The sequence below is a fragment of the Streptomyces sp. NBC_01171 genome (assembly GCF_045039805.1).
In the GTDB taxonomy this organism is placed as follows: Bacteria; Actinomycetota; Actinomycetes; order Streptomycetales; family Streptomycetaceae; genus Streptomyces.
This window is the reverse complement of the sequence record NZ_CP108609.1, coordinates 2570437-2626310: the sequence shown is the minus strand read 5'-3', so window position 1 is coordinate 2626310 and position 55874 is coordinate 2570437. Positions and strand designations below refer to the sequence as shown.

General features: G+C 72.4%; 54 protein-coding genes, 1 pseudogene and 1 riboswitch (2 of these 56 only partly in view). Of the genes and pseudogenes, 32 read left to right on the top strand and 23 right to left on the bottom strand.

Translation table 11 applies throughout. The features are described 5' to 3' along the window. Together OG448_RS11915 and OG448_RS11910 are read right to left on the bottom strand one after the other, a co-directional pair. A protein-coding gene (locus OG448_RS11915) for a DUF5691 domain-containing protein (protein WP_405553410.1) crosses the window boundary here: on the bottom strand, positions 1–1047 show its 5' portion. 555 nt of this gene lie to the left of the window's left edge; 1047 of the gene's 1602 nt are visible here — the first part of the coding sequence; it begins with the start codon at positions 1045–1047; the stop codon falls past the left edge of the window. Between the two features lie 41 nt (positions 1048–1088). After that, complete coding sequence (locus OG448_RS11910) at positions 1089–2444, bottom strand: SWIM zinc finger domain-containing protein (RefSeq protein WP_405553408.1); 1356 nt, start codon at positions 2442–2444, stop codon at positions 1089–1091. Positions 2445–2576: 132 nt separating this feature from the next. Between OG448_RS11910 and OG448_RS11905 the strand changes: the two genes are divergently transcribed. The 5 genes from OG448_RS11905 (at position 2577) to sucD (ending at position 9590) form a co-directional block, all read left to right on the top strand. Next, entirely contained in the window at positions 2577–3707 is a 1131-nt protein-coding gene (locus tag OG448_RS11905) for an AAA family ATPase (protein WP_405553406.1), read from the top strand. Further along, positions 3704–6052, top strand: coding sequence for a DUF5682 family protein (locus tag OG448_RS11900; RefSeq protein WP_405553404.1), 2349 nt, complete (start codon positions 3704–3706; stop codon positions 6050–6052). Before OG448_RS11905 ends, OG448_RS11900 begins: the two co-directional genes overlap by 4 nt. Continuing rightward, complete coding sequence (locus tag OG448_RS11895) at positions 6049–7227, top strand: VWA domain-containing protein (RefSeq protein WP_405553402.1); 1179 nt, start codon at positions 6049–6051, stop codon at positions 7225–7227. The genes OG448_RS11900 and OG448_RS11895 overlap by 4 nt, the downstream gene beginning before the upstream one ends. Positions 7228–7492: 265 nt before the next feature. After that, positions 7493–8677: an ADP-forming succinate--CoA ligase subunit beta gene (sucC, locus tag OG448_RS11890; protein ID WP_030811901.1), complete on the top strand. Its 1185-nt coding sequence runs from the start codon at positions 7493–7495 to the stop codon at positions 8675–8677. A gap of 28 nt (positions 8678–8705) precedes the next feature. Beyond that, positions 8706–9590 (top strand): succinate--CoA ligase subunit alpha, encoded by an 885-nt coding sequence (sucD, locus tag OG448_RS11885; RefSeq protein WP_030811903.1) that lies wholly within the window; start codon positions 8706–8708, stop codon positions 9588–9590. Between the two features lie 81 nt (positions 9591–9671). Here the strand turns inward: sucD and OG448_RS11880 are convergent. Beyond that, positions 9672–10466: pseudogene (locus OG448_RS11880) on the bottom strand (RNA polymerase sigma factor); the annotation flags it as partial. A gap of 153 nt (positions 10467–10619) precedes the next feature. Here OG448_RS11880 and OG448_RS11875 point away from each other — a divergent pair. Further along, positions 10620–12290, top strand: coding sequence for a DUF6350 family protein (locus OG448_RS11875; RefSeq protein WP_405553399.1), 1671 nt, complete (start codon positions 10620–10622; stop codon positions 12288–12290). Here OG448_RS11875 and OG448_RS11870 read toward each other — a convergent pair. Beyond that, entirely contained in the window at positions 12287–13054 is a 768-nt protein-coding gene (locus OG448_RS11870) for a hypothetical protein (RefSeq protein WP_405553398.1), read from the bottom strand. The two genes, OG448_RS11875 and OG448_RS11870, sit on opposite strands and share 4 nt — an antisense overlap. Before the next feature lie 269 nt (positions 13055–13323). On the opposite strand from OG448_RS11870, the gene purN reads away from it, so the two are divergent. Further along, the gene (purN, locus tag OG448_RS11865; protein WP_403385124.1) at positions 13324–13962 is read left to right on the top strand and encodes a phosphoribosylglycinamide formyltransferase; all 639 of its coding nucleotides are present in this window, start codon (positions 13324–13326) and stop codon (positions 13960–13962) included. Further along, a complete protein-coding gene (gene purH, locus OG448_RS11860) occupies positions 13959–15530 on the top strand; it encodes a bifunctional phosphoribosylaminoimidazolecarboxamide formyltransferase/IMP cyclohydrolase (protein WP_405553396.1) in 1572 nt (523 codons plus the stop codon). The genes purN and purH overlap by 4 nt, the downstream gene beginning before the upstream one ends. A gap of 75 nt (positions 15531–15605) precedes the next feature. Here purH and OG448_RS11855 read toward each other — a convergent pair whose 3' ends face one another. After that, a complete protein-coding gene (locus OG448_RS11855; protein ID WP_405553394.1) occupies positions 15606–16202 on the bottom strand; it encodes an RDD family protein in 597 nt (198 codons plus the stop codon). A gap of 261 nt (positions 16203–16463) precedes the next feature. Here OG448_RS11855 and OG448_RS11850 point away from each other — a divergent pair, with 261 nt between their 5' ends. The 4 genes from OG448_RS11850 (at position 16464) to OG448_RS11835 (ending at position 20271) form a co-directional block, all read left to right on the top strand. Beyond that, positions 16464–17318 (top strand): bifunctional methylenetetrahydrofolate dehydrogenase/methenyltetrahydrofolate cyclohydrolase, encoded by an 855-nt coding sequence (locus tag OG448_RS11850; protein WP_161191042.1) that lies wholly within the window; start codon positions 16464–16466, stop codon positions 17316–17318. Further along, the gene (locus tag OG448_RS11845) at positions 17308–17772 is read left to right on the top strand and encodes a DUF3017 domain-containing protein (protein ID WP_405553392.1); all 465 of its coding nucleotides are present in this window, start codon (positions 17308–17310) and stop codon (positions 17770–17772) included. Before OG448_RS11850 ends, OG448_RS11845 begins: the two co-directional genes overlap by 11 nt. Positions 17773–18076: 304 nt before the next feature. Further along, positions 18077–18973: an XRE family transcriptional regulator gene (locus OG448_RS11840; protein WP_405553390.1), complete on the top strand. Its 897-nt coding sequence runs from the start codon at positions 18077–18079 to the stop codon at positions 18971–18973. Between the two features lie 308 nt (positions 18974–19281). Continuing rightward, positions 19282–20271, top strand: coding sequence for a malate dehydrogenase (locus tag OG448_RS11835; protein ID WP_405553388.1), 990 nt, complete (start codon positions 19282–19284; stop codon positions 20269–20271). Positions 20272–20336: 65 nt separating this feature from the next. Here OG448_RS11835 and OG448_RS11830 read toward each other — a convergent pair whose 3' ends face one another. Next, positions 20337–21023: a siderophore-interacting protein gene (locus OG448_RS11830; protein WP_405553386.1), complete on the bottom strand. Its 687-nt coding sequence runs from the start codon at positions 21021–21023 to the stop codon at positions 20337–20339. A 391-nt stretch (positions 21024–21414) separates the two neighbouring features. On the opposite strand from OG448_RS11830, the gene OG448_RS11825 reads away from it, so the two are divergent. Together OG448_RS11825 and OG448_RS11820 are read left to right on the top strand one after the other, a co-directional pair. Then, positions 21415–23136, top strand: a complete 1722-nt coding sequence (locus tag OG448_RS11825) for a hypothetical protein (protein WP_405553385.1) — start codon at positions 21415–21417, stop codon at positions 23134–23136. Beyond that, complete coding sequence (locus tag OG448_RS11820) at positions 23126–23473, top strand: hypothetical protein (protein ID WP_405553383.1); 348 nt, start codon at positions 23126–23128, stop codon at positions 23471–23473. The genes OG448_RS11825 and OG448_RS11820 overlap by 11 nt, the downstream gene beginning before the upstream one ends. Before the next feature lie 528 nt (positions 23474–24001). Here OG448_RS11820 and OG448_RS11815 read toward each other — a convergent pair. Continuing rightward, positions 24002–24181, bottom strand: a complete 180-nt coding sequence (locus OG448_RS11815) for a hypothetical protein (protein ID WP_405553381.1) — start codon at positions 24179–24181, stop codon at positions 24002–24004. Between the two features lie 181 nt (positions 24182–24362). Here OG448_RS11815 and OG448_RS11810 point away from each other — a divergent pair, with 181 nt between their 5' ends. From OG448_RS11810 to OG448_RS11785, 6 genes are all read left to right on the top strand, one after another. Further along, positions 24363–25010: a hypothetical protein gene (locus tag OG448_RS11810; protein ID WP_405553379.1), complete on the top strand. Its 648-nt coding sequence runs from the start codon at positions 24363–24365 to the stop codon at positions 25008–25010. 222 nt (positions 25011–25232) lie between these two features. Continuing rightward, positions 25233–26753, top strand: a complete 1521-nt coding sequence (locus tag OG448_RS11805; RefSeq protein WP_405553378.1) for an aldehyde dehydrogenase family protein — start codon at positions 25233–25235, stop codon at positions 26751–26753. A 57-nt stretch (positions 26754–26810) separates the two neighbouring features. Continuing rightward, on the top strand, positions 26811–28343 hold the full coding sequence (locus tag OG448_RS11800) for a GMC family oxidoreductase (protein WP_405553376.1): 1533 nt from the start codon (positions 26811–26813) through the stop codon (positions 28341–28343). Then, entirely contained in the window at positions 28340–29482 is a 1143-nt protein-coding gene (locus OG448_RS11795) for a glycine betaine/L-proline ABC transporter ATP-binding protein (RefSeq protein WP_405553374.1), read from the top strand. Before OG448_RS11800 ends, OG448_RS11795 begins: the two co-directional genes overlap by 4 nt. After that, positions 29482–31428, top strand: a complete 1947-nt coding sequence (locus OG448_RS11790; RefSeq protein WP_405553372.1) for an ABC transporter permease — start codon at positions 29482–29484, stop codon at positions 31426–31428. Before OG448_RS11795 ends, OG448_RS11790 begins: the two co-directional genes overlap by 1 nt. A gap of 1 nt (position 31429) precedes the next feature. After that, positions 31430–32392 (top strand): ABC transporter substrate-binding protein, encoded by a 963-nt coding sequence (locus OG448_RS11785; protein WP_405553370.1) that lies wholly within the window; start codon positions 31430–31432, stop codon positions 32390–32392. 69 nt (positions 32393–32461) lie between these two features. On the opposite strand, the gene OG448_RS11780 is transcribed toward OG448_RS11785, so the two are convergent. Further along, positions 32462–32962 (bottom strand): carboxymuconolactone decarboxylase family protein, encoded by a 501-nt coding sequence (locus OG448_RS11780; protein ID WP_405553368.1) that lies wholly within the window; start codon positions 32960–32962, stop codon positions 32462–32464. A gap of 46 nt (positions 32963–33008) precedes the next feature. Between OG448_RS11780 and OG448_RS11775 the strand changes: the two genes are divergently transcribed. Next, positions 33009–34403: a PLP-dependent aminotransferase family protein gene (locus OG448_RS11775; protein ID WP_405553366.1), complete on the top strand. Its 1395-nt coding sequence runs from the start codon at positions 33009–33011 to the stop codon at positions 34401–34403. Between the two features lie 59 nt (positions 34404–34462). Here OG448_RS11775 and OG448_RS11770 read toward each other — a convergent pair whose 3' ends face one another. Continuing rightward, the gene (locus tag OG448_RS11770) at positions 34463–35320 is read right to left on the bottom strand and encodes a DMT family transporter (protein WP_405558779.1); all 858 of its coding nucleotides are present in this window, start codon (positions 35318–35320) and stop codon (positions 34463–34465) included. Positions 35321–35437: 117 nt separating this feature from the next. On the opposite strand from OG448_RS11770, the gene OG448_RS11765 reads away from it, so the two are divergent. From OG448_RS11765 to OG448_RS11745, 5 genes are all read left to right on the top strand, one after another. Continuing rightward, positions 35438–35791: a hypothetical protein gene (locus OG448_RS11765; RefSeq protein ID WP_405553364.1), complete on the top strand. Its 354-nt coding sequence runs from the start codon at positions 35438–35440 to the stop codon at positions 35789–35791. Positions 35792–35809: 18 nt separating this feature from the next. Next, the gene (locus OG448_RS11760; RefSeq protein WP_405553362.1) at positions 35810–36997 is read left to right on the top strand and encodes a glutathionylspermidine synthase family protein; all 1188 of its coding nucleotides are present in this window, start codon (positions 35810–35812) and stop codon (positions 36995–36997) included. 36 nt (positions 36998–37033) lie between these two features. Next, positions 37034–37119, top strand: a riboswitch (ZMP/ZTP riboswitch). A 38-nt stretch (positions 37120–37157) separates the two neighbouring features. Further along, the gene (locus OG448_RS11755) at positions 37158–38615 is read left to right on the top strand and encodes a glycine hydroxymethyltransferase (RefSeq protein ID WP_405553360.1); all 1458 of its coding nucleotides are present in this window, start codon (positions 37158–37160) and stop codon (positions 38613–38615) included. A gap of 121 nt (positions 38616–38736) precedes the next feature. Further along, a complete protein-coding gene (trpS, locus tag OG448_RS11750; protein ID WP_405553358.1) occupies positions 38737–39753 on the top strand; it encodes a tryptophan--tRNA ligase in 1017 nt (338 codons plus the stop codon). A gap of 183 nt (positions 39754–39936) precedes the next feature. Then, the gene (locus OG448_RS11745; RefSeq protein ID WP_405553356.1) at positions 39937–40515 is read left to right on the top strand and encodes a 2'-5' RNA ligase family protein; all 579 of its coding nucleotides are present in this window, start codon (positions 39937–39939) and stop codon (positions 40513–40515) included. Positions 40516–40525: 10 nt separating this feature from the next. On the opposite strand, the gene OG448_RS11740 is transcribed toward OG448_RS11745, so the two are convergent. Beyond that, a complete protein-coding gene (locus OG448_RS11740; RefSeq protein WP_405553354.1) occupies positions 40526–41281 on the bottom strand; it encodes a decaprenylphospho-beta-D-erythro-pentofuranosid-2-ulose 2-reductase in 756 nt (251 codons plus the stop codon). A 160-nt stretch (positions 41282–41441) separates the two neighbouring features. Between OG448_RS11740 and OG448_RS11735 the strand changes: the two genes are divergently transcribed. Continuing rightward, a complete protein-coding gene (locus tag OG448_RS11735) occupies positions 41442–42350 on the top strand; it encodes a YihY/virulence factor BrkB family protein (protein WP_405553352.1) in 909 nt (302 codons plus the stop codon). Here OG448_RS11735 and OG448_RS11730 read toward each other — a convergent pair. Further along, entirely contained in the window at positions 42298–43584 is a 1287-nt protein-coding gene (locus tag OG448_RS11730) for a D-alanyl-D-alanine carboxypeptidase family protein (RefSeq protein ID WP_405553350.1), read from the bottom strand. The genes OG448_RS11735 and OG448_RS11730 overlap by 53 nt on opposite strands. 91 nt (positions 43585–43675) lie before the next feature. Here OG448_RS11730 and OG448_RS11725 point away from each other — a divergent pair, with 91 nt between their 5' ends. Next, positions 43676–43915, top strand: a complete 240-nt coding sequence (locus tag OG448_RS11725; RefSeq protein ID WP_086695049.1) for an SCO4848 family membrane protein — start codon at positions 43676–43678, stop codon at positions 43913–43915. A 12-nt stretch (positions 43916–43927) separates the two neighbouring features. Further along, positions 43928–45238: a metallophosphoesterase gene (locus tag OG448_RS11720; protein ID WP_405553348.1), complete on the top strand. Its 1311-nt coding sequence runs from the start codon at positions 43928–43930 to the stop codon at positions 45236–45238. Here the strand turns inward: OG448_RS11720 and OG448_RS11715 are convergent, their stop codons facing one another. The 3 genes from OG448_RS11715 to OG448_RS11705 form a co-directional block, all read right to left on the bottom strand. Next, positions 45239–46072 (bottom strand): PIG-L family deacetylase, encoded by an 834-nt coding sequence (locus OG448_RS11715; protein WP_405553346.1) that lies wholly within the window; start codon positions 46070–46072, stop codon positions 45239–45241. Between the two features lie 112 nt (positions 46073–46184). Next, positions 46185–46745 carry an SMI1/KNR4 family protein gene (locus tag OG448_RS11710; protein WP_405553344.1) on the bottom strand — a complete coding sequence of 187 codons (561 nt, stop codon included), beginning with the start codon at positions 46743–46745 and terminating at the stop codon, positions 46185–46187. 58 nt (positions 46746–46803) lie between these two features. Continuing rightward, positions 46804–47583: a VOC family protein gene (locus OG448_RS11705; RefSeq protein WP_405553343.1), complete on the bottom strand. Its 780-nt coding sequence runs from the start codon at positions 47581–47583 to the stop codon at positions 46804–46806. 184 nt (positions 47584–47767) lie between these two features. On the opposite strand from OG448_RS11705, the gene OG448_RS11700 reads away from it, so the two are divergent. The 3 genes from OG448_RS11700 to OG448_RS11690 all read left to right on the top strand — a co-directional run bounded on the left by OG448_RS11700 (position 47768) and on the right by OG448_RS11690 (position 49346). Beyond that, the gene (locus tag OG448_RS11700; RefSeq protein ID WP_405553341.1) at positions 47768–48445 is read left to right on the top strand and encodes an alpha/beta fold hydrolase; all 678 of its coding nucleotides are present in this window, start codon (positions 47768–47770) and stop codon (positions 48443–48445) included. 299 nt (positions 48446–48744) lie between these two features. Further along, entirely contained in the window at positions 48745–49230 is a 486-nt protein-coding gene (locus OG448_RS11695; RefSeq protein ID WP_405553339.1) for an NUDIX domain-containing protein, read from the top strand. After that, complete coding sequence (locus OG448_RS11690; RefSeq protein ID WP_405553337.1) at positions 49188–49346, top strand: hypothetical protein; 159 nt, start codon at positions 49188–49190, stop codon at positions 49344–49346. The genes OG448_RS11695 and OG448_RS11690 overlap by 43 nt, the downstream gene beginning before the upstream one ends. A 1-nt stretch (position 49347) precedes the next feature. Here OG448_RS11690 and OG448_RS11685 read toward each other — a convergent pair whose 3' ends face one another. From OG448_RS11685 to OG448_RS11645, 9 genes are all read right to left on the bottom strand, one after another. Further along, on the bottom strand, positions 49348–49845 hold the full coding sequence (locus tag OG448_RS11685; RefSeq protein WP_405553335.1) for a hemerythrin domain-containing protein: 498 nt from the start codon (positions 49843–49845) through the stop codon (positions 49348–49350). A 95-nt stretch (positions 49846–49940) separates the two neighbouring features. Then, the gene (locus tag OG448_RS11680; protein ID WP_388996513.1) at positions 49941–50669 is read right to left on the bottom strand and encodes a TetR/AcrR family transcriptional regulator; all 729 of its coding nucleotides are present in this window, start codon (positions 50667–50669) and stop codon (positions 49941–49943) included. Positions 50670–50678: 9 nt separating this feature from the next. Further along, positions 50679–51191 carry a thiol-disulfide oxidoreductase DCC family protein gene (locus OG448_RS11675; RefSeq protein WP_405553333.1) on the bottom strand — a complete coding sequence of 171 codons (513 nt, stop codon included), beginning with the start codon at positions 51189–51191 and terminating at the stop codon, positions 50679–50681. Next, complete coding sequence (locus OG448_RS11670; protein ID WP_135783788.1) at positions 51188–51595, bottom strand: hypothetical protein; 408 nt, start codon at positions 51593–51595, stop codon at positions 51188–51190. Before OG448_RS11670 ends, OG448_RS11675 begins: the two co-directional genes overlap by 4 nt. Positions 51596–51690: 95 nt before the next feature. Beyond that, a complete protein-coding gene (locus OG448_RS11665; RefSeq protein ID WP_405553331.1) occupies positions 51691–52101 on the bottom strand; it encodes a VOC family protein in 411 nt (136 codons plus the stop codon). Between the two features lie 9 nt (positions 52102–52110). Beyond that, positions 52111–52722, bottom strand: a complete 612-nt coding sequence (locus tag OG448_RS11660; protein ID WP_405553329.1) for a Uma2 family endonuclease — start codon at positions 52720–52722, stop codon at positions 52111–52113. A gap of 147 nt (positions 52723–52869) precedes the next feature. Further along, the gene (locus OG448_RS11655; protein WP_405553327.1) at positions 52870–53631 is read right to left on the bottom strand and encodes a succinate dehydrogenase iron-sulfur subunit; all 762 of its coding nucleotides are present in this window, start codon (positions 53629–53631) and stop codon (positions 52870–52872) included. Further along, positions 53631–55385: a succinate dehydrogenase flavoprotein subunit gene (sdhA, locus tag OG448_RS11650; protein ID WP_405553325.1), complete on the bottom strand. Its 1755-nt coding sequence runs from the start codon at positions 55383–55385 to the stop codon at positions 53631–53633. Before sdhA ends, OG448_RS11655 begins: the two co-directional genes overlap by 1 nt. Positions 55386–55404: 19 nt before the next feature. Next, positions 55405–55874 carry the 3' portion of a succinate dehydrogenase hydrophobic membrane anchor subunit gene (locus OG448_RS11645; RefSeq protein ID WP_030806556.1) on the bottom strand. The gene runs 4 nt beyond the window's last position, so only the last 470 of its 474 coding nucleotides appear in the window; the start codon falls outside the window, past its right edge; the stop codon is at positions 55405–55407.

Here is a 55874-nt window from a genome sequence, read left to right as displayed (position 1 = left end):
GATCTGCTCCGGGGTACGGCCGCCGAGCCGGTCCGGCCACGTGTCCAGCGATGCCGACTCCACCAACTGGCCCAGCCACCAGGACCGTTCACCCCGGCCCGCCGGGGGTCTGGCGGTCACGCCGTCGCGCTCCATCTCCGGGTCGCAGGCGGTCGGTGCCTCCACGACGATCGCGGCCGTGCTGCCTGTGTGGTCCAGGGCGACGCAGGTCGCGGCCCGCTTCGCCATCCGCGCGGCGAGCGCCGAGCCGGGCAGCGTGGACAGCAGCTCGGCCGCCGTCGCCCGGACGTTCCGGCTGCGGTCGCCGAGCGCCTGCTCCAGGAAGGGCTCGTCGTCGGCCGACAGGCCCGCGCGCAGCGAGTCCAGGAACATCAGCCGGTCCTCGGCCCGCTCCTGCGCCCAGGTCTCCACGAGCAACTCCCGTGCGGCGGAGGGGGTTCGGGCGCGGAGGGCGGTCAGCAGGGCGACACGTTCCGCGAACAGCCCCTCCTGCCACAGCCGTCGTACCCCCGCGTCGTCCTCGGCGCCGGGCAGCGCCGAGGTGCCCCCTGAGGCCGAGCGCTGGGCGAACCGCCAGTCCGGGTTCAGCCGGGCCAGCCACAGGGCCCGCGCGCCCGCGAACTCCAGCGCGGCCGGGCGGAGATCGGTACGGGCGCGGGCCGCGTCCAGCAGGGCGGGCACCGCCTGCGGGGGTGCCGCGTAACCGTGCGCGTTGGCTGCCGCGAGCCATTGGGGGAGGAGCTCGGTCAGGTCGGGGGTGCTGCCTCGGCGGCCGCCGCCTCCGCCGGGGCGGTCGGCCAGGAGCAGCGTGAGGCGGTGGGCAGCGGCGGGTGGCAGGGCGGGGCGGGTGTCCGCGGGAGCGGGTTCCGGACGTGTGCCCGCCCGTCCGGGGCGCAGGCCGGCCCGGCGCCGTACGGCCGCCACGGCGGCGGCGTCCAGCAGGGCGGCCGGGACCTCGCGGCCGGCGGGGTCGACCGGGAGGGGGCGGCGGTCGGTGCCCAGGAGGGCGGTGGTGAGGAGGTCGTCCCAGGTGGGCGCCGTGGTCATGGGGTTCCCTTCCGGGCGGGTCGTGGACGTGGGCGGGGTGTTCAACAGAGGCTCACCGGCGCGGCCGTCCCTTCCGCCCACGCCGTCAGGGGCGTGAAGCCTCGGTGGCCGCACTCGCCGAAGACCGTGAGCGGAGCCCCTCCGGCCAGCGCGACCAGCCGCCACAGGCCCGGACGGGCCAGGAACGACGGGGTCAGCGGCAGGGCGGTGTCCGAGCCGGCGTCGGACAGGTGCCAGGAGCCGGAGGTGTCCTCCGGCACGGGTATGACCGCGTCCAGGGTGACGGGGACGGAGTCCAGCCAGGGGTCTGCGCGGAGGGCCTCGCCGTAGGAGGCGAGGGCCTGGGTCGTCGTGGTGCCGGGTGGGCGGGAGGTGGCGGGGGCCGCCGGGGCGTGCCGTTCGCCCAGGGTGGCCCGGATCTGGCCCGCGCCGGGGTACTCGGACAGGTCCGCGTCCAGGGACAGGCCGACCGGCAGGGAGAGTTCGGGCGCCCGGCCCGCCGCGCCGAAGGAGAGGAGCAGGCGGGTGCGGCCCGACTCCGCGCCGTGCAGCCAGATGCGGCGGGTGGTCAGCTTGGCGTCGGCCGTGTCGTACTGCGCGAGCACCTGCCAGTGGTCGCGCACCGGTGGCCCGTCCGCCGAGGTGGGCAGGCCGAGGCGGGCGCGGACCGTGGCCGCGAGGGCGTCCGGGAGCCGGTCGCGGTGCAGCCAGCCCTGGTCGAGCAGGTGGAGCAGGGCGCACTCCTCCAGCAGCCGGGCGGGCCAGCCCGTACCGGAGGCCGGTATGGCTCCCAACTCCCGTACACGCGAAGCGAGTCCGGGTGCCTGGGCGTCGACCATCCGGGCCGCCGTCTCCTCCCACAGCCCGTACCCGGCCCGCTCGGCCGAGGCCAGGCCGTCGCGGAGCAGGTCGGCGAGGCGGCGCTCCAGCTCGGTCGCGCCCGCGGTGACCCGCTGGTCCCGGCGCTCCGCGCGCTTCCGCGCGGCCTCGGGATCGGCCGCCGAACCGCTCGCCGCCTGCGTCTTCTTGGCCTCCGCCCGCCCGCGCCGGCCCGCGAGCCACTGCTCGGCCCAGTCCGGCGCCGCCTCCGACTCGGGCACCGCACCCTCGTCCCCGGCCCAGAGCAGCAGCAGCCCGAGCGCGTGCTTGCACGGGAACTTACGGCTCGGACAACTGCACTTGTACGCGGGCCCGGCGGGGTCCGACAGGTCCACCACCGTCTGGTACGGCTTGCTGCCGCTGCCCTTGCACAGTCCCCACACCACCCCCTCCCGGCCGCTGCCCGCACCGGACCACGGCCCCGCCACACCCAGTTTGCTTCCCGCTTTGCGCGACGACGCGTCAGGCGCCAGGTCCAGCACCTGCTCCGCGGTCCGGCGCACCCCCTGCTGAGTCATGCCAACGACGTTAGAACGCCCCACTGACAATCGGTCATCGGAAGGCGTTCGTGCAGGTCAGAGCGATTGTCAGTGGGGTGCTGCATGGTGGATGCCAGATGACCCACGGCCGAGCTGGAGGGGGCCTCAGCCATGACTGTTTCCATGGAACCCACGAACGTCGAACCGATCCCGAGCCAGGCGCCGCAGGCGTTGCGACCGCACGCCGAAGACGCCTTCGCCGCCGAACTCACCGCGCTCGCCGCCCAGGACGACCGGCCGCGCCCGGAGCGCTGGAAACTGTCGCCGTGGGCGGTCGCCACATACCTGCTCGGCGGCACGCTGGCGGACGGCACCGTGATCACACCCAAGTACGTGGGCCCGCGCCGGATCGTCGAGGTCGCCGTCACCACGCTGGCCACCGACCGCGCCCTGCTCCTGCTCGGCGTGCCCGGCACGGCCAAGACCTGGGTGTCGGAGCACCTCGCGGCCGCCGTCAGCGGCGACTCCACCCTGCTGGTGCAGGGCACCGCCGGCACCCCGGAGGAGGCGATCCGGTACGGCTGGAACTACGCCCGCCTGCTCGCCCACGGCCCGAGCCGGGACGCCTTGGTGCCCAGCCCCGTCATGCGGGCCATGGCCGAGGGCATGACGGCGCGGGTCGAGGAGCTGACCCGGATACCGGCCGATGTGCAGGACACGCTGATCACGATCCTGTCCGAGAAGACCCTGCCGATCCCCGAGCTGGGCCAGGAGGTGCAGGCCGTGCGCGGCTTCAACCTCATCGCCACGGCCAACGACCGCGACCGGGGCGTCAACGACCTCTCCAGCGCACTGCGCCGCCGCTTCAACACGGTGGTGCTGCCGCTGCCGGAGAGCGCCGACGCCGAGGTCGACATCGTCAGCCGCCGCGTCGACCAGATGGGCCGCTCGCTCGACCTGCCGCAGGCGCCCGAGGGCCTGGACGAGATCCGCCGTGTCGTCACCGTCTTCCGCGAGTTGCGCGACGGCGTGACCACCGACGGCCGCACCAAGCTGAAGTCGCCGAGCGGCACCCTGTCCACGGCGGAGGCCATCTCCGTCGTCACCAACGGCCTGGCCCTGGCCGCCCACTTCGGTGACGGCGTGCTGCGCGCCGGGGACGTGGCCGCGGGCATCCTCGGTGCCGTGGTGCGGGACCCGGCCGCCGACCGGGTCGTCTGGCAGGAGTACCTGGAGACGGTCGTGCGCGAGCGCGACGGGTGGACGGACTTCTACCGGGCCTGCCGGGAGGTGAGCGCGTGAGCGAGGCCCCGCCCCCGGCCGGGGCGTTCGAGGCGGGCCCGCTGCTGCTGGGCGTCCGGCACCACGGGCCGGGCTCCGCGCGGGCGGTGCGGGCCGCGCTGGACGCGGCCTCGCCCGCCGTCGTCCTCATCGAGGGCCCGCCCGAGGCCGACCCGCTGATCCCGCTGGCCGCCGATCCCGGCCTGCGTCCGCCGGTCGCCCTGCTCGCCCACGCCGTGGACGAGCCCGGCCGCTCGGCGTTCTGGCCGATGGCGGAGTTCAGCCCCGAGTGGGTGGCGATCCGGTGGGCCGTCGAGCGGGGCGTCCCGGCCCGCTTCATCGACCTGCCCGCGACCCACACGCTGGCCTGGGAGGAGGCCCCCGGCGACCCGGAAGAAGAGGCGGCGGAAGAGGCCGAGCACGCGCGCGTGGACCCGCTCGCCGCCCTGGCCGAGGCCGCCGGGTACGACGACCCCGAGCGCTGGTGGGAGGACGCCGTCGAGCACCGGGGTCCGGGCAGGAGCGAGCCGTTCACGCCGTTCGCCGCGCTGGAGGACGCCATGGGCGCCCTGCGGGAGCGGTACGGTGACGGCGGCCGGCCGCGCGACCTCGTGCGCGAGGCGTACATGCGGCTCCAGATCCGCGCCGCCCGCAAGGAGTTCGGGGACGAGGTGGCCGTGGTCTGCGGCGCCTGGCACGTGCCCGCCCTCCGCGCGAAGGCCACCGTCACCGCAGACCGGGCGCTCCTCAAGGGCCTGCCCAAGCTCAAGACCGACCTGACCTGGGTGCCCTGGACCCACCGCAGGCTGGCCCGGGCCAGCGGTTACGGCGCCGGTATCGACTCGCCGGGCTGGTACGCCCACCTGTTCGGGGCGCCGGACCGGCCGGTGGAGCGGTGGCTCACCAAGGTCGCCGGGCTGCTGCGGGCGGAGGACCGGATCGTGTCCTCCGCCCACGTCATCGAGGCGGTCCGGCTGGCCGACACCCTCGCGGTGATGCGCGGCCGCCCGCTGCCCGGCCTCACCGAGACCACGGATGCCGTGCGGGCGGTGCTGTGCGAGGGCTCGGACGTGCCGCTGTCCCTGGTGTACGACCGGCTGGTGGTCGGGGACGTGCTGGGCGAGGTCCCGGAGTCCGCGCCCGCGGTGCCCTTGCAGCGGGACCTGGCCCGTGAGCAGCGCCGGCTGCGGCTCAAGCCGGAGGCACTGGAGCGCGAGCTGGAGCTGGACCTGCGCAAGGACACCGATGCCGCGCGCGGCCGGCTGCTGCACCGGCTCCGGCTGCTCGGCGTCGGCTGGGGCGAACCGGCCCGCTCGCGCGGGAGCACGGGCACCTTCCGGGAGACCTGGCGGCTGCGCTGGGAACCGGAGCTGTCGGTACGGATCGCCGAGGCCGGGGTGTGGGGCACCACCGTGCTGGGCGCCGCCACCGCCAAGGCCGAGGCGGACGCGGTCGGCGCGCGGACACTGGCCGACGTGACCGCGCTGGCCGAGCAGTGCCTGCTCGCCGGGCTGCCGGACGCGCTGCCCGTGGTGATGCGGGTGCTCGCCGACCGCGCGGCTCTGGATGCCGACGTGAGCCACCTCGCCCAGGCGCTCCCCGCCCTGGTCCGCTCGCTGCGCTACGGCGACGTGCGCGGCACCGACACCGGTGCGCTGGCCGATGTCGCGGCCGCCCTCGCGGAGCGCGTCTTCATCGGGCTCCCGCCCGCCTGCACCACCCTGGACACCGACGCCGCCCAGGAGATGCGGGGCCATGTCGACGCCGTGCACGGCGCGGTCGGACTGCTCGCCGAGACGCTCACCGGGCACGACGACCTCCGGCCGCGCTGGCGCGCGGTGCTGCGCACCCTGTCCCAGCGGGACACCGTGCCCGGTCTGCTCCGGGGCCGGGCCGTGCGGCTGCTGCTGGACGACGGGGAGCTGGAGGCCGAGGACGTGGCCCGGTTGATGGGGCTGGCCCTGTCGCCGGGAACCCCGCCCGGTGACGCGGCCGCGTGGGTGGAGGGGTTCGTCGGCGGGGGCGGGGGAGGGCTGCTGCTGGTGCACGACGAGCGGCTGCTCGGGTTGGTCGACGCCTGGCTGACCTCCGTACCAGCCGACGCGTTCACCGACGTGCTGCCGCTGCTGCGCCGCACCTTCTCGGCGTACGAGCCCGGTGTGCGCAGGACGCTCGGCGAGCTGGTCCGGCGCGGTCCGGGCGCTGGCGCCGGGGCCGTGGGCCACCCGGCGACCTCGTCCGGCTTCGCGCCGGAACCCGACGCCGGACGCGCGGACGCCGTGCTGCCGGTGCTGCACCTGCTGCTCGGCCTGACACCAGAGCAGCGGCAACCGATGGAAGACGACCTCGCGGGGGTGGGGGCATGACGAACGGGACGACACGACTCGACGGCGACGCGGAGCGGTTGCGCCGGTGGCGGCTGGTGCTCGGCGGGGACCAGGCGGACGGCACCGGGGTCGCGCTGTCCGGCCGGGACGCGGCGATGGACGGCACCCTGACCGCGCTGTACGGCCGGGGCGACAAGGCGGGCAAGAGCCCGGCGGGACGGGAGCGCTCGGCGGGACTCGGCGGTTCGGCGCCCTCCGTGGCGCGCTGGCTCGGGGACATCCGCACCTACTTCCCCTCCTCCGTCGTGCAGGTCATGCAGCGCGACGCCATCGACCGGCTCGGGCTGGCCGCGCTGCTGCTGGAGCCGGAGATGCTGGAGGCGGTGGAGGCCGACGTCCACCTGGTCGGCACCCTGCTCTCGCTCAACAAGGCGATGCCGGAGACCACCAAGGAGACCGCGCGGGCGGTCGTGCGCAAGGTGGTCGAGGACCTGGAGAAGCGGCTGGCGACCCGTACCCGAGCCACCCTCACCGGCGCCCTGGACCGCAGCGCCCGCGTCAGCCGGCCGCGCCACCACGACATCGACTGGAACCGCACCGTCGCGGCCAACCTCAAGCACTACCTGCCGGAGTACCGGACGATCGTGCCGGAGCGGCTCATCGGGTACGGGCGTGCCGCCCAGTCGGTGAAGAAGGAGGTGATCCTCTGCATCGACCAGTCCGGCTCGATGGCCGCGTCGGTGGTCTACGCGTCGGTGTTCGGGGCGGTGCTCGCCTCGATGCGGTCGATCAGCACCCGCATGGTCGTCTTCGACACCTCCGTCGTCGACCTCACCGACCAGCTCGACGACCCGGTGGACGTGCTCTTCGGCACCCAGCTCGGTGGCGGCACCGACATCAACCGGGCGCTCGCCTACTGCCAGTCGAAGATCACCCGGCCCGCCGAGACGGTGGTCGTGCTGATCAGCGACCTGTACGAGGGCGGCATCCGGGACGAGATGCTGAAGCGGGTCGCGGCGATGAAGGCGTCCGGCGTGCAGTTCGTGACCCTGCTCGCGCTCTCCGACGAGGGGGCGCCCGCCTACGACCGGGAGCACGCGGCCGCGCTGGCCGCGCTCGGCGCCCCGGCGTTCGCCTGCACCCCGGACCTCTTCCCGGAGGTGATGGCCGCCGCGATCGAGAAGCGTCCGCTGCCCATACCGGACACCGCGTGACAAGCTGGATAGGGGTACCGGTCGAACAAATGCACCCCAAGAGGCACGGCGTGTCAGGGAAAACGGCATCATGTGACAGGTATCACCGCTCAGGTGTGACCCGCGATTTAGAGGCCCCCGGCAAGCAGGGATAACCTGCGAGACGGACATGCCGCGCGCTCGGACACCGTGTGCGCACCCCTTGTGACAAGCGGACGTCACGTTGCCCTTCGCGGCACGCCCACGCATCCAACGACCGCGAGATCACTGATAGGGACGGAAGCGCGTGGACCTGTTCGAGTACCAGGCGAGGGACCTCTTCGCCAAGCACGATGTACCGGTGCTGGCCGGTGAAGTCATCGACACGCCTGAGGCGGCGCGCGAGATCACCGAGCGTCTGGGCGGCAAGTCCGTCGTCAAGGCGCAGGTGAAGGTCGGTGGTCGTGGCAAGGCCGGCGGCGTCAAGCTCGCCGCCACCCCGGACGAGGCCGTCGCCCGCGCGACGGACATCCTCGGCATGGACATCAAGGGCCACACGGTCCACAAGGTGATGATCGCCGAGACCGCTCCGGAGATCGTCGAGGAGTACTACGTCTCCTTCCTCCTCGACCGTGCCAACCGCACCTTCCTCTCCATCGCCTCCGTCGAGGGCGGCATGGAGATCGAGGAGGTGGCGGCCACCCGCCCCGAGGCCGTCGCCAAGACGCCGATCGACGCCATCGACGGTGTGGACGAGGCCAAGGCCCGCGAGATCGTCGAGGCCGCCAAGTTCCCGGCCGAGGTCGCGGACAAGGTCGTCAACGTCCTCATCAAGCTGTGGGACACCTTCATCAAGTCGGACGCCCTCCTCGTCGAGGTCAACCCGCTGGCGAAGGTCGCCTCCGGCGACGTCCTCGCGCTCGACGGCAAGGTGTCGCTCGACGAGAACGCCGAGTTCCGTCACCCCGAGTACGAAGAGCTGCACGACAAGGAAGCGGCCAACCCGCTCGAGGCCGCCGCCAAGGCGAAGGGCCTCAACTACGTCAAGCTCGACGGCCAGGTCGGCATCATCGGCAACGGCGCGGGTCTCGTCATGAGCACCCTGGACGTCGTCGCGTACGCCGGTGAGAAGCACGGCAACGTGAAGCCCGCCAACTTCCTGGACATCGGTGGCGGCGCCTCCGCCCAGGTCATGGCGAACGGCCTGGAGATCATCCTGGGCGACCCGGACGTCAAGTCCGTGTTCGTCAACGTCTTCGGCGGCATCACCGCCTGCGACGAGGTCGCCAACGGCATCGTCCAGGCGCTGAAGCTCCTCGAGGAGCGCGGCGAGAAGGTCGAGAAGCCGCTCGTCGTCCGCCTCGACGGCAACAACGCCGAGCTGGGCCGCAAGATCCTCACCGACGCCGACCACCCGCTGGTCCAGCGCGTCGACACCATGGACGGCGCGGCCGACAAGGCCGCCGAGCTGGCTCACGCCGCCGCCAAGTAAGCACTCAGGACGAGGACACCAACACACCATGGCTATCTGGCTCAACAAGGACAGCAAGGTCATCGTCCAGGGCATGACCGGCGCCACCGGCATGAAGCACACCAAGCTCATGCTGGGTGACGGCACCGAGGTCGTGGGCGGCGTCAACCCGCGCAAGGCGGGTCAGACCGTGGACTTCGACGGCACCGAGGTACCCGTCTTCGGCACCGTCAAGGAGGCCATCGAGAAGACCGGCGCCAACGTCTCCGTCATCTTCGTGCCGGAGAAGTTCACCAAGGACGCCGTCGTCGAGGCGATCGACGCCGAGATCCCGCTGGCCGTCGTGATCACCGAGGGCATCGCCGTGCACGACACGGCCGCCTTCTGGGCGTACGCCGGCAAGAAGGGCAACAAGACCCGGATCATCGGCCCGAACTGCCCCGGCATCATCACGCCGGGCCAGTCCAACGTCGGCATCATCCCGGGCGACATCACCAAGCCGGGCCGCATCGGCCTGGTCTCGAAGTCCGGCACGCTGACGTACCAGATGATGTACGAGCTGCGTGACCTGGGCTTCTCGACCGCCGTCGGCATCGGTGGCGACCCGATCATCGGCACCACGCACATCGACGCCCTGGCCGCGTTCCAGGACGACCCCGACACCGACCTGATCGTGATGATCGGTGAGATCGGTGGCGACGCCGAGGAGCGCGCGGCCGCGTTCATCAAGGACAACGTGACCAAGCCGGTCGTCGGCTACGTCGCGGGCTTCACCGCGCCCGAGGGCAAGACGATGGGCCACGCCGGCGCGATCGTCTCCGGTTCGTCCGGCACCGCCCAGGCGAAGAAGGAGGCCCTCGAGGCCGCGGGCGTCAAGGTCGGCAAGACGCCGACCGAGACGGCCAAGCTGGCGCGGGAGATCCTGAGCGCCTGACGCTCGGCGCCCCAGGGCAGCACACCGGCGGGCCCGTCCCCTTCTGGGGGGCGGGCCCGCCGCTGTTTTCCGCGCCCGGGGTCAGCCGGGCGACGGCGCCAGCCGTTCCGGGCCGTTGCCCGACTCCCCGCGCAGCTTGGCGCGGAGGGTCAGCTCGGTCGACGAGAGCGGGCCGAGGGCGGGGGCCGGGGGCACCCCTCGCACGGCCTGGGCGGGGGCGACGGGCGCCTCGTAGTGCGTGGGCGCCGTGCGCAGGGTGAGGCCGGTCGCGCCGATGATGGCGACGGTGAAGGCGATGGCGGCGCGGGTCCAGAAGGCGTTGCGGCGCTCGCCCGAGGTGCGGACGGTGGTCGGGGCGTCGGCGCGGAGCCGTTCGGTGGAGGCGAGTTCGGTCAGGCGCCGGTGCAGGGCGGCCGGGTCGGCCAGCTCCGGTACCTGGGCGGCGACGGCCTCGCGGGCGCGGGTCAGCCGGCCGGCCGCGGCCGGGGTGCTCGCCTCGGTCTCGGCCGCCGTCTCGGGCAGGTCGAGCCCGACGCCGTCGTACAGCAGGAGGGTGCGGCGGTAGGAGGGCGGGAGCCGGAGCAGCGCGTTCAGCAGGGCGCGGTCGTCGGGGTCGGCGGGTGGGGGCTCGGGGGTGCGGTAGCGGGGGCGGAAGCCGTGCCAGGGGGAGAGGGCGTACTCGTACGCCGTCGCCCGGACCCAGCCGCCCGGGTCGCGGTCGCGGGCCACCTCGGGCCAGCGCTGCCAGGCCGCCTGGAACGCCCGCTCCACCGCCTCGCGGGCCAACTCCCGCCGCCCGGTGAGCAGATAGGTCTGGCGGACCAGGGCGGGGGCGCAGAACGCGTACAGCGCGTCGAACGCCTGATCAGGGGTCAGGGAGAGTGCGGTGCTCTGCGTCACGGCTCACCCCTCTGTGTGAAAAGGCACATAAACATATATTGGGCGACACTTCGGAGGTTCGCCTGTTACGCCGGGAAAGCGCGTGTCGTTGGGAGCATGGCGGGCGTGATGCCGCTGACACTCCGTCGCATGTCGTCGTCCCTGCGGTCCCGGATGCGCGACCGTTCACCCGGCCTCGGGCCCGCGCTGGCGGGCGGTGCGCTCGCGGCCGGGCTCGGGCTCGGCGCGTGCGCGGCGCTGGTGATGGTGCTGTGGGTCAGTTCGCCCTACCCGGACAGCGGGCCCGGCGGCGCCCTGCATGTCGCGGCCGCGCTGTGGCTGCTGGCGCACGGGGTCGAACTGGTCCGCGCCGAGACGCTGTCCGGGGCGCCCCAGCCGGTCGGGCTGACCCCGTTGCTGCTGCTCGCGCTGCCGGTGTGGCTGGTGTACCGGGCGGCGCGGGACGCCACGGACGCGTCCGACGAGCCCGACGGCCCGCCGCCGGTCCCTGCGCGTACGGCGTGGACGGGGGTCGTGCTCGGTTACCTCGGCGTGGGCGCGGCTGCCGCGTTGTACGCCTCAACGGGTGAACCCCGGCCCGAGTGGCTCTGGGTGACGGTGTGTCTGCCGCTGCTCGTCGGCGGCGCCGCGGGGGTCGGCGTCTGGGCGGGCTCCGGACGGCCGCACCCGCCTGTCTCCTCCCGGCTGCCGCACTGGGTACGTGTGGACGCGCTCGGTACGGCGGCCCGCGCGGCCGGAGCGGCCACGGCCGTGCTCACCGGGGGCGGGGCGCTGCTGCTCGGCGCGTCCCTGGTCTGGCACGGGGACGCCACCCGGCTGGCGTTCACCCAGCTCACCGAGGGGTGGACCGGCCGGCTCACGGTGCTGCTGCTCGCCGTCACGCTGGTCCCCAACGCGGCGCTCTGGTCGGCCTCGTACGCGCTCGGCCCCGGATTCGCGCTCGGCGCCGGGCACATGGTGCATCCCCTCGCCTCGGACCCGGCCCCGCTGCTGCCTCCGTTCCCGCTGCTCGCGGCCGTCCCCGACGCGGGGCCCGGCACCCCGCTGAACTGGGCGGTCGCCCTGGTGCCGGTGGCGGCCGGGGTGACGGCGGGCTGGTTCGTGGCGGCGGCCGCCGTGACACGGGCCCGGCCCTGGCTGCACTGGTCGGCGGGACGGAGCGTCGGCGTCCTGGCCCTGGCCGCCCTGATCTGCGCCCTCGCGCTCACCCTCCTCGCCGAACTCTCCGGCGGCCCGCTGGGTACCTCGGCCCTCTCCCGCTTCGGTCCCCTGGGCCTGCGGACCGGCCCGGTGGCCGCCCTCTGGCTCCTCCTCCTGGGCACCCCGGTAACCCTCACGGCGAGAGCCTGGCACCTCCACGGTCTTCGTCGCGCGGGCGTCCTGCCGTCCCGCAGATCCCGGAAGCGCACCTGGCGGACGCGGGCGAAGGCGTCCCGCGCAGCGGAGGCACCCCCGAAGGTCCCGGCCCCCGCCCCGGAGCCGAAGCAGGAGGACCTCTACGACTTCCTGGAGTCGGACACCCCGGAGGCAGCACCCGCACCCCGGACCCCGGACCCGGCCGCGGCCCTCCCGCACCGGCCCGCCGCCGAGGACACCACCGGCGCTCCCGAGCCTCACCACCCCGAGCCCGCCGACGTCTCGTCCCGGCCTCCGGAGGCCACCCCGGACCCGTCCGAGCCGCTCCCGAGCGAAACCGCTCAGCAGCCCCGCACATCCGAGCCGACCGAAACCCTGGCCCGGACCCCGGACGCCGCCTCGGACCCGGCGGACCCGAACCCCACCCCCGGAACCAACCCCTAGGAGTTCGCCGACCCCAGCACCCCCCGCAGGTTCTCCGGCAGGAGCTGCTCGCAGGACTGCTTCGACTGCTGGGTCAGTGCGTCGTTCACGCAGGTGTAGTAGTCGCGGTACACGAGCTGGACGCTGAAGACCGCCGCGACCAGGACGAGGGCGAGGCCGGCGGTGATCATGCCGGTGATGGCCGCCGTGACCTGGGGGCGGGCGGTGGCGGGCCGGGGCTCGTCCGGGGAGGGGGTGCGGGGCTCGGCGCGCAGGGAGCTGCCGCCCCAGTAGAGGGCGAGGGCGCCGAGCAGGAGGGAGACGTAGGGCCAGCCGAGGAGGACGAAGAAGACGGCCCACATGCCGGACAGCAGGGCGTACCGCGCGCGACGCTGGGCGGGGTCCGTCGGGTCCCAGCGCTGCTTGCTCGTGCCACCACCGCCCTGGCCCTCCGGACCCGCGCCGGGACGCTCACCGAAGCCGCCGGGGGCGCGGCCGGGCTGGCGGTCGCTCCACTGGCTGCCCCAGCGGGAGTCCCCGGGCCCCTCCTGGCCTCCGTGACCCTCGGGGTGACGCGGGCGCCACGGCTGGTCGGGACGGTCCTCGGGCGGGGGCGCGTAGGGGTTGTCGTCCTTGCGGTCACCGCCCCGGTCGTCGTCGCCGCGGCCGCCGGAGGGTGCCTGGGGCGGCGAGGTCGGCCGCTCCCGCAGCAGGACAACGCCACGCTCGCCCTCCTGGCCGGTCAGCGGCGGGAACGTGAGGAGTCGCGGGCTGCGATCGGGCATCAAAGGAGCGTCTTCCCCTAGGTGATTCGAAGTCCGACATGAGCTGTCATCCCGTGAACGCGCCGCACGACGGCCGCGTTCCCGAGCCGGCTCGTCCAGAACGCTACCTTCCGGCCACGCCCCCGTCCCGTGGGGGCCGTCCGGAGTGCCGGTATCGTTGCTGGCGGCCGGCCGCTTCGTAGACTTCCCCGTATGGCGGGACGTGAAGCATTCGTACGACCGTACAAACGTCGGCCGGACACACCGCCGTCCCGAGAAAGGGCCCCATCGTGGCCGCCACCCCTGCCGGTCCAGCGGCCCGGCGACTCGTCGTGCTGGTCTCCGGTTCCGGCACCAACCTCCAGGCCCTGCTGGACGAGATCGAGCGCGTCGGTGCCGAGGCGTACGGCGCGCGGATCGTCGCCGTGGGGGCCGACCGCGACGGCATCGAGGGGCTGGCCCGCGCCGAGCGCGCCGGGCTGCCGACCTTCGTGTGCCGGGTGAAGGACCACCCGAGCCGGGAGGAGTGGGACGCGGCGCTCGCCGAGGCGGTCGCCGCCCATGACCCGGACCTCGTGGTCTCGGCCGGCTTCATGAAGATCGTCGGCAAGGAGTTCCTGGCCCGGTTCGGCGGGCGGTTCGTCAACACCCACCCGGCCCTGCTGCCGAGCTTTCCGGGGGCCCACGGCGTACGGGACGCGCTCGCGTACGGCGCCAAGGTCACCGGCTGCACCGTCCACTTCGTCGACGACGGCGTCGACACCGGGCCGATCATCGCGCAGGGCGTGGTGGAGATCCGGGACGAGGACGACGAGAGCGCGCTGCACGAGCGCATCAAGGACGTCGAGCGAAGGCTGCTCGTCGAGGTCGTGGGGCGGCTCGCCCGCAACGGCCATCGCATAGAGGGACGAAAGGTAGTTATCCCGTGACCGCCACCGCCGAGAGCACCAAGCGGCCCATTCGCCGGGCGCTCGTCAGCGTCTACGACAAGACCGGCCTGGAAGACCTCGCGCGCGGGCTGCACGAGGCCGGGGTGGAGCTGGTCTCCACCGGGTCCACCGCGGCCCGTATCGCCGCCGCGGGCGTCCCCGTCACAGCGGTCGAGGAGCTGACCGGCTTCCCCGAGTGCCTGGACGGCCGGGTCAAGACCCTGCACCCCAAGGTGCACGCGGGCATCCTCGCCGACCTGCGCCTGGACAGCCACCGCGAGCAGCTCGCCGAGCTGGGCGTCGCGCCGTTCGACCTCGTCGTGGTCAACCTGTACCCGTTCCGGGAGACCGTCGCCTCCGGCGCCTCGCCCGACGAGTGCGTGGAGCAGATCGACATCGGCGGCCCGTCCATGGTCCGCGCCGCCGCCAAGAACCACCCCTCGGTCGCCGTGGTCACCAGCCCCGAGCGGTACGCCGACGTGGCCGCCGCCGCCCAGGAGGGCGGCTTCGACCTCGCCGCCCGCAAGCGGCTGGCCGCCGAGGCGTTCCGGCACACCGCCGCCTACGACGTGGCCGTGGCCGACTGGTTCGCCACCGAGTACGCCCCGGTCGACGACTCCCCCTTCCCCGACTTCCTCGGCGGGACCTGGGACCGCGCGCACACCCTGCGGTACGGCGAGAACCCGCACCAGCCGGCCGCGCTGTACGTGGAGCCGGGTGCCGAGGGCCTCGCGCAGGCCGAGCAGTTGCACGGCAAGGAGATGTCGTACAACAACTACACCGACACCGACGCCGCCCGCCGGGCCGCGTACGACCACGACGAGCCCTGCGTGGCGATCATCAAGCACGCCAACCCGTGCGGCATCGCGGTCGGCGCGGACGTGGCCGAGGCGCACCGCAAGGCGCACGCCTGCGACCCGCTGTCCGCGTTCGGCGGGGTCATCGCGGTGAACCGGCCGGTCAGCAAGGAGATGGCCGAGCAGGTCGCGGAGATCTTCACCGAGGTCATCGTGGCGCCGGACTACGAGGAGGGCGCGCTGGAGGCCCTCTCCCGGAAGAAGAACATCCGGGTGCTCAGGGCCCCGCAGGGTCCCGCCGCCACCGTCGAGATCAAGCCGGTCGACGGCGGGGTGCTGGTCCAGGAGACCGACCGGCTCCAGGCCGACGGCGACGACCCGGCCAACTGGACGCTGGCCAGCGGTGACGCGCTCTCCCCGGCCGAGCTGGCCGAGCTGGCGTTCGCCTGGAGGGCGTGCCGTGCGGTGAAGTCCAACGCGATCCTGCTCGCCAAGGACGGCGCCTCGGTCGGCGTCGGCATGGGCCAGGTCAATCGCGTCGACTCCTGCAAGCTGGCCGTGGAGCGGGCGGGCGAGGAGCGGGCGCGGGGTGCCTTCGCGGCCTCCGACGCGTTCTTCCCCTTCCCGGACGGACCGCAGATCCTGATCGACGCCGGGGTGCGGGCCATCGTGCAGCCGGGCGGCTCGATCCGGGACGAGCAGGTCGTGGAGGCCGCCAAGGAGGCGGGCGTGACCATGTACTTCACGGGCACGCGGCACTTCTTCCACTGAGCACGCGAGAACGCGAAAAGCGGCCGCCCGCTCCCCTCGCGGAAGGGGAGCGGGCGGCCGCCTGTCGTGTGGCGCCTACTTGGTGCGGATGACGATCGAGCCGCAGACCTTGTCGGAGAAGGTCTGGCGCTTGGAGTCCCACGCCGGCCACAGGTAGCCGAGGTAGCACGGCAGGCTGTCCAGCATGTGGGCGAGCTGGCGCACGAACGCCATGCCGCCGCCGAGCGGCTGGCCGGTGTCCTCCTTGAGCGTGCGGGTGCCGACGACCTTCTTGCCGATCGTCTGCCCCGTCTTGCCCTCCTGGATGATCTGGTAGACCACGAAGGCGATCATGAAGAGGAAGCCGACGAGCGAGAGCGCCGGGATGTTCGCCTTCACGCCGATGAGCACGAGCGGCAGGTACGCCACCATGTAGAGGATGGTGTCGATCAGCCTGCTGAGGAACCGCTGGCCCCAGTTCGCGTACTGCGGCTGCTGGTAGCCGTAGCCGGGCTGCTGCGGGTAGCCGTAACCGCCCTGCTGCGGGACCGGGGGCGCCTGCGGGTAGCCGTAGCCGGGCTGCGGGGGCACGCCCTGCGGCGCCTGCGGGTAACCGGGCTGCTGCGGCTGCCCGTACCCCTGCTGGGGGTCCTGCGGCTGACCATAAGGGTTCTGGGGCGAGCCGAAACTCATGGCTGGATTCCTCCGTCGGTACTGCGGGAACGAGCGGACAGCACGGAGGAACGTCAAGATCTGAGCGGTTTGCCCCCCACCGGACCGCGATGTATGCGCCGTTCATCGTTGTGGAGCTGTCACGCGTTGTCCAGCCGCATTCGCGAGGCGTTGTGCAAGTGCAACATCAGCGATCATCGGAGGACATCTGGGACGCGACGGTGGCGGAGCCCACGCGGACCGGATTGGAACCGGGGGGCCGTCATCCGCGAGGATGGGTGCATGACCGCCCAGATTCTCGATGGCAAGGCCACCGCAGCCGCGATCAAGTCCGATCTGACCGCCCGCGTGGCGGCGCTGAAGGAGAAGGGAATCACGCCCGGCCTCGGCACCGTCCTGGTCGGTGAGGACCCCGGCAGCCAGAAGTACGTCGCGGGCAAGCACCGTGACTGCGCCCAGGTCGGCATCGCCTCCATCCAGCGCGAACTCCCCGCGACGGCGACGCAGGAGGAGATCGAGGCGGTCGTCCGCGAGCTGAACGAGGACCCCGACTGCACCGGCTACATCGTCCAGCTCCCGCTGCCCAAGGGCATCGACGAGAACCGCATCCTGGAGCTGATGGACCCGGAGAAGGACGCCGACGGCCTCCACCCGATGAACCTCGGCCGCCTGGTCCTCAACGAGCCCGCCCCGCTGCCCTGCACCCCCAACGGCGTGCTCACCCTGCTGCGCCAGTACGGCGTGGAGACCAAGGGCGCCGAGGTCGTGGTCGTCGGCCGCGGTGTGACCATCGGACGCTCGATGCCCCTGCTGCTCACCCGGCGCAGCGAGAACGCCACCGTCACCCAGTGCCACACCGGCACTCGTGACCTGGCCTACCACCTCAAGCGGGCCGACATCGTCGTCTCGGCCGCCGGTGCCCCGCACCTGATCCGCGCCGAGGACATCAAGCCGGGCGCGGCCGTGCTGGACGTCGGCGTCTCCCGCAACGCCGAGGGCAAGATCGTCGGCGATGTCCACCCGGACGTCGCCGAGGTCGCCGGGTGGATCTCCCCGAACCCCGGCGGGGTCGGCCCGATGACCCGCGCCCAGCTCCTGGTCAACGTGGTGGAGGCGGCGGAGCGGCGTGCCGGCTGACGAATCCGGGGAGCCGCAGGTGCGGGACGCGATCAGCGCTCCCGACGCGCAGGGGCGCACCAGGCGCATCACCCGCCGCTTCCCGCTGTTCACCAAGGACACCGCGCGCCCCGAGGGCGGCGGCCGGGCCGCGGGCAGTGACGCCCCGGCGCCCGCCCGGCAGTGGCCGGTGCTGGTCGTGCTCTCCGCCGTCGCGCTCGGCCTGCTGCTGGTCGCCTTCGACGTGACCCGCGCCGGGCTCCTGCTGATCGGCGCGGCCCTGCTGGCGGGTGCCGTGATGCGCTGGACGCTGCCGGGCGTCGGCATGCTGGCCGTCCGTTCCCGCTTCACGGACATCGTGACCTACGGGGTGCTGGGCCTCGTGATCGTCCTGCTGGCCCTGATGGTCCAGCCGGAACCCTGGCTGCGGGTCCCCTTCCTCAAGGACACGCTCCACTTCACCGTGTCCAACTAGCGCTCCGCGCAAGGCCGGTGGCTCGCCCCCACCCCCGATCAGGGGCGAGCCACCGGGACTTCACCCTGGCGGGCCGGGTGGGTGCCGGGCAACGTCCCGCCGTGCGCTGTGGCACGGAGGTGACCGTTCCGCCACCGTGTCCGCGCCCTGCCACATCCGAGCAAATGGCGCCGGAACAAGGGCAGTTCGCCGGATACGTGCCGAACACCCCCCTCCTGCGGGCTACCGTGGAGCGGGGGCGGTTGTGTGACGCGGGGAGGCGTCGCGGGGCCCGCCGGGGGAGGAGCGAGGGGGGGAGCGACCCATGGCTCGTTGGAAAGCGCTGCCGGAGGAACTCGACCCGCAGATAGGGGAGTTCACCCGTCAGTTGCGGCGGCTCGTGGACCAGCGGGGTCTGAGCGTCGCCGCGCTGGCCGACCGCACCGGGTACAGCAGGACGTCCTGGGAGCGGTATCTGAACGGGCGGCTGCTCGCACCCAAGGGGGCCGTCGTCGCCCTCGCCGAGGCCACCGGGACCGACCCGGTCCACGTCACCACCATGCGGGAGCTGGCCGAACACGCCTGGAGCCGGGCGGAGACGCGGCACGACCGCACGACGGAGCAGATCCGCATCACCCACGCCCGCGCGGAGCCGGACGACTTCGGTGGGAGTAGGGGGACGACGACTGTCGCCGCCCCGCCGATGACCCCGCCCCTCGCCGAGCCCCCGGCGGGAAAGCGCCGCGCCCTGCTCTTCCTCACGGGCGCGACTGCCGTACTCGTCGTCCTCGGCACCGTCTTCCTGCTCACCGGCCGGGGTGACGGCGAGGGCACACCGGAAGCAGCCAGGTCCCCCTCGTCGTCCGCCACCAGGGCCGCCGATCTGCCGCCGGGCGTCAAGTGCGTGGGCGTCGGCTGCGCCGGCAAGGACGCCGAGGCCATGGGGTGCGGCGGCGACCTGGTGACCACCGCCAGGACCGCCACCGTCGGCGCCACCAACCTGGAGGTCCGCTACAGCAGGACGTGCGGCGCGGCCTGGGGCCGGATCACCGGTGCCGCCCCGGGCGACCGGGTGCGCGTCACCGCGGACGGCGAGAGCCGGCGGGGTGAGGCCGTCGCCGGGGAGACCTACACGTACACGCCGATGGTCGCCGTCGGCGGCGCGGGCGAGGCCGAGGCGTGCGTGACCCTGGCCTCGGGGCGCACCGGGTGTACCGAGTAGCCGGAGTTTTCCGGTGCGGCACGCATGGGACGCCGGAACCGGGGCACACGGACCTGTACCCCCCCACGGGAGTCCGGTGAGCCGGTACCCCCACCGGCGGCCGCCTTCGTCTTCCTCTCCCGGACGGGCGGCCGCTGCCGTGTGCGGCGGCGGGCCCCGCGAGGCCGGGCTGTGGGGCGGGCCACAGGGCCCCGGACGTCCGGCATGCCGGATGCGCGATAGCCTGACCGCTGATCTCTCTTGACGCCAAGAGATCGATCATCCGCACGGGGCAGGGACGCCCCACCGCCAGCCATACGGAGAACGCCATGACCCGCACTCCCGTGAACGTCACCGTCACCGGCGCGGCCGGCCAGATCGGTTACGCCCTCCTCTTCCGCATCGCCTCCGGGCAGCTCCTCGGCGCGGACGTGCCGGTCAACCTCCGCCTCCTGGAGATCACCCCCGCGCTCAAGGCCGCCGAGGGCACGGCCATGGAGCTGGACGACTGCGCGTTCCCGCTGCTGAGCGGCATCACCATCACCGACGACCCGAACGTCGCGTTCGACGGCACCAACGTCGCCCTGCTGGTCGGCGCCCGCCCGCGCACCAAGGGCATGGAGCGCGGTGACCTCCTGGAGGCCAACGGCGGCATCTTCAAGCCGCAGGGCAAGGCCATCAACGACAACGCCGCGGACGACATCAAGGTCCTCGTCGTCGGCAACCCGGCCAACACCAACGCGCTCATCGCGCAGGCCGCCGCCCCGGACGTACCGGCCGAGCGCTTCACCGCGATGACCCGCCTCGACCACAACCGCGCGCTGACCCAGCTCGCGAAGAAGACGGGCACCCCGGTCTCCGAGATCAAGCGCCTGACGATCTGGGGCAACCACTCCGCGACCCAGTACCCGGACATCTTCCACGCCACGGTCGCGGGCAAGAACGCCGCCGAGGTCGTGGGCGACGAGCAGTGGCTGGCCGACGACTTCATCCCGACCGTCGCCAAGCGCGGTGCCGCGATCATCGAGGCCCGCGGTGCCTCGTCGGCCGCCTCCGCCGCCAACGCCGCCATCGACCACGTGTACACCTGGGTCAACGGCACCGCCGAGGGCGACTGGACCTCCATGGGCATCCCGTCGGACGGCTCCTACGGCGTCCCGGAAGGCCTGATCTCGTCCTTCCCGGTCACCACCAAGGACGGCAAGTACGAGATCGTCCAGGGCCTGGACATCAACGAGTTCTCCCGCGCCCGCATCGACGCCTCGGTGCGGGAGCTGGCGGAGGAGCGCGACGCGGTCCGCGGTCTCGGCCTCATCTGAGCCCCGCACGCACGAGTGACGGGCCCCCTCCGGTCTTCCGGACGGGGCCCGTTCCCGTGTCCCGGTTACTCCAGGCCGCGCTTGCCCGGCGCCCAGAACGGCTTCGTCAGCACCGAGCGCCGGTCCCAGCCCGCGTCCCGCAGCACATGCCGAACCGCCTGCGCGGTGCGCGCCTCGCCGGCGACGTACGCCACCCCGCCCGGCGCGGGCGCCAGGCGGCCCACCGCCTCGGGCAGCGGGACCGTGCCGCGCAGCACCCAGTCGAGCCGTCCGGCGTGGGCCAGCGGGAGCCGGTCGTCCGCCGTGCCGGTCTCGACACAGCCGGAGACCCGCGCCCCGTCGGGCAGCGCGGCGAGCATCGCGCCGAACGCGACGGACGCCGTCTCGTCCCCGACGAAGACGTGGTGCGCGGCGTCCGGGCGCAGGGTGAAGGAGCCCTCCGGCTTGCCGAGGCGCACCTCGTCGCCCGCCGCCGCCTCGCGCGCCCAGCGGGCACCGGGGCCGTCGCCGTCGTGGTCCAGCACACACAACTCCAGTGCGCCGGACGGCTCGTAGCGCCACACCGAGTAGGTGCGCCGGGTGAGCGCGGAGCCCACGAGCACCCGGACCTGCTGGCCGGGGAGCACGTCGAGCCCGGCCAGCGGGTCGCCCTCGATCCGCAGGCGCCGCATCCGTGCGGTGAACCGTTCCACGGCGGTCACGGTGCCCCGGAGCATCAGCAGATCGAGGACAGGGTTCAGCAGCGCGGGCATGCACGGCTCCTAGAAGTGGACAACTCGGGTCTACCGGACCGGAGTTGATCATCGGTGGGGGGAGGAGGGCGATGCTACGCGCTCCGGAGCGGGGGTGGCGGACCGGAGGGTACGGTTCCGGCCTCCGTACCCCGTGATCACCAGGGCCGCCGCCGCCGCGGCGGCGGGGGCGGCTGCGCCGGCCGATCGCGACGCGCTCGCCGCGCCCGGGCTCGCGCGCCAGGTGGTGGGCAGCGTCGGACCTGTCCGGACCACGCGTGGCTGCGCGCCACGGTGAAGGAGCGGACGGCCGAGCGGATTCCGGTTTCCTGACCACCTGTCACCCCTCTATGCTCAGCGGTCGTCGTCCATGTCCTCGTGGGCGAGGGACTTCCATGCATCGGGGGATGGCATGAGCAGTGCTCAGGTGCCGCCGCAGGCGGAGCGGACGTCGGCCGAGCGGGTGCCGGTCCATCCACCGCCCGTCCCGCCCCACACCAGCGAGGCCACCCGGCTGCTGTGCGCGGGCGCCTATCTGGACTCCGGCTACCGCGACCGTGTCATCGAGGAACTCCACCTCAACGAGCAGCGGATCGTGGCCCCTTCGCTCGGCTTCGACGCGGCGAGGGTGCTGGCGCACGCGCTGCGGGCCCGGCGGCAGGAGTTGGTCTGGGCGGGCGCGATCACCGGGCTGTGGCTGGTCGGCATGCTGCTCAGCGGTGGGCTGCTCGCGCTGTACCTGTGGCCCAGCATCTGGCTCGCGCTCGCCCCCTGGCTGCGCGGGTGGACAGTGATGCCCCCGCAGTACCGGCTGGTCCTCGCCTTCCTGGCGCGGTGGTGGGGGCGGGCGTGTTTCGCCGCGCTGTTCGTGCTCACCGTCGTGACCGCGTTCGGTGGAGGTCCGTCGCCCGAGCCGTCCTACGATCCGTACGGGTACGAGTACGGCGGTTCCGAGGACCTCTCCGGCTCGCTCACCCCGGCCGTGGAGACGTGGCAGGCGTGGTTCACCCTCGTCGTACTCGCGCTCATCGCGCTGTGCGTGCACGCCCAGCGCACCCAGTTCAGCCGGGCGCTGGCCGGCGAGCTGTCCCCGCAGCGCTTTCCGGACGCCGCCGCCGACCCCGCCGAGCAGGCGCCGAGCCCGCGTTTCCAGCGACTCAAGCAGCGCATCCGGCTGGAGCAGCACGCTCCGCTGGTCATGTACCACGAGGCCCGGCCCTTCTGCGGGGCCGGAGACGCGTACGACACCTGGGTGCTGGCGGTGGAGCTCAAGCCGGACGAGATGGCGAAGGATCGGCAGCCGCTCAGCAACCGGGCGATCCTGGAGAAGATCCGCCCCCGCCTGGAGCAGCTCCGCGTACCGGCCGAGTACGCGGGTCCGGGTGTCCGGGACCGGCTGCGCTGGCTGGAGATCGACGAGTGCGTTTTCCTCCCGGTGGAGGGACTGCTCAAGCGGGAGCAGGCGCCGTACACCGCCGAGGCGTTCGAGCAGCACCGGGCGCGGGCGGTGGAGGAGGGGGCCGAGAAGCGGCGGCACTTCCTGCGGGTGCGGGTCGGCGGCTGGGAGGAGGAGCTGGTCGTCACCGTGTACGTCCGCGTCCACACCCAGGGCGGCATGCTGATGCTGGAGATCGCCCCGCATGTGCTGACTCCGGTGCGCGAGGACTTCAAGGACGCCGACCGTGCCGCCCACCGGTTCCGCCACAACAACTCCGCCGGCAAGGCCGTCACCGCGCTCGTCGTGGTACCGCGCTCCGTCGGGCGGGCGCTCGCCCAGCTCGGCCGGGGTCTGGTGCACGGCTGGCGGCTGCTGACCGGCGGTTACGCGGATGCCCTGCCCGACGGTCCCGCGCTCTCGGTGCGCGAGCTGGGGTCCACGCCCGTCGGCTCGCTCTTCCAGGAGATGGACGTGGTCCGGTACCTGCGCGGGGTGCAGGACCGGGTGACCGACGGGGTACGGTCCGCGCTCGCCGAATCCGGTTACCAGACCGGGGAGTTCGTCCGGAAGGTCGTCAACATCCGCAACGGGGACGTGCACATCGGCCGCGTCGACGGCAGCACCTTCGCCGTCGGCAGCCATGCCACCGCCACGGGCGCGCCCGCGCCGCAGAAGGGAGCCGGCCATGACCGGTGAGGAGCCGAACGTACGCATCGGGGACGTGTCGGGGAGCACCTTCGCCATCGGCAGCCACGCCCACGCCGAGAGCCACCAGCACGGTACGGGCGTCCCCGTCGACCAGGAACTCCTGGCTGCGGTACGGGAGTTGCGCGCCGACCTCGCGCGGGTGCGCGGCACCGAGCAGACGGCCGCGCTGGGCGAGGCGCTCGCCGACACCGAGGCCGAGATCACCCGCACCGGCCAGGCGGGCCCCACTCGCCGCGAACGTCTCCGGGAACTCCTCGCCGACTCCCAGGCCCTCCTCGGCGTCCTCGCCTCGGCGGGCACCGTGGCCGGCCTGCTCGGAATCTGACCGCAACACCAAAAGGGGGGCCGCGATGAGCGGGGGAGAACGGCACTGGAACGAGGACACCCAACGCTGGGAGGAGGGCCCCGCCCCCCGCCCCGCTTCAACCCCACCCCCACCATCCCGCCCGGCCTACGCCCCGACCCCGGCCTGGCCCCCGGCCGAGCCCGGGGAGGCCGGCAAGCCGCCGGCGTCGGAGCCGGCCGACCCCACGGAGGCCGCCGCCCCGACCTCCACCTGGCCCCCGGCGGACCGCCGCACGCCCCCTGCCCCCGGCGGCCCACCGACCGACTCCTCGGCTCCCGATGACCCCGCGCCCGACGCGCGTCCCTCGGCTGAGCCCTCGGTGTCCGCCGATCCGTCGGTCTCCGTGAGTCCGTCGACCGGCGCGTCGTCCCCGGCTGAGCCTTCGGCGTCCGCCGACCCCTACGCCTCTGCCGGTCCGCCGACCGGCGCCCGGCCCTCGGCCGACCCCTCGGCCCCGGCCGAGCCCCCGGCGTCCGCCTGGCCGCCCGCGGGCCGGCGTACGCCCCCTCACTCCTCCTGGCCCCCGGCCGGGCCTTCCGTGGCCGGGGAGCCGTCGGCCGGTGCCTGGCCGCCGGCCGAGTCCTCTTCGCACGCGGAGCCACCGACCGCCTCGTGGCCCCCGGTCGAGCCGTCCGCCCCCGCTGCTCCGCCGGCCGCTGCCCGGCCGCCGGCCGACTCCTCGCCCACGACCGCCACCTGGCCCCCCGCGCCCGACTCCCCGACCGCTGCCTGGCCCCCTACCGCTCCGACCTCGACCTTCCCCGCCGCGGCACCCTGGCCCCCCGTAGACCCCTCGCCGCAGCCCGACGGCCCCAGCCGTCGCCTCCTCTGGTCCGTCATCGTCGGTGCGGCGGCAGCCGGTATCGCGGTGAGCCTCGTGTTGGCCCTGGTCGTCGGCAAGGACAACGACGACGACCGGAGCCGGCAGGGCCAGGGGCACACCTCCTCCGCTCCTGTGACCCGTAGCCCGAGCCCCGTCAGGAGTTCGCCCGCGCCCAGCCCCTCGCCCAGCGCGCCGCCCGCCGGATATGAGCTGCGTGACGACGGCGAGGGGTTCCGGGTGGCCGTGCCCGAGGGGTGGACGCGGGCCACGGTGCCGTCGGAGTACGGGATGGCCGTGGTGAACTTCCGCAGCTCCGACCGGGAGCGGAGGCTTCAGGTGTACGAGGTGTCGGAGGCCAGTCCGGAAGCGTCCTTCGAGCTGTACCTGTCGGACCAGACGGCGAAGCCGCGTGGGTTCGAGAAGCTGGCGCTGACCAACCTGGACGAGGGGGACTTCACCGGCTCCCGGCTTGAGTACCTCGCGGACACCATCCGGAACGAGCCCGAGGTCGGGACCTGGCACGTCTACGACGAGCGGTTCGTCGCCGCCGACGGCAAGATCTACGCGCTCGCGGCGTACGGCCCGGACGCCGACGGCAGGGAGGACGAGCTGGACCTCCTCACCACCGCGCTCGCCTGGTTCTGCCCGCCCGGCATGAACTGCGCCCCGGCCGGGAACGCGGCGCTGGACTGATCGAATCGACCCGGTTCGCGGGAGTGCGTACCGCCGTCGTGATCTACGCCACCCTCAGACGCCCGATTCCTCCACCTTTCCCCCGTAATTTCCGTGACCCAGCACACTTTCGGCCACTGAATGCGCATGCGTTTCACCGGCCGAGGGCATGCGGTCATCCGCCCGGACGTGGCAGCTCTGTCACACAGGGCGTCTGAACAGGAACGGAAGGCAAAACCGATCATGGCGGACAGAACCGAACGACCGGCCGAGGCCACCATCCACGCCGGAGGCGAGTGGCTGGAAGCGGACTCCGGTGCGACCCGCGAGATCCTCGACCCCGCGGACGGCAGGCCCTTCGCCGTCGTCGCGGAGGGTGACGGCAAGGACGTCGACCGGGCGGTGGCCGCCGCCCGCCGCGCGTTCGACGAGGGCCCCTGGCCGCACACCCCGGTCGCCGAGCGCGCCGCCCTGCTGCGCCGTGTCGCCGACCTCCTGGTCCGCGACCGTGAGGAGCTGGGCCTGCTGGAGAGCAGGGACGCGGGCAAGACCGTGGAAGAGGGCCGCGTCGACATCGACTGCGTCGCCGACGCCTTCCGCTACTTCGCGGACCTGGTCGCCGCCGAGGCGCCCGGCCGGGTGGTCGACGCGGGCTCGCCCGACATCCACAGCGTCGTCGTGCACGAGCCGGTCGGTGTCTGCTCGCTGATCACCCCCTGGAACTATCCGCTCCTCCAGGCAAGTTGGAAGATCGCCCCGGCGCTCGCCGCGGGCAACACCTTCGTGATCAAGCCCAGCGAGATCACCCCGATGACCACCATCGCGCTCATCGAACTGCTGGTGGAGGCCGGACTCCCCGAGGGCGTCGCGGGCCTGGTCACCGGCCCCGGCCACACCGTCGGCGCCCGCCTGGCCGACCACCCCGACGTCGACCTGGTCTCCTTCACCGGCGGCCTGGTCAGCGGCGTCAAGGTGGCCCAGGCCGCCGCGCCGAGCGTGAAGAAGGTCGCCCTGGAACTCGGCGGCAAGAACCCCAACGTGGTCTTCGCCGACGCCTGCGCCACCGAGGAGGGCTTCGACACCGCCGTCGACCAGGCCCTCAACGCCGCCTTCATCCACAGCGGCCAGGTCTGCTCGGCGGGCGGGCGCCTCATCGTCGAGGAGTCCGTCCGGGACCGCTTCGTCGCCGAACTCGCAAGCCGCGCGCGGAAGATCAGGCTCGGCCGCGGCACCGTACCCGGCGTCGAGTGCGGCCCGCTCGTCTCCGAGCAGCAGCGCGCCAAGACCGAGGACTTCGTCGCCTCCGCGCTCGCCGAGGGTGCCACCCTGGTCTGCGGTGGCAAGCGCCCCGAGCCCACCGCCGACCGCCCCGAGTCCGGCTACTTCTACGAGCCGACCGTCCTCGACCACTGCCACCGCGAGATGCGCGTCGTGCGGGAAGAGGTCTTCGGACCCGTCCTCACCGTCGAGACCTTCCGCACCGAGGACGAGGCGGTCACCCTCGCCAACGACACCGAGTACGGCCTCGCGGGCGCCGTCTGGACCGCCGACCCCGGCCGCGCCCGCCGCGTCGCCGCCCGGCTGCGGCACGGCACCGTGTGGATCAACGACTTCCACCCCTACCTGCCGCAGGCGGAGTGGGGCGGCTTCGGCAAGAGCGGCACCGGCCGCGAACTGGGCCCCGCCGGCCTCGCCGAGTACCGCGAGACCAAGCACGTGTACCAGAACCTCGCCCCGAGCCCGGTGCGCTGGTTCGCGGGCTGACCCCGGCCCCCTCCAGACCTCCGTACGACCTCCCCGCCCCCAGGAGTCAGACACCCCATGCCCGAACACACCCACGAGTACGACTACGTCGTCGTCGGCGGCGGCACGGCGGGCTCGGTCATCGCCTCCCGCCTGACCGAGAACCCGGACGTCACCGTCGCCGTCATCGAGGGCGGCCCGAGCGACGTCGACCGCGACGACGTGCTGACCCTGCGCCGTTGGATGGGCCTGCTCGGCGGCGACCTCGACTACGACTACCCGACCACCGAGCAGCCGCGCGGCAACTCCCACATCCGGCACAGCCGCGCCCGGGTGCTCGGCGGCTGCTCCTCGCACAACACCCTGATCTCGTTCAAGCCGCTGCCGTCCGACTGGGACGAGTGGGAGGAGGCCGGGGCCACCGGCTGGGGCGCCGTCCCCATGGAGGCGTACTTCGCCCGGCTGAAGAACAACATCGTCTCGGTGGACGAGAAGGACCGCAACGCCATCGCGCGCGACTTCGTGGACGCCGCGCAGTCCACGCTGGGCGTGCCGCGCGTCGAGGGCTTCAACAAGAAGCCGTTCACCGACGGTGTCGGCTTCTTCGACCTCGCCTACCACCCCGAGAACAACAAGCGCTCCTCGGCCTCCGTCGCCTACCTGCACCCGGTGATGGACGAGCGCCCCAACCTCCATCTCTTCCTGGAGACCTGGGCGTACAGGCTGGAGCTGGACGGCACCCGCGCCGAGGGCGTCCACGTGCGCACCAAGGACGGCCAGGAGCTGCTGGTCAAGGCACGCAACGAGGTGGTCCTCTGCGCGGGCGCCGTCGACACCCCGCGTCTGCTGATGCACTCGGGCATCGGCCCGCGTGCCGACCTGGAGGCCCTCGGCATCCCGGTCGTGCTGGACCTGCCCGGCGTCGGCGAGAACCTGCTCGACCACCCGGAGTCGGTCATCGTCTGGGAGACCCACGGGCCCATCCCGGAGAACTCCGCGATGGACTCCGACGCGGGCCTGTTCGTCCGCCGCGACCCCGAACACGCGGGCCCGGACCTGATGTTCCACTTCTACCAGATCCCGTTCACGGACAACCCGGAGCGACTGGGGTACGAGCGGCCCGAGTTCGGCGTCTCCATGACCCCCAACATCCCCAAGCCCAAGAGCCGCGGCCGTCTTTACCTCACCAGCGCCGACCCCGAGGTCAAGCCCGCGCTGGACTTCCGGTACTTCACCGACGAGGACGACTACGACGCCCAGACCCTGGTCGACGGCATCCGCATCGCCCGCGAGGTGGCCAAGTCGGAGCCGCTGGCCCACTGGCTCAAGCGTGAGGTGTGCCCCGGCCCCGAGGTCCAGGGCGACGAGGAGCTGAGCGAGTACGCGCGCAAGGTCGCGCACACCGTGTACCACCCGGCCGGCACCTGCAAGATGGGCGCCGCCGATGACGAACTCGCCGTGGTGGACCCCGAGTTGCGCATCCGGGGTCTGAGCGGCATCCGCATAGCCGACGCGTCCGTCTTTCCGACGATGACCGCGGTGAACCCGATGATCGGAGTGCTCATGGTCGGGGAGAAGGCCGTCGAACTGATCGGTGGTGACGCGCGATGACGCTCACCGTTCCCACCCGTAAGCCGCCCACCGCCACCGAGGAGACCGGTGCGCCGGTCTTCGCCGTCGACGGCCTGTGGAAGGTGTTCGGGCCCAAGCCCGAGCGCGTCCCCGCCGACCCGGAGCTGGCCGCGCTGAGCCCCGCCGAGCTGCGCGCCGAGACCGGCTGCACGGCCGCCGTGCGGGACGTGTCCTTCGAGGTCCGCAAGGGCGAGGTCTTCGTCGTCATGGGCCTGTCCGGCTCCGGCAAGTCCACTCTGGTGCGCTGTCTGACCCGGCTGATCGAGCCCACGGCGGGCACCATCGCCATCGACGGCGAGGACGTGCGCGCGATGGACCGCGGCCGGCTGCGCGAACTGCGCCGCCACCGGGCCGCGATGGTGTTCCAGCACTTCGGCCTGCTGCCGCACCGCACGGTCCTCGACAACGTCGCCTACGGCCTGGAGATCCAGGGAATGGGCCGCGCCGAGCGCCGCGAGAAGGCCGCCGAGGTCGTCGCCAAGGTCGGCCTGGCCGGCATGGAGAAGCGCCGCCCGGGTCAGCTCTCCGGCGGTCAGCGCCAGCGTGTCGGGCTCGCCCGCGCCCTCGCCGTCGACCCCGAGGTGCTGCTCTTCGACGAGCCGTTCAGCGCGCTCGACCCGCTGATCCGGCGCGACATGCAGGACGAGGTCGCCCGCCTGCACAGCGAAGAGGGCCGCACCATGGTCTTCATCACCCACGACCTCACCGAGGCCCTCAAGCTCGGCGACCGCATCGCCCTGATGCGTGACGGCCGCGTGGTCCAGCTCGGCACCCCGGAGGAGATCGTCAACTCCCCGGCCGACGACTACGTCCGCGAGTTCGTCCGCGACGTGCCCCGCGAGCAGGTCGTCACCTGCCGCACCGCCATGCGCCCCGCCTCCCTGGAGGAAGCCGGCAGCGGTCCCGCCGTGCGCCCCGAGGCCCCGGTCGCCGAGGCCATCGAGGCCGTCGCCCGTGCCGGTGAACCGGCCCGCGTGATGGACCACGGCACCTGCATGGGCGTCGTCGACTCCGACGCGCTGCTCAACGTGGTCGCGGGCACCGGCACGGCCGCCCCCGCCGAGCGGGAGGCGGAGCCCGCTCTCGTGCCCACCGCCCCCGAGCGTGAGGCGGTCTGATGGCCACGCTCACCGTGCCCGGCGCCCGGCGCGCCCTGCCCGGCCTGCTCAGGTCCCGCCCCGCGGCCAAGCTGCTCACGCTCGCCGTCGCCGCCGTGATCCTCGTCCCCCTGCTCGACAGCCGGTGGGGCAGCGGACACTGGCCGCACGCGCTGACCGTGAGCCTCACCGGCCCGCTCGGTGACGCCAGCGACTGGGTGATGAACAACCGGGACAGCCACCCGCTGTTCCTGTACTTCTTCGGCCACATCAGCAACGCCGTCGTGCTCTGCGTACGCGGTGTCTACCTCGCCCTGCTCGCCATGGGCTGGGTCGGCGTCACCGTGCTCGGCGCCCTGGTCGCCTGGCGGGTGGCCGGGGTGAAGCTGGCCGCCGGGACGGCCGTGGCGTTCCTCGCCTGCGGCGCGCTCGGCATGTGGCTGCCCACCATGCAGACGCTCGCGCTCATGGTGGCCGCCGTACTCGCCTCGGTCGCCGTCGGCGTCCTGCTCGGCCTCGCCGCCGGGCTCTCCGACCGGCTGGACCGCGCCCTGCGCCCGGTGCTGGACACCATGCAGGTGCTCCCGGCCTTCGCCTACCTGCTGCCCGTGGTGCTGGTCTTCGGCATCGGCGTCCCCGCCGCCGTCCTCGCCACCGTGGTCTACGCGGCCCCGCCGATGGCGCGGCTCACCGCGCTCGGCCTGCGCGGCGCCGACCCCGAGGTGCTGGAGGCGGTGCGCTCGCTGGGCGCCACCCCGCGCCAGCGGCTGCTGACCGCCCGCATCCCGCTGGCCCGCAAGGAACTCCTGCTCGGCCTCAACCAGACGATCATGATGGCGCTGTCCATGGCCGTCATCGCCTCCGTCATCGGCGCCGGCGGCCTCGGTGACCGCGTCTACCAGGCGCTCGCCTCCGTCGACGTCGGCGCCGCCCTCGCGGCCGGCATCCCGATCGTGCTGCTCGCGATCGTCCTGGACCGGGTGACCGGCGCCGCCGGCCGCGCCGCCGACAACACGGGCGAGTCCCGCCGCACGGTCTGGCTCCTCGCGCTCGCGGGCACCGCCGTCGCGGCGGTCGCCGCCCGGCTGCTCGGCCGCGCCGAGTGGCCCACGGGCGCGACCCTGAACATCGCGGAGCCGGTCAACCACGCCGTCAACTGGATGACCGCGCACCTCTACTCCGGCGTCCCCGTCATCGGCGGCACCGCCGACTGGGCCGCGCACTTCACCACCTGGATGCTGGACCCGCTCCGCGACGGCCTGCGCGCGCTGCCCTGGTGGTCGGTGCTGCTGATCGTCGCCGCGCTGGCGTGGCTGATCGGCACCTGGCGCACCGCGCTGACCGCCACCCTCGCCATGGCCGCGATCGGCGTGCTCGGTGTGTGGGACTCCTCCCTCGACACCCTCTCCCAGGTGCTGGCCGCCGTCGCCGTCACCCTGGTCCTCGGCATCGCCACCGGCATCGCGGCCGCCCGCAGCGACCGGGTGGACCGGGTGCTGCGCCCGGTGCTGGACGTGTTCCAGACCATGCCGCAGTTCGTGTACCTGATCCCGGTCGTCGCCCTGTTCGGCGTCGGCCGCGCCCCCGCCGTCGTCGCCGCCGTGGTCTACGCCCTGCCGGCCGTCGTCCGGATCACCGCGCAGGGCCTGCGCCAGGTCGACTCGGCCGCGCTGGAGTCCGCCCGCTCGCTCGGCGCCACCGGCCGCCAGCAGCTCTGGCAGGTCCAGCTCCCGCTGGCCCGGCGCTCGCTGCTGCTCGCCGTGAACCAGGGTGTGGTCCTGGTCCTCGCCGTCGTCATCATCGGCGGTCTGGTCGGCGCGGGCGCCCTCGGCTACGACGTCGCCTTCGGTCTCGCCCAGGGCGACCTCGCCACCGGCCTGGTCGCCGGTGCCGCGATCGTCTGCCTCGGCCTGATGCTCGACCGGGTCACCCAGCCCACCGGCCGCCGCGCGAAGAAGGGAGCGTGACATGCGATTCCGTACGACCCTCTCGGTGAGCGTCGCCGCCGCGTCCGCGCTCGCCCTGCTCACCGGCTGCGGCGCCGCCGACATGACCAAGCAGGCCAGCCCGTTCGCCAACGCGGGCGGCGCCAAGAGCATGACCCTGTCCGTGCAGTCCTGGGTGGGCGCGCAGTCCAACGTGGCCGTGGCGAAGTACCTGCTGGAACACAAGATGGGCTACCGCGTCGACACCGTCCAGGTCGACGAGATCCCCGCCTGGGACGCGCTCAGCCAGGGCCGCGTCGACGCCCTGCTGGAGGACTGGAGCCACCCCGAGCAGGAGAAGCGGTACGTCCACGACAAGAAGACCGTCTCCTACGCGGGCGGGCTCGGCGTCACCGGGCACATCGGCTGGTTCGTGCCGACGTACTTCGCCAAGCAGCACCCGGACATCACGAACTGGAAGAACCTCAACAAGTACGCCTCCCAGTTCCGCACCGCAGAGTCCGGCGGCAAGGGCCAGATCATGGACGGCTCCCCGGCCTACGTCACCCATGACAAGGCGCTGGTGAAGAACCTGAAGCTGAACTACCAGGTCGTCTTCGCCGGGTCCGAGGCCGCGCAGATCACCCAGATCAAGCAGTTCGCCAAGGAGAAGAAGCCCTTCCTGACCTACTGGTACACCCCCCAGTGGCTGTTCAAGAAGGTGCCGATGACCGAGGTGAAGCTCCCGCCGTACAAGGAGGGCTGCGACACCGACACCGCGAAGATCACCTGCGCGTACCCGAAGACCCCGCTGCGCAAGTTCCTCAACGCCGACTTCGCCCGCTCCGGCGGCAAGGGGGCGGCGTTCCTGAAGAAGTTCCAGTGGACGACCGAGGACCAGAACGAGGTCTCCCTCATGATCGCCGAGCAGAAGCTCAGCCCGGAGGAGGCCGCGAAGAAGTGGGTCGACGCCCACCCGGACCAGTGGAAGCGCTGGCTTCCGTGAGCTGACGCCGGACAGCGGACGGCGGCGCGGGCCCTGGGGGCCGCGCCGCCGTCCGCTGTGCCGATGCGGCTACTTGTACTGCCCCGGCGTGTAGTGCCCCGGCACCATCCGGGTGGTCACCGCGAACCGGTTCCACGCGTTGATCACCGTGATCGCGGCGATCAACTGCGCCAGCTCCGCCTCCTCGAACTGCTTGGCGGCCCGCTCGTAGACGTCGTCCGGCACGAAGCCGTCGGTGATCACGGTGACAGCCTCGGTCAGCTCCAGCGCCGCCAGCTCCTTCTCGGTGTAGAAGTGGCGGGACTCGTCCCACGCGCTGAGCTGCACGATCCGCTCCACGCTCTCCCCGGCCGCGAGCGCGTCCTTGGTGTGCATGTCCAGGCAGTACGCGCAGTGGTTGAGCTGCGAGGCGCGGATCTTCACCAGCTCCAGCAGCGTCGGGTCGATGCCCTTCCGGGCGGCGGCGTCCAGGCGGACCATCGCCTTGTAGACCTCGGGCACGTGCTGGGTCCAGGTCAGGCGGGCGGGGTGCTCGGGGGCGTACTCGGTGGTGTTCTCCGTGGTCTCCATGCTGAAAGCCTAGGAGCGAAGCAGCCCAGGAGTATGGTCCATTCCCATGGCGGAATCATGGGCCAATCTAGGCATCGACCTCCACCTCGAACCGGCCGGGAGCAGCGGCCTGCGCCGGGGTCTCACCGACGCGCTGCGCGACGCCGTACGCACCGGCCGGCTCACCCCCGGCACCCGGCTGCCGTCCTCCCGCACCCTGGCGGCCGACCTCGGGATCGCCCGCAACACCGTCGCCGAGGCGTACGCCGACCTGGTCGCCGAGGGCTGGCTCACCGCCCGCCAGGGCTCCGGCACCCGCGTCGCCGAGCGGGCCGTGCCCCCGGCCGGGGGAGCGGGCTCACCCCTCCGGCGCCGCCCGCCGGGCCGCCCCACGCACAGCCTGGTCCCCGGCACCCCCGACCTCGCCGCCTTCCCGCGCACCGAGTGGCTCCGGGCCGCCCGCCGCGCCCTGACCCGGGCCCCCAACGACGCGCTGGGCTACGGAGATCCGCGCGGCCGCCGCGAACTGCGCACCGCCGTCGCCGAGTACCTCGCCCGTGTCCGGGGCGTACGCGCCGACCCCGACTCGGTGCTGATCACCGCGGGCTTCTCCCACGCCCTGCGCCTCCTCGGCACCGTGCTGCGCGGCCGCGGCGCCCGCGCGGTCGCCGTCGAGTCGTACGGCCTCGACGTGCACCACGATCTGCTCGCGGGGGCGGGCCTGACGACCACCGCGCTGCCGTACGGCGAACTCGGCACCGAAACACAGGGGTTGAGTGCCGAGGGTGCCGTACTTCTGACCCCCGCCCACCAGTTCCCCATGGGCACCCCGCTGCACCCCGACCGGCGCGCGGCCGTGGTCGACTGGGCGCGGCGGACCGGCGGGCTGATCCTGGAGGACGACTACGACGGCGAGTTCCGCTACGACCGCCAGCCCGTCGGCGCCCTCCAGGGCCTCGACCCCGAGCGCGTGGTCTACCTCGGCACCGCCAGCAAGTCCCTCGCCCCCGGACTCCGCCTGGGCTGGATGGTGGTGCCCCCGGCGCTGCTGGCGGAGCTGGCGGAGGCCAAGGGGCACAGCGACACCGTCGGGGTGCTGGACCAGTTGACGCTGGCCGAGTTCATCGCCTCGGGTGCGTACGACCGCCATGTGCGCGCCGCCCGGCAGCGCTACCGACGCCGCCGGGACCAACTTGCCGCCGCCGTGGCCGACCGGGCGCCGGAGGTGACGGTCACGGGGATCGCGGCCGGGCTGCACGCCGTACTGCGGCTGCCGCCCGGCACCGAGCAGGCGGTCGTGCAGGCCGCCCATTGGCAGGGGCTCGCACTGCACGGCCTCGCCTTCTACCGGCACCGACTGGCCGTCGCCGAACCGCTGGAGGCGCTCGTCGTCGGCTACGGCACCCCGCCCGACAGCACCTGGCCCACCGTTCTGGAGGCCCTGTGCCGGGCGCTGCCGTAAGCCGTCCCGGGCGCGGCGGCAGGGGCAGACTCGCACCAGGCGAACAGTGAGCGCGCCCGTCAGCGCACAGACTGCGCCTCCGCCTCTGCCTCCGCTTCCGTCTCCGACCCCGGCGCCTCCCCGAACCGCGCCAGCGCCAGCGCCCCCGCCACCGCCACGAAGAACCCCAGCACCGCGAGCGGACCGAGCCCCGCCCTGGTGCGGTCGCCCAGCCAGAGCACGCCCACCGCCGCCGGGCCCAGGGTCTCGCCGAGCACCATTCCGGCCGTCGCCGTGGTGACCGAGCCGCGTTGCAGTGCCGAGGTCAGCAGCAGGAAGGCGGCGCCGCCGCCGAGGAGGAGGGCGTAGAGGGCCGGGTCGGTCAACAGGGCATACGGGTGAAGGGAGTTCACCAGACGTACCGCGACCTCCACCATTCCGAAGCCGAACCCCGCGCCGAGGCCGAGGAGCAGCGCGCGCGGCCGTCCCGAGAGTCGGCCGCCCACCGCGCCGAGCACCAGTACCCCCGCCGCCGTCGCGAGCAGCGCGTACGGCAGCCACGCCGGTCCGCCGCGGTCGCCCTCCGAGCCCGAGGCCAGCCCGAGCAGCGCGAGCCCCGCGCACACCACGCCGACCGCGGCCCACTCCGCCCCGCTCAGCCGCACCCGTAGCAGCCGCGCCGCGACCACCGCCGTCACCGCGAGGCTCGCCGCCAGCGCGGCGCCCACCGCGTAGATCGGCACCGACCGCAGCGCGAGGATCTGGAACACGAAGCCGAGCCCGTCCAGCGCGAGCCCCGCCGCGTACCGCCATTGCCGCACCGCCCGCAGCAGCAGTGCCGCCTCCCCGCCGCCCTGTTCTCCGGCCGCCCGCGCGGCCACGGCCTGAAGGACCGTGGCCGTACCGAAGCAGACCGCCGCGCCGAGCGCGCACACCATTCCAAAAAGCACAAAGCGACTGTAGGGGAACAGGGGTACGGAGGGCCGCTCTGCCGGAAACTCACACCGATCTCTAAGCTGACTGCCGAACGCACCACCGACGGGGGAGAAGAGAACATGGCCGACACCCGCGCACAACTGCGCTCCACCACAGTCGTTCTGGGCGGCATGGGCCTGCTCGCCGCCGCCCTCACCGCGTGCTCCTCGTCCGACCCGGACAAGCGCTGCGTGGACCGCGACAGCTACAACGTGGCCAAGGGCTACCACGTCGTCTCCGACAAGAACTGCAAGTCGGGCTCCAGCGGCGGCGCCTACTACTACGGCGGCAAGAAGAAGGGCTCCTGGGTCCGCAGCGGCTCCTTCACCGCGCCCCGCAAGTCCGGCAGCGGCTCGGGCCGTTCGGGCGACGACGACAACCACAGCGTGCACCGGGGCGGCTTCGGCGGCGGCCACGGCAGCTCCGGCGGCTGACCGGGCCGGGCCGCATCCATGGAACGCCGTACGATCACGCCCCGCCCCGACTGGCAGCGCACCGTCGAGGAGCAGGGGATCGTCTACCCGCTCACCCGCCACCCCGACGGCTCCCTGCGCCCCTACTGGGACGAGAGCGCCCACTACGTCTTCTCGCTGCCCGAGGTGGAGGCGCTGGAGGAGACCGTCGAGGAACTGCACGCCATGTGCCTGGCCGCCGCCGGGCACCTGGTGGAGCACCGCCGGCTCGCCGACCTCGGCATCACCGACCCGCGGGTGGCCGCCGCCGTCACCGAGTCCTGGCACCGGCGTGCCGAACTCCCCTCCGTCTACGGCAGGTTCGACCTGCACTACGACGGCACCGGCCCGGCGAAGATGCTGGAGTACAACGCGGACACCCCGACCTCGCTGGTCGAGGCCGCGTCCGCGCAGTGGTTCTGGATGGAGGACCGCTTCCCCGGCGCCGACCAGTGGAACTCGCTGCACGAGCGCCTGGTCGACACCTGGCGCAAGCAGGCGAAGCTGCTCCCGCCGGGCGCCCCGCTGCACTTCGCGCACTCCTCCGCCGACGAACTCGGCGAGGACCTGATGACGGTCGCCTACCTCAAGGAGACCGCCGAGCAGGCCGGACTCGACACCGACTGGCTCTCCATGGAGGAGATCGGCTGGGACACCCTCTCCGGCCGCTTCGTGGACAACCGGCTGAAGTTCATCCGCGCGATCTTCAAGCTCTACCCGTGGGAGTGGCTCACCACCGACGAGTTCGCCGGGCACGTCCTGGACACCCTGGACAACGGCGGCGGCACCGGCAGCACCCTGTGGATCGAGCCCGCCTGGAAGATGCTGCTCAGCAACAAGGCCCTGCTGGCGATCCTCTGGGAGCTGTACCCCGGCCATCCCAACCTCCTCCCCGCCTACCTGGACGGCCCCCGCGAGCTGGCCGCCACCACCGGCTACGCCGCCAAGCCGCTGCTCGGCCGCGAGGGCGAGGGCGTCACCCTGCACCCGCCGGGCAGCCCGGCCCCTCCGGCTCCCGAGGAGACCTGCTGCTACCAGGCCCTCGCCCCGCTCCCCGTCTTCGACGGCAACCACGTCGTCCTCGGCGCCTGGGTCGTCGGCGACGAGGCGGCCGGCCTCGGCATCCGCGAGTCCTCCGGGCTGATCACCGACTCCTACGCCCGCTTCCTGCCGCACGTGATCCTGTAGACGCCGCGCACTCCGTCTCCCACGGCCGGTAGGCTGGTCGTGGGCCGTGACTGGCGCGCTGGGATGGGACCGACCATCGGGGAGCGGCCCGGGAGTCAGTGCCGTGCGCCTGGGCCGAACCGAACACGACGACACACCGACGCCCTGTCCGGAGGCCCTCATGCCCGAGAACCCCACTCCGCCCGGCTCCGCCGAGACCACCGCCTACCGCGCCGCGCTCGACGTCATCCGCGCGGTCGAGCCCCGCGTCGCCGACGCGATCGGCCAGGAGATCCACGACCAGCGCGAGATGCTCAAGCTGATCGCCTCCGAGAACTACGCCTCCCCGGCCACCCTGCTGGCGATGGGCAACTGGTTCAGCGACAAGTACGCCGAGGGCACCGTCGGCCGCCGCTTCTACGCCGGCTGCCGCAACGTCGACACCGTCGAGTCCCTCGCCGCCGAGCACGCCCGCGAACTCTTCGGCGCCCGGCACGCCTACGTCCAGCCGCACTCCGGCATCGACGCCAACCTGGTCGCCTTCTGGGCCGTCCTCGCCGACCGCGTCGAGGTGCCGTTCCTGGAGAAGACCGGCGCCCGCCAGATCAACGAGCTGTCCGAGGCCGACTGGGCCGAGCTGCGCCAGGCGTTCGGCAACCAGCGCATGCTCGGCATGTCCCTGGACGCGGGCGGCCACCTCACCCACGGCTTCCGCCCCAACATCAGCGGCAAGATGTTCGACCAGCGCTCCTACGGCACCGACCCCGCCACCGGCCTGATCGACTACGAGGCCCTGCGCGCCCAGGCCCGCGAGTTCCGCCCGCTGATCCTGGTCGCCGGGTACTCCGCCTACCCGCGCCTGGTGAACTTCCGGATCATGCGGGAGATCGCGGACGAGGTCGGCGCGACCCTCATGGTCGACATGGCGCACTTCGCCGGTCTGGTCGCGGGCAAGGTGCTCACCGGCGACTTCGACCCGGTGCCGCACGCCCAGATCGTCACCACCACCACCCACAAGTCGCTGCGCGGCCCGCGCGGCGGCATGGTCCTGTGCGACGACTCCCTCAAGGACCAGGTCGACCGGGGCTGCCCGATGGTGCTCGGCGGCCCGCTCCCGCACGTCATGGCCGCCAAGGCGGTCGCCCTGGCCGAGGCCCGGCAGCCCTCCTTCCAGGACTACGCCCAGCGTGTCGTCGACAACTCCCGCGCACTCGCCGAGGGCCTGATGAAGCGCGGCGCCACCCTGGTCACCGGCGGCACCGACAACCACCTCAACCTGATCGACGTCGCCGCCTCCTACGGCCTCACCGGCCGCCAGGCCGAGGCCGCCCTCCTCGACTCCGGCATCGTCACCAACCGCAACGCCATCCCCGCCGACCCCAACGGCGCCTGGTACACCTCCGGCATCCGCATCGGCACCCCGGCCCTGACCACCCGCGGCCTGGGCCAGCCGGAAATGGACGAGGTGGCGGGCCTGATCGACCGCGTCCTGACGACGACGGAGCCGGGCACCACGAAGTCGGGCGCCCCCTCCAAGGCCCAGCATGTCCTGGACCCGAAGGTCGCGGACGAGATCTCGCAGCGAGCGACGGACCTGGTGGCAGCCTTCCCCCTCTACCCGGAGATCGACCTCGGCTGAGCGCTTGAGGGGCTCGGGGAACTGCGCGCACGGCCACGGCGCCGCCGCAGTCCCCCGCGCACCCGCAACCACCCCCCACCTAGGCACCGGACCCACCTCCACCTCTGAGAGAATGGGCACCATGGCCACCCCTGACAAGCCGCGCGTACTCTCCGGAATCCAGCCCACCGCAGGCTCGTTCCACCTCGGCAACTACCTCGGTGCCGTCCGCCAGTGGGTGGCCCTCCAGGAGACGCACGACGCGTTCTACATGGTCGTCGACCTGCACGCGATCACGCTCCCGCAGGACCCGAAGGACCTCCGCGCCAACACCCGCCTCGCCGCGGCTCAGCTCCTCGCGGCCGGTCTGGACCCCGACCGCTGCACCCTCTTCGTGCAGAGCCACGTCCCCGAGCACGCCCAGCTCGCCTGGGTCATGAACTGCCTCACCGGCTTCGGCGAGGCGTCCCGCATGACCCAGTTCAAGGACAAGGCCGCCAAGCAGGGCGCCGACCGGGCCAGCGTCGGCCTCTTCACGTACCCGATCCTCCAGGTCGCGGACATCCTGCTGTACAACGCGGACGAGGTGCCGGTCGGTGAGGACCAGCGCCAGCACGTCGAGCTGACCCGCGACCTCGCCGACCGCTTCAACGGCCGCTTCGGCGAGACCTTCGTGAGCCCCAAGCCGTACATCCTCAAGGAGACGGCGAAGATCTACGACCTCCAGGACCCGGCGGTCAAGATGAGCAAGTCGGCGGCCTCGCCCAAGGGTGTGGTCAGCCTGCTGGACGACCCGAAGACGACGGCGAAGAAGGTGAAGAGCGCGGTCACCGACACCGACACGGTGATCCGCTTCGACCGGGAGAACAAGCCCGGCGTGAGCAACCTCCTCACCATCCACTCCACCCTCACCGGCACGCCGATCGCGGACCTGGAGCGGGAGTACGAGGGCAAGATGTACGGCGCCCTCAAGACCGACCTCGCCGAGATCATGGTCGCCTTCGTCACCCCCTTCCGGGAGCGCACCCAGCAGTACCTCGAGGACACCGAGACGCTGGACTCGATCCTCGCCAAGGGCGCCGAGAAGGCCCGCGCGGTGGCCGCCGAGACCCTGGCGCTGGCGTACGACCGGGTCGGTTTCCTGCCGGCCAAGCACTGACCTGGCGTCCGGGGGCGCACAGCCGCCCCCGGACGTGCGACCCGCACGCATGTCCGGTGGGGCAGAGCGCCGTACATCACTTCCGTTGCGCCTGCCCTGCGGACACCCGTGGCCGTACAGTCGATAGCCGAAGGCCGTACGCGAGGACGGCCCACAGAACAACACGCGACGACAGGAGACGACGTGGGGATCGTAACGATCGGCGTGTCGATCGCGGTCCCGGAGCCTCACGGCAGCCTGCTCCAGGAGCGGCGCGCGGGCTTCGGTGACCCCGCCGCACTCAGCATCCCCACGCACATCACCCTGCTGCCGCCCACCGAGGTCGAAGAGGCGGACCTCGCCGCCGTCGACGCGCACCTCGCCGAGGTCGCGGCGACCGGACGCCCCTTCCCGATGCGGCTGTCCGGCACCGGCACCTTCCGCCCGCTCTCGCCCGTGGTCTACGTCCGGGTCGAGCAGGGCGCCGAGGAGTGCACGGAACTCCAGCAGCAGGTGCGGGACGCCTCCGGGCCGGTGCCGCGCGAGCTGCAGTTCCCGTACCACCCCCACGTCACCGTGGCGCACGGCATCGAGGAGGCGGCGATGGACCGCGCCTTCGAGGAGCTGGCCGGGTTCGAGGCCGCCTGGCCGTGCACCGGGTTCGCGCTGTACGAGCAGGGCCGGGACGGGGTGTGGCGCAAGCTGCGCGACTACTGGTTCGGCAGCCCGGTGGTGCCCCCGCAGGCCGGACACACCGAGCGCGACACCATCCCCAGCCGCTGACGGACCCCGCTCAGACGGGCAGCCTGCGGAACAGCGCGCGCGGCGCGTGCCGCAGGAGCGACATCACCGGGCGCAGCGCGCCGGGCACCCACACCGTCTCCGAGCCGCGGCGCAGACCGAGTTCGACGGCGGCGGCCACCTGCTCCGGGGTGGTGGAGAGCGGTCCGGGCGCCAGATGGGCGGTCTTGGCGGTGCGCACGAAGCCGGGGCGGACGACCATCACCTGCACCCCCGTCCCGTACAGCGCGTCGCCGAGGCCCTGCGCGAAGGTGTCCAGGCCCGCCTTGCTGGAGCCGTAGATGAAGTCCGAGCGGCGGGCACGTTCGGCGGCCACCGACGAGAGGACCACCAGCGCGCCGTGGCCCTGGTCCTGGAGGGCACGGGCGGCGACCAGACCGGCGGAGACCGCGCCGGTGTAGTTCGTGGCGGCGACCCGGACCGCGCGCAGCGGCTCCCGCTCGTCCCGCGCCTGGTCCCCGAGGACCCCGAAGGCGAGCAGCACCATGTCGACGGCGCCCTCGGCGAACACCTTGCCGAGCACGGTCTCGTGGGACTCCGGGTCCAGCGCGTCGAAGGCGACCGTACGGACGTCGGCGCCGAGCGCGGCCAGGCGGCCGGCCGCGCGGTCGAGTGCCGGGCCGGGGCGGCCCGCGAGCCACACGGTGCGGGTGCGGCGGGCGACGAGGCGGCGCGCGGTGGCCAGCGCGATCTCCGAGGTGCCGCCGAGGACGAGCAGGGACTGGGGAGGACCGCAGACAGCAGACATGCCGGTGACCGTATCGTCCGTATCTGGCAGGGTGGCCGCACGGCGGCACCTGGCTCCCCGCAATGGGTGATTAGTGCGACGCGCCGAGGGGCGGCCGACGGGGCCGGTGCCATCCGGGGTATCGGCACATGGAGTTCCCGCGAAAAGGCAGAGGCGGATCATGGACTGGCTGAAGAAGCTGCCCGGCATCGGGCCGATCGTGACCTGGCTGATGACCACGCACGCCTGGCGCTCGTACGCGCGCCTGGACCGGGTGAACTGGACGTGGCTGGCCGCGGCCATGACGTTCGTCAGCTTCATCGCCCTGTTCCCGCTGCTGACCGTCGCCGCGGCGGTCGCGGCGGCCACGCTCGACCCGGCCCGGCAGAAGACCGTCGAGAAGAACATCGCCGCCCAGTTCCCCGGCCTCGCCGACCAACTCGACCTGAACGGGCTGGTGCAGAACGCGGGCACGGTCGGGCTGATCGCCGGTGCGGCGCTGCTGTTCACCGGTATCGGCTGGGTCGGCCAGGTCCGGGACTGTCTGCGCGCGGTGTGGGAGCTGCCCGAGCGGGACGGCAACCCGATCGTGCTGAAGCTCAAGGACACCGGGGTGCTGATCGGGCTCGGCGGCGCCCTGCTGGTGACCCTGGCCGCCTCCACCCTCGCCTCGGCCGCGATCGGCCGGCTGGCGTCGGCGATCGGCCTGGACGAGCACAGTTGGGGGGCCGTGCTGCTGCGGGTCGCCGCGTTCGCCGTGGCCGTGCTCGCCGACTTCCTGGTGCTGCTGTACGTACTGAGCCTGCTGCCCGGTGTCGAACCGCCGCGCCGCCGCCTGGTGGTGGCGGCCCTGCTCGGCGCGGTCGGCTTCGAACTCCTCAAGCTGCTGCTGAGCGGCTACATCCAGGGCGTCGCCGCGAAGAGCGTGTACGGCGCCTTCGGTGTCCCCGTCGCCCTGCTGCTGTGGATCAACTTCACCTCGAAGCTGGTTCTCTACTGCGCCGCCTGGACGGCGACGCGCAGCGACGAGGGGAAGGTCACGGACGCTGCCGTCGACGCATCAGATCAGGCAGCGGCCAGCGGCGGTTGACCAGGAAGGCCCCGCCGCCGAGCAGCACCAGCAGCCCGGCGGCGATGGCCAGCGCGGTCCCGGCGCCCCGTGAACCGCCGCTCTGGGCGGTGGCTCCCTTCACCGGCTCGGACCCGGCGCCCGCGGTGCCCTGCGGGGCGCCGGTGACGTTCGCGCTGGGCGCGCCACTGGGCTGTGCGCTCGGGGTGGCGTTCAGCGGTGGGACGAGCACGCCGACCGGCTTCACCTTGCCGGCCGCCTTGAAGCCCCAGTCGAAGAGCTGGGCGGTCTCCTTGTAGACCTCGTCGTGCTCGTGCTTCTCCGGGTTCATCACGGTGACCAGCAGCACCTTGCCGCCGCGCTCGGCGACCCCGGTGAAGGTGGCGCCCGCGTTGGTGGTGTTGCCGTTCTTGACCCCGGCGATGCCCGGATAGACGGCGGTGTCCGTGTCGCCGCTGAGCAGCCGGTTGGTGTTCTGGATCTCGAAGGTCTCGCGGGTGGGCTTGCCCTTGCCCTTCCGGGTGGTCGCGCCGGGGAACTTGGCGCGCACGGTGGAGCAGTACTCCCGGAAGTCCTTCTTCTGCAGCCCGGAACGGGCGAACAGGGTGAGGTCGTACGCCGAGGAGTACTGCCGGGGGGCGTCGTAGCCGTCGGGGCTGACCACGTGGGTGTCGCCGGCCTGGAGGGCGTCGGCGTGGGCCTGCATGTCCTTGACGGTCTGCGCGACACCGCCGTTCATCGCGGAGAGCACGTGGACGGCGTCGTTGCCGGAGCGCAGGAAGACACCGAGCCACAGGTCGTGGACGGTGTAGGTCTCGTTCTCCTTTATCCCGACCATGCTCGAACCGGCGCCGATCCCGGCGAGGTCGGTGGGGATCACCTGGTGGCGCTGGTCCCGGGGGAAGCGGGGCAGCACGGTGTCCGCGAACAGCATCTTCAGGGTGCTCGCCGGGGGGAGCCGCCAGTGCGCGTTGTGCGAGGCGAGCACGTCGCCGCTCTCGGCGTCGGTGACGATCCAGGAGCGGGCGGTGAGGCCCTTGGGCAGCACGGGGACGCCCGCCGCGAGGTTCACCTGGGTGCCGGGTACGCCGAGGCGGGCGCCGCCGACCTGCGACATGCGCGCGGGGGGAGCGGCGGTGGGACTGCCTGACGGCTTGGGTGCGGCGAAGGCTGACGGGGCGATGCCCGAGACGGTCAGCAGTGCGGCGGATGTGATCAACAGGGATCGCTGGGCGATCTTCTTCGGTGCGGACACGATCGAGAACGTACCTGCCACGGGCTGTGAAGTCCCGTCTCCCGCTCCACCCCGGCCATGGAGCCGGATGGCGGGCGGTGATACTGGACTCATGAAGCTCAGCCGCCCGGTCTCCTGGTTCCTGCTCGCCTTCGGGGTGTGGAGCTGGGTCATCTGGGTCACTTTCGTCAAGAATCTCGTTGCGGACGGCAGCGGTCTCGCCTTCGACGACGGGCACCCCACGGCCTACTTCTGGGTGCACCTGACGCTGGCGGTCGTGTCCTTCGTACTGGGGACGGTCGTCGGGGTCATCGGGTTGCGCGGACTGCGCGCACTGCGTCGGACGTCATAGGGGACGCGTCGGGTGGTCATCGTCTTCGTGCTCGTCGCCCTGGCCGTACTGGCCCTCGTGGCGGGCCTGCACTGGTACGTCTGGCGCCGCCTCGTCCGCGACACCACCCGCCCGCGCGGCCCGGCCCGCCGGGCGGGCACGGCGCTCTTCGTCGCGGCCCCGGTGCTGATGATCGCCGCCCTGGTCGCGGAACGCTCCGGCGCGCCCTTCTGGCTCCAACGGACCCTGGCGTGGCCGGGGTTCCTGTGGATGGCCCTCGCCCTCTACCTGCTGCTGGCGACGGTGGCGACGGAGCCGGTGCGGGTGTGGGCGGGGCGGCGGGCCCGGCGGGCGACGCGGGAAGCCGTGTTCGCCGGGCTGGACCCGGTGCCGGTGCCGGTGCCGTCGGCGGAGGGGTCTGCGGGGGACGGGTCTGCGGCGGAGCGGCCCGAGTTGACCGACGACGCGCCCCCGGCCCCGCCGGCCGGTCCGCAGGCTTCGGCCGTCGCCGCCTCCGCCCTCTCCCGCCGCCTCTTCGTCTCCCGCGTCGCCGGGGGCACGGCGGCAGCGGTCGCGCTCGGCACGACCGGCTGGGGCACGTACGGGGTGCTACGGGGCCCACGGGTGAAGCGGCTCACGGTCCCCCTGGCCAAGCTGCCGCGCTCGGCGCACGGGTTCCGGATCGCGGTGGTCAGCGACATCCACCTGGGCCCGGTGCTGGGGCGGAACTTCGCCCAGGTGGTGGTCGAGACGATCAACTCGACCCAGCCGGACCTGATCGCCGTGGTGGGCGACCTGGTGGACGGCAGCGTCAAGAACCTGGGCCCGGCGGCGGCACCCCTGGCGGGGCTGGAGTCCCGGCTGGGCACGTACTTCGTCACGGGCAACCACGAGTACTTCTCCGGCGCCGCCCAATGGCTGGACGAGGTCCGCACCCTGGGCATGCGCCCCCTGGAGAACGCCCGCACGGAACTCCCGTACTTCGACCTGGCCGGGGTCAACGACCTCCAGGGCCGAGCCGAAGGCCATGGCCCCGACTTCCCGAAGGCCCTGGGCGACCGCGACCCCGCCCGCACCTGCGTCCTCATGGCCCACCAGCCGGTCCAGATCCACGAAGCCGTCCACCACGACGTGGACCTCCAGCTCTCCGGCCACACCCACGGCGGCCAACTCTGGCCCGGCAACCTGATCGCCAAGGCCGCGAACCCCACGGTCGCCGGCCTCGACCGCTACGGCGACACCCAGCTCTACGTCAGCCGAGGCGCGGGCGCGTGGGGTCCGCCGACGCGGGTGTGGGCACCGTCGGACATCACAGTGATCGAACTGGCGTCACGGGACGCGTAGTCAGCGCAGGCCCGCGAAGAGGTCGTTCTCCGGGGTCGGGGCGCCGGTGGTGTCGCGGACGCGGAGGAAGGTCTCCGTGCTCATCAGTTCGGCGAAGCGGTCCTTGCCCATCCTGAGGAAGAAGATGTTCTCGCCCTGGCTGGCGTGGGCGGCGAGGGCGTCGTACTTCTGGTCGCTGTACGGGGTGGTGTCGACCCAGGTGGTGATCTCGTCGTCGGGGAGGCCGATCTCGGCCAGGGCGGCGGCCTCGGCGGGGTCCGGCTCCGGCATGTCGTCCTGGAACTCGCGCATGACCTCGCCGAAGCGGGCCATCTGCGAGCGGGGCACGGTGGTCCAGTAGACCTTGGGGGTCAGGTCGGTCAGCTCCAGCGCGGCCATCGTGATGCGGTGGGCCTGGATGTGGTCGGGGTGGCCGTAGAAACCGTTCTCGTCATAGGTGACGACCACATCGGGGCGGTAGTGCCGCATCAACTCGGCCAGGCGGGCCGCGCCCTCCTCCACCGGGGTCTGCCAGAAGGAGCCGGGGGCGTCGTTGTTCGGCCAGCCCGTCATCCCGGAGTCGGCGTAGTCCAGCATCTCCAGGTCGCTGATCTTCAGGACCTCACAGCTCGCCTCGAGTTCCTCCCGGCGCATCCGGGCGACCGCCACCGGATCGTGTCCGGGCTCGCCCGGCTTCACGCCCCCCGGCCCGTCGCCGCACCCGCCGTCGGTACAGGTCACCAGCACCGTCCGGATGCCTTCCGCCGCATACCGCGCGAGGACCCCTCCGGTCCCGGTCGCCTCGTCGTCGGGGTGGGCGTGCACTGCCATCAGCGTCAACGGCCGGTCAGTCATGGAACAGTCCTCCTGCGAGATGCGTGTGGGCCCGCGCCCGTGGCGGGCGTACCGCACAACCGCGCCGACGGGACCGGATGTTCCCGGCGCGGTCGCTCGGGCCTTCGTCCTCCTAGTCGTCCGCGAACCAGGAGCGTCCCTGGGACCAGTGGGCCACCCACCCCGCGAAACCGGGCGTGCCCGGCATCAGCGAAGTCCCGAAAGGTATCGCGCCGTTCTCGGCGATCATCCAGACGTGACCGCGCTGCGGGCCGGTGACGATCAGGTGCCAGTACAGACCGCAGCCGTCGGTGCCCAGCAGCAGTGAGCCGTGATCGAACACGGGGGCCAGCCGGGCCTCGAACTCCTCTTCCGGCAGCGACTCCTCGTCCTCCTCCCACAGCCACGTCGCCGTGAGCGGGAATGGCTCGGCAAGCAGGCGCTCGGGGCGGCCCGAGCCCCAGTCGGAGGGCGTCTGCGCGAGGGGCAGCAGACCGCAGTAGGGCGGTCCCGCGCGCAGTCCGTCGCAGATCTCGGCCACGAACGTGCGGTACGGCTCCGGGAGCACGATGCCGTGCTCCGCCTCGAAGGCCCGCACCGCCTCCCAGCCGGCCGGGGGCGCCGACTCAGGACGGGACGCGAAGATCTCGCGGAGCGCGGCCGACTCGGCCGGATCGCAGGTTTCCGTGTTCATGCCGGTCATGATGCAAGATCCGGAAGAGCCGGCCCGGTGCGGGGCACCCGAGCGCCGCTCAGGAACCGATCGACTTGATCATCGCGAACGGGGCGCCCTGCGGGTCCGTCACCACCGCCATGCGGCCGGCCGGCATGTCGAAGGGCGGGGCGAGGACGTTGCCGCCGCCCCTGACCAGGGCGTCCACCGTGGAGTCCACGTCGTCGACCGCGAAGTACGTCAGCCAGTGGGCCGGGGTGCCGGGCGGGTCGTCGGCGAGACGGGTGACGCCGCCGACCGTGAGGCCGCCCACGCGCAGTTCCCAGTAGGAGTCGTGGCCCTCCATCGGCGTGAACTCGATGCCGAACGTCTCGCCGTAGAAGGCCGCGGCGCCGTCCACGTCGCTGGTGTGCAGCTCGGTCCAGGTCAGCGCGCCGGGTTCGTTGACCACGCCCGCGCCGGCGAACTCGCCCCGCTGCCAGACGCCGAACACCGCGCCCTGCGGGTCGGTGGCGAGCAGCATCCGGCCGAGGTTGCCGACATCCACCGCGGGGGCGAACGGCTCGCCGCCCGCGGCGATGATCCGCTCCTGGGTGGCGACCGCGTCGGCGGTGGCGAGGTAGGTGGTCCAGACGGTGGACGGCTCCGGGATGCCCTCCGGGGCCGTCGCCGGGCCGATACCGGCAACGGCCCTGCCGTGCAGCTCGCAGACCGCGTACCCGCCGAACTCGGCCGGCCCTGGCGCGCCCTGCCAGCCGAACAGGTCACGGTAGAAGTCCAGCGCGGCCTGCTGGTCCTGCGCCATCAGATCGACCCAGCAGGGGGCGCCGGTCGGGTACGGGGTGGTGACTGCGGGCATCGCTCGTTCTCCCTGGTGGTATGTCCGGGTGGACACCCTTCCGCCCCGGTACGGTCCCGCCCCTCCGACACGCCGCGAAACCTCGCCGCCCGTGGGCAAGGAGGCGCTTCTCACTGGCCGGGCGTGCCGAGCCGGGTGATCACCAGCTCTACTTCCCGGGTCCTGCTCGACCTACGATGACGCGGTGAAGTTCGTGATGGTGCCGGGTGGTTGGCAAGGTGGCTGGGTGTTCGGCTCGGTCGCCGCCGAGCTGCACCGAGACGGTCACCACGTCGAGGCGGTGACCCTGTCGGGGCTGGAGCCGGACGGCCCGGTCGATGTGGACCGTCCGCCGAACCTCGACGCCCATATCGACCAGGTGGCAGAGATCATCGACCGTGGCGACGGAACGCCCGTCGCGCTCTGCGGGCACAGCTACGGCGGGATGGTGATCGCCGGGGTCGCGGATCGGCTCGGCGACCGCCTCGATCAGCTCGTCTTCATCGACGCCTACGTCCCGGACGACGGGGACTCCTGTTGGTCCCTGACCAGCGACAGCTTCCGGGAGTTGTTCATCGCCGGCGCCCGTGCCGACGGTCGATGGGTCGCGGTCCCCGAAGGACTCGACCCTCGCGCGCGACCGCACCCCCTGGCGAGCTTCGTCCAGTCGATCGGACTGGGAGACAACCCCCACCCCGCGCCCGGCCGGACGTTCATCAGCGGTGGCGCGTGGCCGGGCAGCCCGTTCGTGACCCTGACCGAGCGGCTGCGCGACGACCCGGACTGGCGGGTCCACGAGATCCCCGTCGGCCACAACATCGCCCGCCGCGACCCGCACAGCCTCGCGGCGCTTCTCGGCGCGTTGCCGTCCGACTCCGCCTGACGCGGAGACTTGCCGAGCAGCTTCGCCGTCCTACGCGGAGGCGGTCTCAGCCGGTGCCGAACCGGCCGCCCTTGCCGCCGTCCGCGCAGACGGAGAGGCCGGCCTCTGGCCGCTGCGGCCGGCCGCGGGGGGACGGAATGGACCGTCCGTCCGGAGGACGCCCGGCCGGACGGCCCCGAGCAGCGATTGCGGGCTCTGACCGCCCGCGCGAACGCCCGGAGCAGGGGGGAGTATCCGTGACCGGCGCCGGGAGTTCTACTGACCGAGAACCGCGGTTCCGCGAAGCGAAAGGCTTGGTCATGAAGCGAGTTGTCGCCCGGCTGTGGCACGCCCTGCGGGGGTCCGTGCAGTGGAGGGTCCTGTGGCTGGCGAACGCCAAGTTCATGGTGGGCGTCACCGGGGTCGTCCGTAACGACGCCGGTCAGGTGCTCCTCCTCAAGCACCGGATGTGGCCGGAGCGGCGCCCGTGGGGGCTGCCCACCGGTTTCGCCAAGAAGGGCGAGGAATTCCCGCTCACCGTCGTCCGCGAGGTCAAGGAGGAGACGGGGCTCGACGTGACGCCCGGCCGCCTCGTCCGTCTGACCAGCGGATACCGACTCCGCGTGGAGGTCGCCTACGAGGCCCTGCACACCGGAGGAACCCTGAAGATCGACGACTTCGAGATTCTGGAGGCCCGGTGGTTCGACCCGGACGAGTTGCCGCAGGGGTTGCAGGACTCCCATCGCCGGCTCATCGCACCAGGATGCACCGCAACCAGCCGGGCCGCCCGCCCCGCGACGAGCTGACCCGGCACCTGAAGGGCATCGGCGAAGCCCCCTTCGAGGACGGCGACGCGTGCAGCCTCTTCGCCGGCCACGACCCCGGCCACTCCTGGGAGATGCGGGACCTCCTGCACGACTGACTCAGTCCGAGGAACCGACGATACGGCGCAGGTTCTCGACAGAGCCGGGCTCGCCCTTGAGGTGGCGTTCGCGGTCCGCGAGGAAGGCCTCGCCCAGCTCCTCGCGGCGCTTCATCGGGACGTTCTCGCGGGCGCCGTTGAGGATGGTGCGCTCCTCCTCGTCGGTGTGGTGGGTGATGGCCTCCACCAGCTCCTCCAGCTTGGAGTCCCACTCCTCGGAGCCGACCTCCTCGACCTCCAGCAGGTTCAGGAGGGCCTCGTTCCCCTCGTCGTGCTCGTGCTCGCCGTGCTCGACCTCTTCGTTGTCGATGTTCCGGTACCGCTTCAGGGCCGGATAGACCTCGGCCTCCTCCGCCAGCGCGTGCGCGACCAGCAGATCGGCGAACTCCTTGAGCGCGGCGGGCCGGTCGGCCTCGACGCTGCGCATCTGCCGGAAGAGGTCCTCCATGCGGCGGTGGTCCTGGAGGATGAGTTCGACGACGTCCTTGGTCTCGGCCATGAGGGGCACCACTCTCGTGCGAAGTATGCGAAGTGTTCGGGTGCCCACCGTGTACCCCCAGTCTGCGCCGGGATGACTCGCCGCGCGGGGCGGGATCAGCTTCGGCTTCGCGGGGCCGGGAGGGCCTTCGTCATCCCCGGCAGGAAGTCGTTGAAGAGTTCGTGGACCTCCAGGACCAGCGGCCGCAGGACCCGGAAGCGGGACAGGGCCACGCCGCGTGCGGTGAGGCGGGCGCCGCGCCGGGCCAGGCGGTAGCTGCGCTCGCGGTTCTCCGTACGGTCGAAGACCCAGTAGAGGACCAGGCCCATCTGGGAGAGCCACATCAGCTCGGGCAGGGCGTCCCGGAGTTCGGGGGAGACCTTGGACTTCGAGCCCGCCAGCACCTCGCGGTGCACGCTGATCGCCTGCTCGCGGGCGTGCTCGCTCTCCGCGGAGAAGGGGCTGAGCGGGCTGTCCGGGTCGGCCGCGTTCTTGAAGAACTGCACGGCGAACTCGTGATACGGCTCCGCGATGTCCAGCCACGCGGTGAGCACGCCCGCCAGCCGGGCCTCCAGGTCGGTCTCCGTCCGCAGCACCGACCGGGCCGCCACCTGGTGCTCGGCGGCGATCCGGTCGTAGAAGCCCTGGATCAGGTGCTCCTTGCCCGCGAAGTAGTAGTAGGCGTTGCCGACCGAGACACCGGCCTCCTTGGCGATGGCCCGCATCGTGGTCTTGTCGTAGCCGTTCTCCTGGAACAGCCGCATCGCGGTCTCGAGGATCAGCGCGCGGGTGTGTTCCGACTTGCTCTGGGGTCCGGCCTCGGGGCCGTCGTTCTTCGCGGGCACGTAGGGAGCCTAACCAGTGGCGCAGGTGCCGTCGGCGCAGGACGGCGGGTCGTGCACCCAGCCCTCGGCGGGGACGTACCGCCAGCCGTCCGTGCGGCTGTACGTGCCTCGCCCGCCCCATCGGCCGCCGCGCTGCTGACTCCACTGAGCGCCCCGGTACTTGGCCGCCGCCAGCACCGCGCCCCGCGCCAGCACGGCGCCCGCCGGGGTGCTGAGGCGATGGGCCAGCGGGCGGTGCTCGCGCAGCGCCCACAGCACCACGACCCAGGCCGCCGCGCCCCGGTACACCTGGCCGGAGTCCCCGATCACCGTGACCTCCTCCAGCGTCCGGGCCGGGTCCACGCCGGGGAACCGGGTCCGGGCCTCGGCCGAGCCGGCGGGGACCAGCTCCAGGGGGACCAACTGCGACTGGCGCAGCAGCCAGTCCCGCAGGTGGGTGCAGAGGCCGCACTCGGCGTCGTAGAGGACCGTCAGGCCCCGGACCGGGGCGCTCGTGACGCCCCGGTCCACGGCCCCGCTCATGCTCCGGCCGTCGGCGCGACCCAGCCCTGCGGGGCGACCGGCGGCTGCGTCTCCCGCTCCATCAGGCCGCGCCGGCGGATCTTGTTGAGTACGAAGACGTTGCCCAGGTGCATCGCGCCGAGGACCAGCAGGACCACGCCGAGCTTGGCCGACAGGGTCTCGAAGATGCCGCGGGTGTCCTCGATGGTGCCGTCGTCGCTCAGGTAGAGCGTCACGAAGCCGAGGTTGACGAGGTAGAAGCCGACCACCAGGAGGTGGTTGACGGCGTCCGCGAGCTTCTCGTTGCCGTGCAGCACATCGGAGAGGAAGACCCGGCCGTTGCGGCTGAGCGTGCGGGCGACCCAGACGGTCAGCCCGATGCTGACGGCCAGATAGATCACGTAGGCGATGACGGTGCGGTCCATGCCCCACCCCTTCTTGAACGCGTTCAAAACGCTGACAGGGATGACTGTAGACCTGTTTTTGAACGTGTTCAACCAAGCGGGACGAGGTCTGGATCTCAAGCCCTGCGGGCGAGTTCGGGGCGCTTGGTGTAGTCGGTGAAGCCGAAGACGTTGCCCCACGGGTCGGCGAACTCGACGGTCCGTCCGGTCGCCGTCGACATCGCCTCGTCCAGCGGCTCGATGCCGGCCCCGGCCATCCGCCGCGCCGCCGCCCGCGCGTCCGGCACCTCCAGCCACAGGCGCGGTGAGGGCCAGGAGGGCGGCCGGTGACCGAGCCCCTCCTCGAACCGCAACAGGATGCCGGGCGTCTCCCCGCCCACCCTCAGCAGCGCGATCCCGCCCTCGTCGAACCGGAACCCCACGGTGAACCCGGCCCGTTCGTAGAACCCGACGGCTTCCCCGACATCCCCTACAGGCAGCACCGCGTTGTCGAACCCCAGCAGCTCATGCGCTTCGTCGTCTGACATGCCGTCAGGCTAGCGACGCGGGCGTCCCGCCTCGATGATCGCGGCCACGTCCAGGGTGACCTTCGCTCCGATGGAGTCGGGGAGGGTGACGGTCTCGCCGGGGAAGTGGATGCGGTGGGTCCCGTACGTTCCCTCGGCGGGCTCGGTGAGCACGTGGAGACGCTGGTGCTTACGGTCCACGACGACGTAGACCGGCACCTTGGCCTGGGCGTAGGCGCCGACCTTGGTCTTCAGATCGTCTTTCCAGTTGCCGGAGGTCACTTCGAGGACGAGACGGAAACAGACCGGGTCGTAGGCGGTGCCTTCGATCAGGTGATCGTCGATGTCACCGTCCACGACGGCGAGGTCCGGGATGGCGTAGTCCTCCCCTCCGGGGAGCCAGATCGAGACGTTCTGGACCACATCGGCTTCGCCGCCGAACAGGCCGGCCAAGAGGAACGGCTGCATGAGGCCGGTCAGGGCACGGGCGTGCGGGGCATCCGGGGACGGTGTCACGAGGAGGTGGCCTCCGATGATCTCGACGCGGTAGCCCGGATGGCGCTCCATGATCTCGGCGGCGATCGCCGTCAGCGAGAACGGCTCGTCGTCGGCGAAGGGCTGCTCTACGGATGCTGCGGACATCGCGATGCCTCCCAGGGGCTGGTCGAGGCCATCATCGTAGGCCGTACCGCCCCCCTACGTCCCGATCGATCACCTTCACCCGTACGTGTCCGCCGACGGCAAAGGGCCCCGTTCCGGGAGTCGGAACGGGGCCCTCGCGGCATGAATTTAGAAGCGCCGCGTGATCAGCGCCCGCTTGACTTCCTGGATCGCCTTCGTGACCTCGATACCGCGCGGGCAGGCGTCCGTGCAGTTGAAGGTCGTGCGGCAGCGCCACACGCCGTCGCGGTCGTTGAGGATCTCCAGGCGCTGCTCACCGGCATCGTCGCGAGAGTCGAAGATGAAGCGGTGGGCGTTCACGATCGCGGCCGGACCGAAGTACTGGCCGTCGTTCCAGAACACCGGGCACGACGAGGTGCACGCGGCGCACAGGATGCACTTCGTGGTGTCGTCGAACCGCTCGCGGTCCTCCGCCGACTGGAGCCGCTCACGGGTCGGCTCGTTGGTGTCGTTGGTGACCAGGAACGGCATGACGTCCCGGTACGCCTGGAAGAACGGCTCCATGTCGACCACGAGGTCCTTGAGCGCGGTCAGGCCCTTGATGGGCTCGACCGTGATCGGCTTCCCGGGGTTGACGTCCTTGATCAGCGTCTTGCAGGCCAGACGGTTCTTGCCGTTGATCCGCATCGCGTCGGACCCGCAGATGCCGTGGGCGCAGGAACGGCGGAAGGTCAGCGTGCCGTCGAGGTCCCACTTGATCTTGTTGAGCCCGTCGAGGACGCGCTCCTTGGGGTCCATCTCCAACTGGAAGTCTTCCCAGTGGGGCTCCGCCGCGACCTCCGGGTTGAACCGGCGGATGCGGAGGGTGACCGTGATGTAGGGGGACGTGGCGGAGGCCGCCTCGGCCTTGTCCAGAACAGGGGTAGCCATCAGTACTTACGCTCCATCGGCTGGTAGCGGGTCTGGACGACCGGCTTGTAGTCGAGACGCACGGTCTCCGAGCCGTCGTCGCCCACCTCGCGGTACGCCATCGTGTGGCGCATGAAGTTGACGTCGTCGCGGTTCGGGTAGTCCTCGCGGTAGTGACCGCCGCGGGACTCCTTGCGGGCCAGTGCGGAGATTGCCATGACCTCGGCCAGCTCCAGCAGGTTGCCCAGCTCGATGGCCTCCAGCAGGTCGGTGTTGAACCGCTTGCCCTTGTCCTGGATCGACACGTTCAGGTACCGCTCGCGCAGCTCGGCGATCTTCTCGACCGCCGTCTTGATCGTCTGCTCGGTGCGGAACACCATCACGTTGGCGTCCATGGTCTCCTGCAGCTCGCGGCGGATGTCCGCGACCCGCTCGGTGCCCGTGGCGTCCCGCAGCCGCTCGATCTGCGCGACGACCATCCCGGCCGGGTTCTCCGGCAGGTCGACGAAGTCCACGGTGTGGGCGTAGTCGGCGGCGGCGATGCCCGCGCGGCGGCCGAACACGTTGATGTCCAGCAGCGAGTTGGTGCCCAGGCGGTTGGCGCCGTGCACGGAGACACAGGCGACCTCGCCGGCCGCGTACAGGCCCGGCACGACGGTGGTGTTGTCCGACAGGACCTCACCCTCGACGTTGGTCGGGATGCCGCCCATCGCGTAGTGCGCGGTGGGCTGGATCGGGATCGGGTCCGTGTACGGCTCGATGCCCAGGTAGGTGCGCGCGAACTCGGTGATGTCCGGGAGCTTCGCGTCGAGCTGCTCCGGCGGCAGGTGGGTGAGGTCGAGGTAGACGTGGTCACCCTCGGGACCGCAGCCCCGGCCCTCGCGGATCTCGGTGTAGATCGAGCGCGAGACGACGTCACGGGACGCGAGGTCCTTCATGACCGGCGCGTACTTCTCCATGAAGCGCTCGCCGTCCTTGTTGCGCAGGATGCCGCCCTCACCGCGGGCACCCTCGGTGAGCAGGATGCCCATGCGCCAGATGCCGGTCGGGTGGAACTGGAAGAACTCCATGTCCTCCAGCGGGATGCCCCGGCGGAAGCACGCGGCCTGGCCGTCACCGGTCAGGGTGTGCGCGTTGGACGTCACCTTGAAGAACTTGCCGGTGCCGCCGGACGCGTAGATCACGGACTTCGCCTGGAAGACGTGGATCTCGCCGGTGGCCAGCTCGTACGCCACCACGCCCGAGGACGTCTTGACGCCGTCGACCTCGGTGATGAGCTGGTCCAGCACGTAGAACTCGTTGAAGAACTCCACGCCCTCCTTGACGCAGTTCTGGTACAGCGTCTGGAGGATCATGTGGCCGGTGCGGTCGGCCGCGTAGCAGGACCGGCGGACCGGGGCCTCGCCGTGGTTGCGGGAGTGACCGCCGAAGCGGCGCTGGTCGATCGTCCCGTTGGGCGTCCGGTTGAACGGCAGGCCCATCTTCTCCAGGTCGAGGACCGCGTCGATGGCCTCCTTCGCGAGGATCTCGGCGGCGTCCTGGTCGACCAGGTAGTCACCGCCCTTGACCGTGTCGAAGGTGTGCCACTCCCAGTTGTCCTCCTCCACGTTGGCCAGCGCGGCGGCCATGCCGCCCTGCGCGGCGCCCGTGTGGGAGCGGGTGGGGTAGAGCTTGGTCAGCACGGCGGTGCGGCTGCGCTTGGTGGACTCGATGGCCGCGCGCATGCCCGCGCCACCGGCGCCGACGATGACGGTGTCGTACTTGTGGATCTTCATGATTCTCGCAGCCCCGTGCCTAGCGGATGTTCGGGTCGAAGGTGAAGATCACCAGCGTGCCCAGCAGGATGGTGAACACCGTGGCCGTGTAGAGCAGGCCCTTGAGCCACAGGCGGGTGTTCACGCGCTCCGCGTAGTCGTTGATGACCGTGCGCAGGCCGTTGGCGCCGTGCAGCATCGCCAGCCACAGCATCAGCAGGTCCCAGACCTGCCAGAACGGGGACGCCCAGCGGCCGGCCACGAAGGCGAAGCCGATCTTGGACACGCCGCCGTCCAGCACGAGCTGGATCAGCAGGTGGCCCAGGACCAGGACGACCAGCACGATGCCGGACAGGCGCATGAAGAGCCAGGCGGCCATCTCGAAGTTGCCCCGTGTGGACTTCGGGGTCTTCTTGGTGCGGGTGCGCGAGCGCGGTGCGTCGAGGGAGAGCGCGTAGGCGTCCTCGGCGGCGTCCGCGGAGGAGCCCGTCAGGTTGATTTCAGAGGTGG

Bases quoted from the DNA above. Each gene is read 5' to 3' on its own strand.
- OG448_RS11910 (WP_405553408.1), bottom strand. From the start codon at position 2,444: ATGACTCAGCAGGGGGTGCGCCGGACCGCGGAGCAGGTGCTGGACCTG.
- OG448_RS11905 (WP_405553406.1), top strand. From the start codon at position 2,577: ATGACTGTTTCCATGGAACCCACGAACGTCGAACCGATCCCGAGCCAG.
- OG448_RS11895 (WP_405553402.1), top strand. From the start codon at position 6,049: ATGACGAACGGGACGACACGACTCGACGGCGACGCGGAGCGGTTGCGC.
- sucD (WP_030811903.1), top strand. From the start codon at position 8,706: ATGGCTATCTGGCTCAACAAGGACAGCAAGGTCATCGTCCAGGGCATG.
- OG448_RS11875 (WP_405553399.1), top strand. From the start codon at position 10,620: ATGTCGTCGTCCCTGCGGTCCCGGATGCGCGACCGTTCACCCGGCCTC.
- OG448_RS11870 (WP_405553398.1), bottom strand. From the start codon at position 13,054: ATGCCCGATCGCAGCCCGCGACTCCTCACGTTCCCGCCGCTGACCGGC.
- OG448_RS11855 (WP_405553394.1), bottom strand. From the start codon at position 16,202: ATGAGTTTCGGCTCGCCCCAGAACCCTTATGGTCAGCCGCAGGACCCC.
- OG448_RS11850 (WP_161191042.1), top strand. From the start codon at position 16,464: ATGACCGCCCAGATTCTCGATGGCAAGGCCACCGCAGCCGCGATCAAG.
- OG448_RS11840 (WP_405553390.1), top strand. From the start codon at position 18,077: ATGGCTCGTTGGAAAGCGCTGCCGGAGGAACTCGACCCGCAGATAGGG.
- OG448_RS11835 (WP_405553388.1), top strand. From the start codon at position 19,282: ATGACCCGCACTCCCGTGAACGTCACCGTCACCGGCGCGGCCGGCCAG.
- OG448_RS11830 (WP_405553386.1), bottom strand. From the start codon at position 21,023: ATGCCCGCGCTGCTGAACCCTGTCCTCGATCTGCTGATGCTCCGGGGC.
- OG448_RS11825 (WP_405553385.1), top strand. From the start codon at position 21,415: ATGAGCAGTGCTCAGGTGCCGCCGCAGGCGGAGCGGACGTCGGCCGAG.
- OG448_RS11820 (WP_405553383.1), top strand. From the start codon at position 23,126: ATGACCGGTGAGGAGCCGAACGTACGCATCGGGGACGTGTCGGGGAGC.
- OG448_RS11805 (WP_405553378.1), top strand. From the start codon at position 25,233: ATGGCGGACAGAACCGAACGACCGGCCGAGGCCACCATCCACGCCGGA.
- OG448_RS11800 (WP_405553376.1), top strand. From the start codon at position 26,811: ATGCCCGAACACACCCACGAGTACGACTACGTCGTCGTCGGCGGCGGC.
- OG448_RS11795 (WP_405553374.1), top strand. From the start codon at position 28,340: ATGACGCTCACCGTTCCCACCCGTAAGCCGCCCACCGCCACCGAGGAG.
- OG448_RS11790 (WP_405553372.1), top strand. From the start codon at position 29,482: ATGGCCACGCTCACCGTGCCCGGCGCCCGGCGCGCCCTGCCCGGCCTG.
- OG448_RS11785 (WP_405553370.1), top strand. From the start codon at position 31,430: ATGCGATTCCGTACGACCCTCTCGGTGAGCGTCGCCGCCGCGTCCGCG.
- OG448_RS11780 (WP_405553368.1), bottom strand. From the start codon at position 32,962: ATGGAGACCACGGAGAACACCACCGAGTACGCCCCCGAGCACCCCGCC.
- OG448_RS11775 (WP_405553366.1), top strand. From the start codon at position 33,009: ATGGCGGAATCATGGGCCAATCTAGGCATCGACCTCCACCTCGAACCG.
- OG448_RS11770 (WP_405558779.1), bottom strand. From the start codon at position 35,320: ATGGTGTGCGCGCTCGGCGCGGCGGTCTGCTTCGGTACGGCCACGGTC.
- OG448_RS11765 (WP_405553364.1), top strand. From the start codon at position 35,438: ATGGCCGACACCCGCGCACAACTGCGCTCCACCACAGTCGTTCTGGGC.
- OG448_RS11760 (WP_405553362.1), top strand. From the start codon at position 35,810: ATGGAACGCCGTACGATCACGCCCCGCCCCGACTGGCAGCGCACCGTC.
- OG448_RS11755 (WP_405553360.1), top strand. From the start codon at position 37,158: ATGCCCGAGAACCCCACTCCGCCCGGCTCCGCCGAGACCACCGCCTAC.
- trpS (WP_405553358.1), top strand. From the start codon at position 38,737: ATGGCCACCCCTGACAAGCCGCGCGTACTCTCCGGAATCCAGCCCACC.
- OG448_RS11740 (WP_405553354.1), bottom strand. From the start codon at position 41,281: ATGTCTGCTGTCTGCGGTCCTCCCCAGTCCCTGCTCGTCCTCGGCGGC.
- OG448_RS11735 (WP_405553352.1), top strand. From the start codon at position 41,442: ATGGACTGGCTGAAGAAGCTGCCCGGCATCGGGCCGATCGTGACCTGG.
- OG448_RS11725 (WP_086695049.1), top strand. From the start codon at position 43,676: ATGAAGCTCAGCCGCCCGGTCTCCTGGTTCCTGCTCGCCTTCGGGGTG.
- OG448_RS11715 (WP_405553346.1), bottom strand. From the start codon at position 46,072: ATGACTGACCGGCCGTTGACGCTGATGGCAGTGCACGCCCACCCCGAC.
- OG448_RS11710 (WP_405553344.1), bottom strand. From the start codon at position 46,745: ATGAACACGGAAACCTGCGATCCGGCCGAGTCGGCCGCGCTCCGCGAG.
- OG448_RS11705 (WP_405553343.1), bottom strand. From the start codon at position 47,583: ATGCCCGCAGTCACCACCCCGTACCCGACCGGCGCCCCCTGCTGGGTC.
- OG448_RS11695 (WP_405553339.1), top strand. From the start codon at position 48,745: ATGAAGCGAGTTGTCGCCCGGCTGTGGCACGCCCTGCGGGGGTCCGTG.
- OG448_RS11690 (WP_405553337.1), top strand. From the start codon at position 49,188: ATGCACCGCAACCAGCCGGGCCGCCCGCCCCGCGACGAGCTGACCCGG.
- OG448_RS11685 (WP_405553335.1), bottom strand. From the start codon at position 49,845: ATGGCCGAGACCAAGGACGTCGTCGAACTCATCCTCCAGGACCACCGC.
- OG448_RS11675 (WP_405553333.1), bottom strand. From the start codon at position 51,191: ATGAGCGGGGCCGTGGACCGGGGCGTCACGAGCGCCCCGGTCCGGGGC.
- OG448_RS11670 (WP_135783788.1), bottom strand. From the start codon at position 51,595: ATGGACCGCACCGTCATCGCCTACGTGATCTATCTGGCCGTCAGCATC.
- OG448_RS11665 (WP_405553331.1), bottom strand. From the start codon at position 52,101: ATGTCAGACGACGAAGCGCATGAGCTGCTGGGGTTCGACAACGCGGTG.
- OG448_RS11660 (WP_405553329.1), bottom strand. From the start codon at position 52,722: ATGTCCGCAGCATCCGTAGAGCAGCCCTTCGCCGACGACGAGCCGTTC.
- OG448_RS11655 (WP_405553327.1), bottom strand. From the start codon at position 53,631: ATGGCTACCCCTGTTCTGGACAAGGCCGAGGCGGCCTCCGCCACGTCC.
- sdhA (WP_405553325.1), bottom strand. From the start codon at position 55,385: ATGAAGATCCACAAGTACGACACCGTCATCGTCGGCGCCGGTGGCGCG.